Source organism: Maribacter spongiicola, assembly GCF_004364165.1.
Taxonomy (GTDB): Bacteria; Bacteroidota; Bacteroidia; order Flavobacteriales; family Flavobacteriaceae; genus Maribacter; species Maribacter spongiicola.
The window spans coordinates 1,038,083-1,095,753 of record NZ_SOAY01000011.1; the positions used below are offsets into that span (position 1 = coordinate 1,038,083).

Below are 57,671 nucleotides of genomic sequence, written 5' to 3' on the forward strand. Positions count from 1 at the left end.
TAAGGCTGCAAAAATAGTGAAATTATACAAATGCACAATTAGAAATCAAAAAAAATATTAAAATTAAATTTTAGCACTTTTGTAACAAAATAAGTTTTCTATATACTAACTTAGAAAGTCAACCTTAAACCAATATTTATTATGGAAGAGAATCAACCAAAAACAGGAAAGTTTGCATTAAAATACGGTATAATACTAGGGGTTATCGGTATTGTTCTTAGCTTGATGCTCTATTCTCAAGATTTGCATTATCAAATTGACCTCAAAAGATTATTTATTAATCTTTTACTTTCCTTAACCTTTATCGTTGTGGGAGGAAGTTTAGCCATGATAGAATTTAGAAAAGTTAATAACGACTTAATCTCATTTCGGCAAGGTTTAAAAATTGGTGTTGGGGTAGCTCTTGTTTCTGGAATTATTGGCATTCTTTTTAATTTTATACTTACTGAAATTATTGACCCTGAAACAACTGAAAAAGCAATTAATTATGCCTCGGAAATGATGCTAGATGCAGGGATGTCCAAAAATGACGTTGATAAAGCAATGGAAGATCAAAAAAATCAAAACCCTTTTAAACAGCTTGGAATGGGTCTTATTTTTTCAATTATTCTTGGTTTCATTGGGTCTATAATACCAGCATTAATTATTAAAAAACAAGAAAATCTGAACTAATTCGTACTTTTGACAGGAATACTTATATAACGCATGCAATTATCAATAGTAATTCCTTTACTTAACGAAGAAGAATCACTTAAAGAACTTCATGATTGGATTGTATCTGTGATGCAAGCCAATCATTTTTCTTATGAAATACTATTTGTTGATGATGGCAGTACCGATAGTTCATGGAGTATAATTTCTGAACTATCAAAACAGAATCCTTCAGTTAAAGGAATTCATTTTTTACGCAACTTCGGTAAATCGCAAGCACTACATGCCGGATTTAAAGCCGTAAGCGGCGATGTTATCATCACTATGGATGCCGATCTGCAAGATAACCCAGAAGAAATTCCGGAATTATATCATATGATAACCAACGAAGGTTACGAATTGGTATCTGGCTGGAAAAAGAAACGCTACGATTCTATCGTCTTTAAAAACACGCCTTCAAAATTATTCAATTGGGCAGCTAGAAGAACATCTGGTGTTCTATTACATGATTTCAACTGTGGTCTAAAAGCATACGCGCATGATGTTGTAAAGAACATTGAAGTATCTGGCGAAATGCACAGATACATACCTGTTCTTGCAAAAAATGCCGGTTTTTCGAAAATTGGAGAAAAGGTAGTTCAACACCAAGCTCGTAAATACGGTAAAACAAAATTCGGAATGGAACGTTTCATAAATGGCTTTCTAGATTTACTGACCATTTGGTTCGTATCTAGATTCGGTAAACGACCTATGCACTTATTTGGAGCATTGGGCGTTTTAATGTTTTTGATCGGATTTGGATTTGCTATCTATTTGGGTATCGATAAATTATTCATCAACAAGTTTGGAAGATTAATTACAGACCGACCACAATTTTATATTTCACTGATAGCCATGGTTATAGGAACACAATTGTTCTTAGCTGGTTTTCTTGGTGAAATATTAATACGTTCTAAGAAAGAAGAAAAAAGATATATCGTTTCAGAAGAAATAAACACAGCACTTTTACAATAGTAAAATTCTTACTAACTTAAATGCACATAAAACTATAAACCAAATGGATAACATCCTTGATACTGCTAAAACCTGGCTAACCGATTTTTTCGACCCAGCTGTAAAAAAAGAAATTGAACACCTTATCGCCAACGATAAAGAAGAACTGAACGACCGTTTCTATAAAAATATGGAATTCGGTACTGGCGGTATGCGAGGCGTTATGGGCGTGGGCACCAATCGTATTAACAAATATACATTGGGTAAAAGCACACAGGGACTTAGCAATTACCTTAATAAGGTATATAAAGGGGAAGAAATTAAAGTGGTTATCGCTTTTGATTGCCGTCATAATAGTGATACACTAGCTAGAATTGTAGCTGAAGTATTTTCTGCAAACAACATTAAAGTTTACCTTTTCTCAGATTTGCGTACTACTCCAGAACTTTCATTTGCAGTTAGACATTTAAACTGCCATGCCGGTATTGTACTTACAGCATCTCATAACCCACCAGAATATAATGGGTATAAGGTATATTGGACAGATGGCGGACAAATTGTACCTCCACAAGACGGAGCTATAATTTCTGAAATCAACTCTCTTGATTTTGAAGATATAAAGTTTGATGCAAATGATAGCCTTATTCAAGTAATTGATAAGGAAGTAGATGAAGCTTTTATCTCACAGTCTGTAGCTGCAGGAAACTTTAATGCTGCTGGTAAAGATGATTTCAAAATTGTTTTTACATCATTACACGGAACTTCAATAACAGCTATACCAGAAGTATTAAAACGTGGCGGATATGAAAATGTAACTATTATCGAAGAACAGGCTAAACCTGACGGAAACTTCCCAACGGTAAAGTCTCCGAATCCTGAGGAACCTGAGGCGCTTTCTATGGCTGTTAAAAAGGCTGAAGAAATTGGTGCTGATATGGTTGTAGGTACAGATCCAGATAGTGACCGTTTAGGTATTGCCGTTCGTAATCTTGATGGAGAAATGGAAATTGTCAACGGAAACCAAGCTATGGTTTTAATGACAAAATTTCTTCTTGAAAAGAGAAAAGAAAAAGGATTTAAAGGCAATGAATTTATTGCGACAACAATAGTATCTACCCCAATGATGGAGGCTATGGCTAAGGCATACGGAGTAGAATTTAAAACTTCGCTTACTGGCTTTAAATGGATCGGTAAAATGATCAAAGATTTCCCACAGTCAGATTTTATTGGTGGTGGTGAAGAAAGCTTTGGTTATATGGTAGGTGATTTTGTTCGCGATAAAGATGCGGTTACCTCTACCCTATTGGCGTGTGAAATTGCTAGTCAGGCGAAAGCTAATGGTAGCTCTTTCTATAAAGACTTAATTCAATGTTATGTTGATTATGGCTTCTACAAAGAGCATTTAGTTTCTATTACCAAAAAAGGGATTAGTGGTGCTGAAGAAATTAAGCAGATGTTGAAAGATTTCAAGGAAAATCCGGTGGAATCTGTTGCTGGTTCTAAAGTAAAGTGGATTGAAGATTATAATACTTCAATTGCTAAAAATGTATTGACTGGCGAAGAGAAAACTATTGATATACCAAAATCTAATGTTTTAATTTACGAAACTGAAGATGGTACAAGAATAGCAGCAAGACCAAGTGGAACGGAACCTAAGGTGAAATTCTACATCAGCACGAATACGAAATTAGAAAAAACTGAAGATTATAAAAAAGTGGCAGCAGAACTTGACAATAAAGTCAAGAGCATTCTTGCTGAGCTTAATTTAGCTTAATGAACTATTTCAAAAAGATTCTTCGCTTTGCGAAGCCTTACAAGATATATGCTATTCTAAACATTATATCTAACATCTTTTATGCACTGTTTTCAACATTGGCCATGATTTCGTTATTTCCAATGTTGACAGTTCTTTTTGACAAAACAGAAGAAGTATATTCCAAACCAAAATGGAATGGCTTTTCTGATTTAAAGGATTATGGTACAGACTATCTAAACTATTTCGTTACGGAACGAAGTAAAGATAACGACCCTGGCGAAGTGCTTATGGTAATGGTTGGTTTAATTATCACCATGTTCCTTTTAAAGAATTTGTTTAATTATTTAGCCATGTATTTCATCACGTTTTTACGTAATGGCGTACTTAAAGATCTACGTAATGAACTTTATGACAAAACTGTAGAACTACCTATTTCGTATTATTCTGAAAAAAGAAAAGGTGATACGATTGCGCGTATTACTTCAGATGTACTAGAGATTCAACATTCATTTTTATCTATTTTAGAACTAATTGTAAGAGAACCTTTGACGATTGTATTTACGATAATAGCTATGCTGGCCATTAGTCCGAAATTAACATTGTTCGTATTTCTATTTCTTCCACTTTCGGGATTTCTAATCTCCTTAATCGGAAAATCATTAAAGCGAAAATCAGATAAGGTTCAACAAGAACAAGGCTACTTCTTATCCATTTTAGAAGAAACATTAGGCGGATTACGAGTTATAAAAGCATTTAATGCCGAGTCTGTTTTTGCCAAAAAATTTCAAGCTTCTACTAAAAGATTTTTCAATTTTTCAAATAGCCTACTTAATAGACAAAACTTAGCTTCACCTACAAGTGAATTTTTTGGAATTGCTGCCATTGGCGTAATTCTATGGTATGGCGGTCAAATGGTACTAGTAGATAAAACGCTTGAAGGTAGTTTATTCATAACCTACATGACATTGTCATATCAAATATTAACTCCCGCAAAAGCAATTAGCAAAGCTTCTTACAGTGTCAAAAAAGGTAATGCCGCAGCCGAACGTGTATTAGAGATTTTAGAGACAGAAAATCCGATTTCTGAAATTGAAAATCCTATTCAACAAGAAACTTTTAATACAGCCGTTAACATCAACAATATCTCATTCAAATATGAAGATGATTATGTGTTGAAGAATTTCAACTTAACTGTTGAAAAAGGTAAAACAGTTGCCTTAGTAGGGCAATCTGGTAGTGGAAAAAGTACTATTGCTAATCTTGTTACTCGTTTTTACGACGTTAATGAAGGAGATATTAGTATTGACGGGAATAACATTAAAAACCTCAGTAAAAAATCGCTTCGAGCTTTATTAGGCTTGGTTACTCAAGATTCTATTTTATTTAACGACACTGTTAAAAATAACATCGGATTAGGAAAAGAAAATGCTACTGACGAAGAAATTATTGCAGCCGCTAAAATTGCAAATGCCCACGATTTTATCATGGATTTACCGAATGGCTATGACACTAATATTGGTGATAGCGGTAATAAATTAAGTGGCGGTCAAAAGCAACGTTTGTCTATTTCAAGAGCGGTATTAAAGAATCCACCGATAATGATTTTGGACGAAGCTACATCTGCTTTGGATACTGAAAGTGAGCGTTTAGTACAAGATGCACTTGAAAAAATGATGAAGAACAGAACTTCTATTGTCATTGCACACAGGCTTTCTACCATTCAAAATGCAGATACGATTGTAGTACTTTTAAAGGGCGAGATTGTAGAGCAAGGCACTCATGCTGAACTTTTAGAGCTTAATGGTACATACAAGAAATTAGTACAAATGCAATCGTTGGCTTAAGACTACAAACCAGCTACATTAGAAATGTTTACGAATTAAAAAGCCATCTTTTTAGATGGCTTTGATTTTTTATGAATAACACGAAACTATCGAGCAACTTTAATATCGACAATCATAATTTGACCGTCGTTACTTTTCATTTTAATAGCTCCTTTGTGTCCCGCTGCATTCTCAAATAAAACAATTGTCGGATAATCTTGTGGTCCCATTGCCTCATCTTCATTTTCAATTACTAAATCTATAAGCGAACTTTCATCAGCAATTGCATCAAATTCTTCAACAGTCATTTGATCAGCTGTATTTTCCATTTTAGTCGTTGTACCGCCTTCTATTTGCTCATCTTGAAACAAATCATCTGGACTCATCCAAAATAAAAAGCCAGAGTTTGATGGACTCATATCATACCAAGCTAAATCAATAGTTGGTGCTATTTCTGCATCAATTTCATTGTATGTGTATAAATTTCCAGTACTTGTTGAAAAGAAACGCTTAGTATCCAACCCATCAGTATCAACTATGAACTCCACATTTTCATATAAAACATAACTCGACAATTCTTCAGCTTGCTCTTCAGTTTCTTCCGCAACTACCTCTTCTTCTACTTCCTCCTCGGTTTCTTCTTCTGCTTCCTCCTCAGCCTCTTCTTCGCTTTGGGTTTCTTCTTCTACTATTACTTCCTCCTCTTCTTCTGTTTGCTCAGTTAAGCCTTCGATAATTACATCTTCATTATCGTCACTACATGAGATAATAGTAATTGATACCGTTAAAAAGCATACTAATAAAAAAATCTTCTTTAAAATCATAAAATTAAGTTTTGGTTTATTTTACAACGGATAGAATATATAAATATTTGTATACCTATTAAATATTATAAAATACCCTACGGAATGATTAAACCTTTTTCTAATTTCATGGTCTAAGGATAAACAAACCTCATTTCTAGGTGATTGAAGAGGAAACATTAGTATTAGATTTAAAAACTAAAAGCAAGCAAGCACAGGCTTTCGAGGTATTAGTAAATACCTACAAAGAGCGCTTGTATTGGCAAATACGAAGTATTGTTTTAAACCATGCCGATGCTGATGATGTTTTGCAGAACACTTTTATTAAAGTTTATAAAAATATAGACGGATTTAAAGGAGACAGTAAACTCTTTTCTTGGATGTACCGTATTGCAACTAACGAGGCTTTAAATTTTATTAAGCAAAAAGCAAAAATGCAAGGTGTTTCAGATACTAACTATCAAGATAAATTAGTATCTAATTTAAGAGCTGATGTGTATTTTGAAGGAGATGAAATTCAACTTAAACTTCAAAAAGCTATTGCAACACTTCCTGAAAAACAAAAGTTGGTTTTCAACATGAAGTATTTTCAGGAATTGAAATATGAAGAGATTTCAGAAATATTGAATACTTCGGTAGGCGGATTAAAAGCTTCTTACCATTTAGCAGTAAAAAAATTGGAACAGTATTTAAAAGAAGATTAAACCTTTTATACAATTGATTGTCAAACTAGTATCATGAACAAAAACAAAAATAATCCGTTTAAAATTCCAGAAGGCTATTTCGATAGCTTTGAAGATAAACTAATGGATAAATTATCTAAAACTGAAAGCACTATCCCAAAAGATAGCGCGTTTAAGGTGCCTGATAATTATTTTGAATCGTTCAATGAATCTCTTAAAGGAAAACTTGATAATGAACCAAAAGTAATTTCGCTTTTTCCAATTAAGAAAATAATAGCTGTAGCTGCTTCAATTGCCGCTATTGCAATTATAGCTTTAAATTACAATTGGAGCCCATCCAGTGAATTAAGTTTCAGTGATTTAGCGAATGCTGATATTGAAGCCTATTTTGAAAATAACGATTTTGAGCTTTCACCTTACGAGATTGCTGAAGTTTTACCAGTAACGAATACTGAATATTCAGATTTTTTAAGTTCGCCTATTGAGAGCGATAATCTACTAGATTACTTAAATGAAAACGTAAGTGATTTTGATGAATTAAATATTGAAGACAATGAATAAATTTATAATAATCATATTCCTTTTTGTTACTACCCTATCTTTTGGACAAAGAAACCAAGATTGGGAAAAGATAAACACGCTAAAAGTTGCTTTCATTACCGAAAAACTTTCTCTAAGCACCAAAGAAGCTCAACAGTTTTGGCCTGTTTACAATGAGTATCAAGAAAAAAGAAATATTTTACGCAAAAAGAGTCATAACCAGATCAGAGGTAAAATGAAAGATACCGATGCGCTGACAGAAAAAGAGGCTGAAAACCTATTAGCCTTACATATACAAATTGAGGAAGAAGAAGAAGTGTTAGATGCTAATTTTCTTAAGAATGTATCTAAAGTTATTTCTGCCAAAAAAACACTCTTACTTTTAAGATCCGAAGAGGAATTTAAACGTCAATTAATGAAACAGTATCGCCAGAATAAAGGCGGAAGATAATTACCTGAAAGTTAATTTAGATATACGGTTCTTACCCGCCGCATAAGCAATAGAATCGTTCTGAAAGCGTATGGTAAAGAAAGGCTCTTTTGATAGTTCTTTCCAATTTTTACCCATATCCGAGGAATACGATATCCCTGTAAAACCTATGGCTACGAGTCCGGTACCATTTGATCCAGGTACAAATTGTACACAACTTTTGTAACCTGGGGCATTACCGTCAGCTACCAAGCTCCAAGTTTTTCCACCATCTTTTGTAATTGCTTTGTTAGCTAACGAAGTATCCGGATTGGTGTAGTCTCCACCAATGGCAAATCCTAAATTTTCATCATAGAAATCAATGGAATAAATACCCTCAGTTGTCTCGGCATTTTTGATAGGAGTCTGATAAGTTTCCCATGAATTCCCTTTATCCGAAGAAAACAGAATTCTTCCAGATGTGGTTGCAATCCAAATATTATCACCTATTGTTTTGATATTTGTATTACTAGCCGCAAAAGCCCCCTCACCTTCTATACCTTCTGGCAATTGAGAACATGGTAGCTTAGACCACGTGTTTCCACCATCCGAAGTTATGATAACACTTAAACATCCGTCGACAGAATCTCCTATTGCAATTCCATCCTTATCATTCAAAAAGGTCATGGCATCATAAAACACGCCTTCTCCCTCCTCTTTATACACCAATTCCATTTGACCGTTATCTCCCGTTTTGTACAATAGTGCTGGCGATTCTATAGATAGCATAAAGAAATCGTTAGCTGTATGTGCCACTGCTCTAAACGCAGGTACGCTGGTATGGTATTTTTCAATATTCGCACGCACTTTTCCAAAAGTTAAATCTACAGTACCAAAAGTGCCTTTATTTGCAGCGAAGGCTAAACTATTACCCATGAGTTCTATAGCTCGAATGCTAACAGAATCTGAATATATAGTTTTTATACCTACCGAATTAAATGCAGTTGGCTGTACACTTTCTGAACATGAAACCACTAAAACAATTAAAAGAATGGTGTAACGCATAGGAATATGGTATAAAGTTGATCAAAAATAAATGGAATCGCTTCTAAAACAATACCTTTGCAGCCATAATTTTTTAGAGGACATTAGCTAATCTAAACTGTAATCGCTACAATGACGGCTTCAAATCTTCTGACAAAGTAATAATATCTATTCTAATGAAATTACACAGAAATTTGGTGTTTGCCGTTATAGACGCCTTAAACCTTGTATTTAACGAAAATGAATATGCCGATAAGGTGGTTCAAAAAGTGCTTAAATATGACAAACGTTGGGGTGCGCGTGATCGTGGCTTTATTGCAGAGACCACTTATGAAATGGTACGTTACAAACGTTTATATACTGAAATAGCCGAAATAAAAGCACCATACAGTAGACCAGATTTGTTTCGCATGTGGGCAGTTTGGGCTGTTTTAAAAGGAATTAAATTACCAGATTGGAAACAAATCGAACCAACACCAGAAAGAAGAATTAAAGGTAAATTCGATGAGCTTTCTCAAATAAGAAAATATAGAGAAGCGGTGCCAGATTGGATCGATGAGTTATGTGAAAAAGCCTTAGGTGAAAAATTATGGACCGAAGAGCTTGCAAAACTTAACGAGCCTGCTGAAGTAATTTTACGTACAAATACGTTACGAACTACAAAAGAAGAATTACGTAAAGCACTTTTAGATGAAAATATCGTTGCAGAGCCTATAAAAGGTTATGCTTCTGCATTGAAATTGGTTGAGAGAGCAAATGTTTTTGTTACCCAAGCTTTTAAAAACGGAATGTTTGAAGTTCAAGATGCCTCGTCTCAATTAGTTGCAGAATTTTTAGATATAGAACCAGGGCAACGTGTGGTTGATACATGTGCCGGTGCCGGTGGTAAATCTTTACACTTAGCTGCTTTAATGGAAAATAAAGGTCAATTGATCTCTATGGATATTTACGGAAGTAAATTGAAAGAACTTAAAAGACGTGCTAGACGTAATGGTGCTCATAATATTGAAGTTCGTGAAATAGATTCTTCTAAAGTTTATAAAAAACTTTATGGTAGCGCCGATAGAGTTCTTATCGATGCCCCTTGTACAGGATTGGGAGTTTTAAGAAGAAACCCAGATTCTAAATGGAAAATGCAGCCAGAGTTTCTTGATAAAATTGTGAAGACACAACACGATATTATTAGAAGCTACAGTAAAATTGTTAAACCTGGTGGTAAAATGGTATATGCTACGTGTTCTATTCTACCTCAAGAAAACAGTCATCAGGTTCAATCTTTCTTGAAGTCTGAAGAAGGTAAAGATTTTAGCTTAGTAAAAGACAAAAAAATATACGCTTCTAAAAGTGGTTATGACGGATTCTATATGGCGTTGCTAGACAAGAAAATCTAAGTCTTCTTTTTATACAAGTAAAAAAGCCTTTCAGTTCAATTAAACTAAATGGCTTTTTTTTATGAATAGTATTCAAAAACCTAATCTTTCAATGTTGGGTATTCAATACCTAATTGCTCTAAATATGTATCGTATTTGGTTTCATCGTAATAAAACTTTTCTAATTCTGGTCTAAACTGATCTTGCTTGTCTTTATTTAAATAAATTGGCGGCATATCACTTTCAGAAATCATAGGTTGGTATTTGGTTTCTTTTTGCTGCTCATTATTAAAATAGTCCCACGCGCCTTTCATTAAATCTGGCTTCAATAAAAAATCTATAATAGTCATAGCTTCTACCTTTGCTCCTGCTACCACGCCTTTATGGGCTATTGGCGTTGCCATTGCTATCGCATTACTCCAATGATGGCCTTGTAGACCAGGTATGTTACTTGGGTACCTTAACGTTACTGTTGGCACTTTCCAAGATACGTCACCAATATCATCAGAACCACCACTAATAGGCTCTAGAACCGGGAGACCTAATTCATCTAATTTTACAGGCAAACCTTCAATTTTCTCTGAATTAACTTCTGTTTGTACCGCTTTTGCCAACTGCTGATCAGCATCTGACCATTCTGGCAATCCAACCTCTTTTATATTAGCATACATCGTTTCTGCAATTACCTTATTATAATGTCTTGGCCATGCTGTACCCAAAACTTTAGAGGTCATGGTTGTACCTGTCATTAATGCCGCACCCTTGGCCATATCGTTTGCCATGGCGTACATTTCCATGATTCCCTCATACTTTATATCTCTAAAATAAAACCAGATAGCCGCTTTAGAAGGTACTACATTAGGCTGATCACCAGCATCTGTAAAGATGGAATGAGAACGTTTTAAAGGGTGTAAATGTTCTCTCTTATAATTCCAAGCAATATTCATTAATTCAGCAGCATCTAAAGCACTTTTACCTCTCCACGGTGAACCGGCGGAATGTGCTGCTTCTCCGTCAAAAGAATATTCTACCGATATCAAACCCGTACCTCTTGTTGGCCCGTACGAGACTCCAAGATTATTACCCACATGGGTAAAAATGCACATATCAATATCGTCAAAACGACCATCTCGTACATACCATGCTTTTGCTGCCACAAGCTCTTCGGCTATACCCGGCCATACTAGAAGTGTACCTCCAATATTCTCACGCTCCATAATTTTTTTAACCGCTAAGGCGGATGAAATATTCATCGGAATACCAGAATTATGTCCTTCGCCATGCCCCGGAGCTCCTTCTACTATTGGCTTGTGATATGCCACACCCGGATATTGGGATGCTTTAGGAATGCAATCTACATCACTACCCAAAGCAATTGTAGGTCCTTCTCCATTGCTCCAAGTTGCAAACCATGCTGTGGGAATTCCTGAAATGGAGTTTTCGATTTCGAATCCGTTTTCAGCTAATATTCCTGTTAGATATTTTGATGATTCTACTTCTTGAAAACCCAATTCTGAAAAACTAAAAATCTTATCTACCATTACCTGAGATTGTTTTTTATTCTCCTCGACAATAGCGGCAACCTCGGTTTTTAGTTTTTCAATTTCTTTGTTTGATCTTTTCTTTTGTGCGTACACGCCACTAAAGGCGAGTAAACAACATGCGAATGCACATAGTGTAGTTCTTTGTTTCATGGTGGTTATTTGAATTAGTTGCTAGAAGTTACATAAATTGATTGTTATGCGTACGCAACAAACCAATTTTTATCTAATTCAAAACCAGAGCAATCTATTTTATGGTAATAGGATTTTAAATGGCATTAAAATCCATATTTATAAGCCAACTAAATTTATGTAAAGGATTTTTAAAATAGTGGTAACTGTTGATTTTTTGGAGCTTCTGGTGCAACTGGCACCACCACTTTTTCTTCCATTTGTTTTTGACCCCAGGTGGTCATCGCCTTCACAACCGGAAGCAATGATTTACCTAGCGATGTCAACGTATATTCTACACGTGGCGGAATTTCACCATACAAGGTACGATCAAGAATACCCGTACGTTCTAAAGACTTTAATTGCTTACTTAACATCTGGCGGTTTATACCTTCAATTTCAACAAACAGCTTATTAAAACGATTGGTTCCTTTATTTACATGATACAAAATTATAGGCTTCCATTTATTATCTATCATATTCATACTATAATCAAGTGCCTGAGCATCATTATTTTGCTTCGCCATGGTTTCTAATTTTTTTAACAACTACAATTTGTCGTTTCTCTCATCAATTATTTTAAGTCTAACAAACATACTAATATTTAAATTATAGTAAAAATCTAATTTTCATACTATAAAGTAAAACTTTATATCATCAATAATTGTGATTGATAAAGGTAAAACAAATTCTCACTAATTTCATTAACAATTACTGTTTAAAAGTGTTTCAATTTCTCGTAAATAGTTACCAGTAAAGCCTTAATTTTGTACTTTAAAAATCAATACCAGACACACTACAATGATTCACTTTTTTGGGGAACCTAGCAAAAAGGTTTTTGCGGTACAGACCGCTAAGGAACTTTCATCTGAAGATACAAGTAAACTTATATGGTTGTTCGGCAACCAACCTAAAATAAATGCGGCGTCTCTAGACGCCTTTTTTGTTGGTCCAAGAGCCGCGATGATTACTCCGTGGAGTACCAATGCCACAGAAATTACTCAGAATATGGGTGTTTCCGGAATTATTCGGATTGAAGAATTTAACGCTGTAGAAGAAAAATTCACAGGATTCGATCCTATGATTTCTCAGAAATATAGCACTCTAAATCAAGAGGTTTTCGATATTCATGTAGCACCAAAACCTATATTGAATATTGCAGATATTGCAGCTTTCAATAAACAAGAAGGCTTAGCACTTAATGATGAAGAAGTTAATTATTTAGAGGACCTCAGCGAAAAACTAGGCAGAAAGCTTACCGATTCTGAAGTATTCGGATTCAGCCAAGTAAATTCTGAGCATTGTAGACATAAAATATTCAATGGCACTTTCGTTATTGACGGTGAAGAAATGCCTTCTTCGCTATTTAAATTGATTAAGAAAACTTCACAAGAGTTCCCTAATGAAATAGTATCTGCTTATAAAGACAATGTTGCCTTTGTAAAAGGGCCTAGAGTAATGCAGTTTGCTCCTAAAACAGCAGACAAGCCAGACTTTTACCAAGAGAAAGAATTTGACTCCGTAATTTCAATAAAATCAGAAACACATAACTTCCCTACAACTGTAGAGCCTTTTAATGGTGCTGCAACTGGTGCTGGTGGAGAAATAAGAGATCGTTTAGCTGGTGGCAAAGGTTCTTTACCTCTTGCCGGTACTGCAGTTTACATGACTGCCTACTCTCGTCTAGAAAAAGAGAGGTCTTGGGAAAAGGGAATGAAAGAGAGAGATTGGTTATACCAAACTCCTATGGATATTCTTATTAAAGCTTCTAATGGTGCTTCTGATTTTGGAAACAAATTCGGACAGCCCTTAATTACAGGTTCTGTTCTTACGTTTGAATATGATGAAGCTTCTACTCCGTTTGAATCTTCCGAAGAAAATAAAACTTCAGCTGAGTCCAGTCATCGTAGGCTGGGTTATGACAAAGTGATCATGCAAGCTGGTGGTATTGGGTACGGAAAAATTGAGCAAGCTATAAAAGACAAACCTGAAACAGGTAATAAAATAGTAATATTAGGCGGAGACAATTACCGAATTGGTATGGGTGGCGCTGCGGTTTCTAGTGCAGATACGGGTGAATTTAGCTCTGCTATCGAACTAAACGCCGTACAACGTTCTAATCCTGAAATGCAGAAAAGAGCTGCGAATGCTATTCGTGGTATGGTTGAGAGCGATGTAAACACCATTGTTTCTATTCACGATCATGGTGCTGGCGGACACTTAAATTGTTTATCTGAATTAGTGGAAGAAACTGGCGGTAAAATAGATTTAGACAAATTACCTGTTGGTGACCCTACCCTATCTGCCAAAGAAATTATTGGTAACGAATCTCAAGAACGTATGGGTCTTGTAATTGGTAAAAAAGATATTGATCACCTTAAGCGCATTGCTGACCGTGAGCGTTCGCCGATGTACGAAGTTGGTGATGTTACTGGTGATGACCGTTTTACTTTTGAATCTAAAACCAATGGTGCCAAACCAATGGATCTAGCTTTGTCTGACATGTTCGGCAGTTCTCCTAAAACGGTAATGATAGATAAAACGGTTATTCGCGATTATAAGAATGCAGATTATTCTTTAGAATTCTTTCATGATTACTTAGATGCTGTGCTTCAATTGGAAACTGTTGCGAGTAAAGATTGGCTTACAAATAAAGTGGACCGTTGTGTTGGTGGCCGTGTGGCAAAACAACAATGTGTTGGGCCGTTACAGATTCCTCTAAACAATTGCGGCGTAATGGCATTGGATTTTAAAGGAAAAGAAGGTATTGCCACTAGTATTGGGCACTCCCCAATTTCCGCTTTGATCGATCCTGCTGCCGGCAGTAAAAATAGTATTGCAGAATCATTGACCAACTTAGTTTGGGCTCCGCTAAAAGACGGATTGGCCTCTGTGTCTCTTTCCGCTAACTGGATGTGGCCTTGTAAAAATGAAGGTGAAGATGCTCGTCTATATAAAGCCGTACAAGCAGTTTCTGAATTTGCTATCGATTTAGGTATTAACGTGCCTACAGGAAAGGATTCTCTTTCCATGAAACAAAAATATAAAGATGGTGATGTTATCTCTCCTGGTACCGTAGTAATTTCAGCTGCTGGTAACTGTGTCGATATAACTAAGGTTGTTGAACCTGTTTTACAGAAAGATGGTGGTTCAATTTATTACATCAACCTATCTAAAGACAATTATAAATTAGGTGGCTCTTCTTTTGCGCAAACTAGAAATAGTATTGGTAACGAAACACCTACAATTACGGATTCTACATACTTCAAAACTGTTTTTAATACGATTCAATCTTTAATTAAAGAGGATAAAATCGTTGCCGGACATGACGTTGCTTCTGGCGGATTAATTACCACCCTTTTAGAATTATGTTTTGCAGACACTAATTTAGGCGCTAATCTTGACATAACAGATTTAGGTGAAGCTGATACTATTAAAGTATTGTTCTCTGAAAACGCTGGTATTGTTTTTCAAGCAGAAGATGATAGTATTGAAGCTATATTAAAGTCTAAAAATATAGATGCCAAGAAAATAGGAACCGTTGCTAACGAAGCTACTCTTACCGTTAAAAACAATGGGATGGAAATGGGACTCAACATTGAAACCCTTCGTGATACTTGGTTCAAAACATCATATTTACTAGACAATCAGCAAACTGCAAATGGTTTGGCGAAAGATAGATTTGATAATTATAAGGTTCAGCCTTTAGTATATAACTTCCCTTCTATAACACCGCTACAACTTCCAAGTCGAAGTTTAAGTGGAGCCGAAATGAGACCAAAAGCAGCAATTTTACGTGAAAAAGGAAGTAATTCTGAGCGTGAAATGGCAAATGCTATGTATTTAGCCGGATTTGATGTAAAAGACGTTCACATGACCGATTTAATTTCTGGTCGTGAGAATCTTGAAGATATTCAATTCTTGGGCGCAGTTGGTGGTTTCTCTAACTCTGATGTGCTAGGGAGTGCAAAAGGATGGGCAGGCGCTATTAAATACAACGAAAAAGCAAATACGGTTATCAAAAACTTCTTTGCGAGACCAGATACATTATCCGTAGGTATTTGTAATGGTTGTCAGTTGTTTATGGAGTTAGATTTAATTAATCCGGAGCATGAATCTCACGGTAAAATGACATACAACGATTCTCATAAGCACGAGAGTAATTTTACATCCGTAGAAATTCAGAAAAACAATTCTGTAATGCTTTCTTCTTTAGAGGGTAGTAAACTTGGCGTTTGGATTTCTCATGGTGAAGGTAAATTCGATTTACCACAATCTGAAGAGAATTATGATATTGTTGCCAAATACGGTTACGAAGGTTATCCGGCAAATCCGAATGGTAGTGATTTCAACACCGCTATGCTTTGCGATAAAACTGGTCGTCACTTAGTAACTATGCCACATATTGAACGTTCCATTTTTCCATGGAACTGGGCACATTATCCATCGGATAGAACTGATGAAGTTTCACCATGGTTAGAAGCATTCCAAAATGCTAAAAAGTGGGTAGATAATCAGAAATAAATATATCAATTTCATAAAAAAGCAAAAGCTGTGCACTCCCATGTCTGGGGTACACAGCTTTTTTACAACCAAAACGTATTATTTAACCAACAATCTACCGCTCCAAGTTTTTTCACTAGAGTTTTGTAATTTGTATAAGTATAACCCCGGGGATAGGTCTTTTCTTTTTATTGTTATTTCATTCTGACCTGCGTTACTTTCACCTTCCATATGATGGCTACCAAGTAATTTACCGCTCAATGAATAAATATCTAGTTGATAGGTATCTGCCTTTTCTTCGTAAAAGAATAAACTAGAGCTTTCTATCATTGGGTTCGGATATACAATCGACTTGTTTAAATCTGAATCGACAAACTCTTGACCTAGTTCACGATTATGAAAATCTATATGCTGTAACTCCATCGACTTCTCTTCCGCATACCCATTTTCAGCAACTAGATTAAAAGAAAGGACTTTTATATCAGAGAAATCAGTACCTGCATCTGAGTCATTTTTAAAATCGGTTGCTAATAAGGTGTATTCATCCATTTCACTTTCCAAACTAATACTAGTTTTATAAATTGAACCATCACCTTTTATCAACTGCACATCTAAATTCCCTGTCCCTTTTGCCTCAAAACTTACTTTGCCATATTCACTTAAATCGACAGCCGCAAACCTCGGACTCATAGCGCGGTACACGCCTAAATAGTTACTAGTACTACCTTCTAATTTTATATTTCTTTCTATAGGATATCCTTCTCCAACATATGGTCCAACTGCCGGTAATACTTCATAAGTAGCTACAGTTGTTTCTTCAGCAGAATCATCTAAGCCCCATGGCGCATCGGCAACAAAAAGATCATCTGGTGTCATACCTAAACCAGCACTTATTCTAAAACCTAAATCGAACAAGGTCCCTGTTTTTAAGGCTACGGAATCTAAGTACCCGTCAATATCTGCAGTTACTCCTAATACTTCAGTATCACTAGTTTCGGTCAATTTTAATCCGCCTTCTAGATTAATACTTTGAGAATTGTTATTGTTCACTAAATTCAATAAAACTTCTCCGTTCTTATAGCTGGCAGACTTTACGAAAACTGGCGGCGGCGTTGATCCGTTATATTGTGTGATAGCTGCATTAACTTCTAATAAATTTAAAATTTCATCGGCTAGCAATAATAAATCATCTACCGAATTTGACCAAATCTGAAAATTATAATACCCATTATCGCTGGCATAAGCATCAATATTCCAATGAGATTCTATCGTAAAATTACCATCAGCATTTACCCTCGCTGAGAAAGTTAAAGCAAATTCAAGACTACCGTCTGGTTGTTTAATAATGGACTTGATAAAATCTTTTTCTCGTAACTGAATATTTGAAACCGATAATAATTGTGCTCCAAGAAAACGGTCGCAGATAAACTTGCTGTGCTCATAAACCTTGTCATCTGTTTTAATGACCATTAAAGATCCTAAATTTTCAGAACCGTTTAAGTAATCTACCGAATAGATATCTGATGCATTCGTTAAGTCTAATAAATCGCTAGGTGATGATTCTATTGTACTTGTCTCGCCTACTACACCCAATGGCACTAAGCTATTTAAAGGTATTTCATCAATCGCTGTTTTAGAGGTTAGTCCGTAGAAAGCATTTTTTACTAACTTCTTCGCATTTAACTTATCAAATACATAATTGGTTTTTGCCCTATTAAAGTTTCTTTTACTAATTAAGTTCGCTAGCCTATCGTTACTTTCTAATCCGCCTTTGTTAGCACTAGAAGTGGTTACAATTACCGGACAAGCAGCGACACCAGAACATGATGGGTCATCGCAATCTACCAATCCGTCACCATCGTCATCTATACCATTCATACAATCTTCTTGCGGCACCGGTGCTGTGGGGCAACGTGCACCATCATTACTAGATGCAGCCGGACCGAATGCAAAAATATTTGAATTCATATTTCCGTCCGTAATATTTTGGACTTCCTCAATTTTATAGACTGAACCTGTTTGATTGGCAGAAATGTAGAAGTTACCATCAACATCAAAGTAGACTGCACCAAAAGTATAGCTCAACCCTTCTATAATAGGTACTTCACCTAGGTTGTAAACTTTACCTGTTTCGGGATCAATTTTGTATAGTTTCCGAGAGCCTCCTTCTACTGTGTACAACATACCATCCGCCGCATTGAAAGCCCAATCGGCAATTCCTAAACTTTGACTTAATTGGAAAGCGCCTAAGTATTGAAGATATGTTGGTGAATCTGGATTAATATCTACTTTAAAATAAGAGGAACCTCCTGCTTTAAAATAATAAATACCGTCAGGAGAAATATCACCAACATACTTATTCCCCGTTGGTAATTCTGCTATGGTATATTGATTTACAGTATAGTTTTTTCCAATTCTTACTATGGTACTAGATGGGGTCGATAAATACCCCCATAAATAACCGTCTGTTGGGTTGTAACCTACACCGTTTACATTTCCTGAAGTAATATCCTCAGCTACCAAATAAGAACTACCTGATGCAAGATCTAATGCATATATATCATTATATTGAAACAAATAAGCATTAAAATCGCAGTTGAAAGGTTCTGCCTGTGCGTTCATATTAGAACTAATAAGTGCTATAATAATGATAGCAAGTGAGTTCAAAAATATGTTTTTAAAGTATTTTTTTTCCATGTCTTCTACGATTTGGGAATATTCTTAATACTCAAATCTAATGGAAATATTTAAAGAATTTTCCTACAAATATTTGAGATGTATACATAACACGCTCAAATACAATTTATTGTAGATGAATGGCGAAATTCGATGCATTACATTGTAATAGTCTAGAATTAAGAATATTGTAACGAGATGCTAGTTTATTTAACAATACAATTTTAAAATATGGAGTTCTTTCACTATTTTGCAATTCTTATTAGAAATTACATATGCAGAAAGTTACCCGTCTTTTTGACTTCCCTTATTACCAACTTGAAAAACATGCTTTAAAAGAGGCGTTGGTGTCAAAAATAAATGGAGAGTGGATAAAAACCTCTACTCAAGAATATATAGACAAAGCAAATGCTATTAGCCGTGGGCTTTTACGTCTAGGTGTTAAACCTAATGACAAGATTGCCGTAATATCACTTACCAATAGAACGGAGTGGAATATTATGGACATCGGTATTCTTCAATTGGGTGCACAAAATGTACCAATATACCCTACTATATCTGAAGAAGATTACGCCTATGTGCTCAATCACTCTGAAGCAAAATTCTGTTTTGTTTCTTGTGATGAAGTATACAACAAAGTACTTTCAATTAAAGATCAGGTAAAAAGCTTAGAAAATGTCTACTCTTTTGAAGAGGTTTCTAATTGTGATAATTGGAGCAAAGTTTTAGAATTAGGTACAGATACTTCAAACCAAGACGAAGTTCAGAAATTAATGAATGCCGTTACACCAAACGATTTAGCAACATTAATCTATACTTCAGGTACAACAGGTAGACCTAAAGGTGTTATGCTATCGCATAATAATTTGGTAAGCAATGCTATTGAAAGTTCTAAACGTTTTCCGATAGAAGACGGAAAAACCAAGGCATTAAGCTTTTTACCCCTATGTCATGTATATGAGCGAATGTTAATTTACTTGTATCAATTTAGAGGTGTTTCTATTTACTATGCTGAATCTTTAGAAAAAATTAGTGATAACCTGAAAGAAACTAGTCCGCATGTAATGACAGCGGTACCTAGACTTTTAGAAAAAGTATATGACAAAATATATGCAAAAGGTACGGAGCTTACCGGCATTAAAAAGAAACTATTCTTTTGGGCGGTAGACTTGGGTCTTAAATATGAACCATACGGTCAAAACGGATGGTGGTACGAAACACAGCTTTCTATTGCCAGAAAATTAATTTTCAGCAAGTGGAAAGAAGGCTTGGGCGGTAACCTAGGTTTGATTGCTTCTGGTAGCGCAGCTTTACAACCTAGATTATCTAGAATTTTTAATGCTGCGGAATTCGGTCTCATGGAAGGGTACGGACTATCTGAAACTTCACCTGTAATTTCTGTAAATGATATGCGCGAAGGCGGATTCAGAATTGGTAGTGTTGGTAAACCTATTGATCGTACTGAAGTTAAGATTGCCGCAGATGGTGAAATATGTATTAAGGGGCCACAAGTAATGTTAGGTTACTATAAGGATGAGGAGAAAACAAAAGAAGTCATTGTTGACGGTTATTTTTTAACCGGAGATATTGGGGAATTGGATAGCGACGGATTCTTAAAAATCACAGATCGTAAAAAGGAAATGTTTAAAACCTCTGGTGGTAAATACGTCGCTCCTCAACTTTTAGAAAATCGATTTAAACAATCACCATTCATTGAACAAATTATGGTAATCGGTGAAAGTGAAAAAATGCCGGCCGCATTAATACAGCCAAATTTTGAACATATTAAAGAATGGGCCAAAAGAAAGAATATTGCTGTAGGTGATAATACCGATATTGCAAAAAACGAAAAAGTTATTGCTAGAATTGATGAAGAAGTTGCTCTAGCAAATGAAAGCTTTGCCAAATGGGAAAAAATTAAACAATTTAGATTGACCCCTGAAGTTTGGAGTATCGAAGACGGACACCTTACCCCTACCATGAAAATGAAACGAAAAATAATTAAGGAAAAATACATTGACCTTTACAATGATATTTATGAGCATTAAGTAATGCTTTGAAGTTTTTAAAATTTCAATTCATAAAATTGAAATTCATAATATATACCACATTTCAACTTGAAATTCCTAAAATGGTTTGTTGAAATGTGGTATTGTTGTTTTATCTATTAGGTTTTTACTAATATATTGTTTTCTCAAATTCCATTATTAGTTGTCATAGATTTCAACTATATATTGTTACTACAATTTGTACAAATACAATACTTGTAGCTATTTTTAGTCTATCCATAGCGGAGTGAATAAAATAGTATTAGTATACCACTGACCACATAACATACTATTACTGTAAGATTTGAACATTATTATTTTACTAATTTATTATGCATGCATAATAAATTTTCTTATATTTGGAAACCAACAAATAGAGTATGAAAGAAGCAACGATAGATTATGCGTTGAGAGCTACATGGCAAGCAGTAGCTAGAATGTATAATGAAGAAGCAAAGAATTTTGATTCTACTATGGCTGTTGGTTTTACATTATTAAGTATTGATCCAAAAACGGGTACACCTTCTACTTCATTAGGTCCAAAAATGGGAATGGAAGCTACTAGTCTTTCTAGAATCTTAAAAAGTATGGAACAAAAAGGTCTTATTTTAAGAAAACCCAACCCCAGCGACGGCAGAGGCGTTCTTATTTATTTAACTGATTTCGGACTAGAGAAAAGAAACGATTCTAAAAGTACAGTTCTTAGATTTAATGAGGCAGTAAAAAATGAAGTTACAGATGAAAAATTAGAAAGTTTTTTTGAAGTTACAGATGCCATCAATAAACTCATTGCAGACAAAAAATTATTTTAATACAACTTATCAAATTAATACAGCATAAATTACATGAACAAGCACATTAAAAAAATAGCGGTAATTGGCTCAGGAATAATGGGTAGCGGTATAGCCTGTCATTTTGCAAATATTGGCGTAGAGGTTTTATTGTTAGATATTGTTCCTAGAGAACTGAATGACAAAGAGAAAGCAAAAGGTTTAACCTTGCAAGACAAGGTAGTTCGCAATAGAATGGTAAATGATTCTTTAACGGCAGCGCTGAAATCTAAGCCATCACCTATCTATCATCAAAATTTCGCAAACCGTATTACTACCGGTAATATGGAAGATGATATTTCAAAAATATCTAAAGTTGATTGGATTATTGAAGTTGTAGTTGAACGATTAGATATTAAAAAACAAGTTTTTGAAAATATTGAAAAGTACCGTACTCCGGGTACTTTAATTACCTCTAACACTTCTGGTATTCCTATCAAATTTATGTCTGAAGGTAGAAGTGATGACTTTCAAAAGCATTTTTGTGGTACCCACTTTTTTAACCCAGCACGTTATTTAAAACTTTTTGAAATTATCCCTGGTCCTAAAACAGATGCTGATGTATTAAGCTTTTTAAATGGATACGGAGAAAAGTTTTTAGGTAAAACTTCTGTAGTTGCTAAAGATACTCCTGCCTTTATTGGTAATAGAATTGGAATTTTTAGTATTCAAAGTCTTTTCCATATGGTAAAGGAAATGGATATGACCGTTGAAGAGGTTGATAAGCTTACCGGTCCTGTAATCGGTAGACCAAAATCTGCTACATTTAGAACTGTTGATGTTGTTGGTTTAGATACTTTGGTACACGTTGCCAATGGTATTTATGATAACTGTAAAGATGATGAGCGTCACGATTTATTTAAACTACCTGGTTTCATCAATACTATGATGGAGAACAAATGGTTGGGTAGTAAAACAGGACAAGGTTTCTATAAGAAATCGAAAGATGCAAAAGGTAATACCGAAATACTAACGCTTGATTTAGATACGATGGATTATCGTTCTAAAAAGAGTGCAAAATTTGCCACGTTAGAACTAACAAAAACGGTTGATAAGGTAGTTGATCGCTTTGCAGTACTTTGTGGTGGAAAAGATAAAGCAGGTGAATTCTACCGTAAGAGTTTCGGACAGTTGTTCGCTTACGTTTCTCATAGAATACCTGAAATAACAGATGAGCTTTATAAGATCGATGATGCCATGAAAGCTGGTTTTGGCTGGGAACATGGTCCATTTCAAATTTGGGATGCCGTTGGTTTAGATAAAGGTCTTGAATTTATTAAAGCTGAAGGTTTAGAAGCTGCAGCTTGGGTTCAAGAAATGAAATCTAACGGTAAAGACTCTTTTTACTCGGTAAAAGAAGGAAGTACCTATTTTTATGATATTCCGAAAAAATCCATGGAAAAAATTCCTGGACAAGATTCATTTATCATATTAGATAACATTAGAAAATCTAAAGAGGTATTTAAAAATGCCGGTGTTGTAGTTGAAGATTTAGGTGATGGAATTTTAAATGTAGAATTCCAGTCTAAAATGAATACCATTGGTGGTGATGTTTTAGCTGGCTTGAATAAAGCAATAGACATGGCCGAAAAAGATTTCCAAGGTTTGGTTGTAGGTAACCAAGCTCCGAATTTCTCTGTAGGTGCAAATATTGGTATGATTTTCATGATGGCAGTCGAGCAGGAATATGACGAGCTGAACATGGCAATTAAAATGTTCCAAGATACGATGATGCGCATGCGTTACTCTGCTATTCCAACAATTTCTGCTCCACATGGTATGGCATTAGGTGGTGGATGTGAAATTTCACTACATGCAGATAAGGTTGTTGCAGCAGCTGAAACCTATATGGGACTTGTAGAATTTGGAGTTGGTGTCCTTCCTGGTGGAGGTGGCTCTAAAGAAATGGCATTACGTGCACAAGACACTTTTAAGAAAGGTGATGTTGAATTAAACGTATTGCAAGAATATTTCTTGACTATTGGTATGGCAAAAGTATCTACTTCAGCCTACGAAGCTTTTGATTTAGGATTGCTGCAAAAAGGTAAAGACGTTGTAGTTGTTAATAAAGACCGTCAAATAGCAACTGCAAAAGCACATGCAATTTTAATGGCAGAATCTGGATACACGCAGCCAGCAGCTCGCAATGATATTAAAGTACTAGGCAAACAAGCCTTAGGTATGTTCGTTGTAGGTACAGATGCTATGGAAGCAAGCCACTATATTAGCGAACACGATAAGAAAATTGCAAACAAGCTTGCTTATGTAATGGCAGGTGGTGATTTATCAGAGCCTACATTAGTATCTGAGCAATATCTATTAGATATAGAGCGTGAAGCTTTCTTATCTCTATGTACAGAGAGAAAAACTCTAGAACGTATTCAGCATATGTTGAAAACGGGTAAGCCATTACGTAACTAAAATTACGTAGCTGTTAGCCTGTAGCAATTAGCTATCGGTCTATTATAAAACATTAATTAAATGCTAATAGCTAAAAGCTAATAGCCAAAAGCATAAAAAATGAAAACTGCATATATAGTAAAAGGATATAGAACTGCTGTTGGAAAAGCTCCGAAGGGTGTTTTCCGTTTTAAGCGAACTGATGAATTGGCTGCCGAAACCATCGAGTATATGATGAAGGAATTGCCGCAATTCGATAAAAAACGTATTGATGATGTTATCGTAGGTAACGCAATGCCAGAGGGTTCTCAAGGTTTGAACATGGCAAGACTAATTTCATTAATGGGATTAGATATTGTTGATGTACCAGGTGTAACGGTAAATAGATTCTGTGCATCAGGTCTAGAAACTATTGGTGTTGCCGCAGCTAAAATTCAAGCAGGTATGGCCGATTGTATTATTGCTGGTGGTGCAGAAAGTATGAGCTCTGTTCCAATGACAGGTAATAAACCAGAATTGAACTATGATTTAGCAAATTCTGGTCATGAGGATTATTACTGGGGAATGGGTAATACTGCTGAAGCTGTAGCAAATGAGTACAAAGTATCTCGTGAAGACCAAGATATGTTTGCTTACAACTCTCATATGAAAGCGTTAAAAGCACAAGCAGAAGACCGTTTTCAAAGCCAGATAGCACCTATTGAAGTTGAAGAAACATATTTGGATGCTAACGGAAAAAAAGCACATCGTAAATATACAGTAACCAAAGATGAAGGACCCAGAAAAGGTACTTCTGTAGAGGTATTAAATAAACTTCGCCCAGTTTTTGCAGCAGGCGGAAGTGTAACCGCTGGTAACTCATCTCAAATGAGTGATGGTGCGGCATTCGTTTTAATCATGAGCGAAGAAATGGTAAAAGAATTAAATCTTGAACCAATTGCTCGTCTAGTAAATTATGCTGCTGCTGGTGTACCACCTAGAATAATGGGTATAGGACCTATTGCCGCTATTCCGAAGGCATTAAAACAAGCAGGTTTAAAGCTTAACGACATTGATTTAATAGAATTGAACGAAGCCTTCGCTTCACAATCTTTAGCAGTAATGCGCGAATTGAAAATAAATCAAGATATCGTTAACGTAAATGGTGGTGCAATTGCACTTGGTCACCCACTAGGATGTACAGGAGCAAAATTATCTGTGCAATTATTTGACGAAATGCGTAAAAGAGATATGCAAGGTAAATACGGTATGGTTACCATGTGCGTAGGTACAGGTCAAGGTGCTGCCGGAATATTTGAATTTTTAAATTAAATAATAAGAAGCTAGAGAATAGAAAAGAGATTAAAGATTAATACTTAATGGCTTTGAGGCATAACTATAGAAACTTGAAAATTTGGAAGCTAGGTTTAGAAATAGCTAACGACATTTCAGATGTACTATTAAGTTTTCCCAAACATGAAAGATTTGATTTAAGCTCTCAAATGAGTAGGTGTTCAATTTCAATCCCAAGTAATATTGCAGAAGGGTCGGCAAGAACAGATAAATCTTTTAGTCATTTTCTAAGTATTACTTTAGGTTCTTCTTTTGAATTAGGGACACAATTATTAATTGCGAATAATAGAAATTATATAACTGATTATAAATTAAAATTACTTGAAGATAAAATTGAAGAATTTCAGAAAATGACCATGGGCTTTCAAAATAGCCTTTCATAAATCTATTTTCTATTTTCTCAATTCTAACTTCTAAATACTATTAACAACATGAGTACAGATACAGCAAAAAAAGATATTCTTAGAGGAGGACAGTTCCTCGTAAAAGAAACCAATTGTGAAGATGTTTTCACATTAGAAGATTTGAATGAAGAGCAACGCATGATGCGTGAGAGCACCAAAGAATTTGTTGACAGAGAACTTTGGGCACATTGGGAGCGTTTTGAGAATAAAGATTACGCTTTTACAGAAGAAACCATGCGTAAAGCTGGTGAATTAGGACTATTAAGTGTGGCTGTACCAGAATCATACGGTGGTATGGGTATGGGTTTTGTCTCAACTATGTTGGTTTGTGATTACATTTCTGGAGCAACTGGTTCTTTCAGTACTGCTTTTGGAGCGCATACAGGAATTGGAACTATGCCAATTACACTTTATGGATCTGAAGAGCAAAAACAAAAATATGTACCAAGATTAGCTTCTGGAGAATGGTTTGGCGCTTATTGCCTTACGGAGCCAGGTGCTGGTTCTGATGCAAACTCAGGAAAAACTAAAGCTGTTCTTTCTGATGACGGAAAATCATACAGTATTACAGGTCAGAAAATGTGGATTTCAAACGCAGGTTTCTGTAATATGTTTATCGTATTTGCTCGTATTGAAGATGATAAAAATATTACTGGATTCATTGTAGAAAATGACCCAAGTAACGGTATTACCTTAGGTGATGAAGAAAAGAAATTAGGTATTCACTCCTCTTCTACGCGTCAGGTATTCTTTAATGAAACTAAAGTTTCTGCTGAGAATATGTTATCTACAAGAGGTAACGGTTTCAAAATTGCAATGAATGCATTGAACGTAGGTCGTATAAAATTAGCGGCTGCTTGTTTAGATGCACAAAGAAGAGTTATCGGTGAAGCTACTAAATATGCTAACGAACGTATTCAGTTCAAAACTCCGATTATGAACTTTGGCGCTATTAAGTCTAAAATCGCCGAAATGGCAACTAGCGTTTATGTTGATGAATCTGCCAGTTACCGTGCTGCTAAAAATATAGAGGATCGTATTGCAATGCGCGAAGCGGAAGGTAATACACACCAAGAGGCTGAACTTAAAGGTGTTGAAGAATATGCTATCGAATGTTCTATTCTTAAAGTAGCTGTTTCTGAAGATTGTCAAAAAACCACAGATGAAGGTATTCAGATTTTTGGAGGTATGGGCTTTAGTGCCGATACACCAATGGAATCTGCTTGGAGAGATTCAAGAATTGCCCGTATCTATGAAGGTACAAACGAAATCAACAGAATGTTAGCTGTAGGTATGCTTGTGAAAAAAGCAATGAAAGGTCATGTTGATCTTTTAGGCCCTGCTACTGCTGTTGGTGAAGAGTTAATGGGAATTCCTTCTTTCGATGCTCCAGATTTTTCTGAACTATTCGCTGAAGAAAAAGATATTTTGAAGAGACTTAAAAAAGTTTTCTTAATGGTTGCTGGATCTGCAGTACAGAAATACGGAGCGGAATTAGAAAATCACCAACAATTAATGTTGGCTGCATCTGATATTCTTATTGAAGTATATATGGCTGAATCTGCTTTATTACGTACAGAGAAAAATGCAAAACGATTTGGCGAAGAAGCACAAGCTACTCAAATAGCCATGTCTAGATTATACTTGTTCAGCGCTACTGAAACCATCATAAATAAAGGAAAAGAAGCTATCGTTTCTTTTGCTGAAGGTGATGAGCAAAGAATGATGTTAATGGGACTTAAACGTTTCACGAAATATACAAACTACCCTAATGTAGTTGCCTTACGCACACAAATTGCCGATAAGGTTGCCGCAGATAACGGTTATACGTTTGACTAATTCAGATTACCTTTTGTTGTTTGGTAACTTGAATACTAAACCGTCCCAATTGGGGCGGTTTTTTTGTTTGGTAAATATTGATATTGCGACTACTTTTAAACCATGCATAAAAAATTACTTGAACAGGTTTATAATACTTCCGAATTTAATTCGAATGGTCATATTCTTATCGACCAATTGACTTCTCACTTAGAAGATAAACTAAATGCTTCTTCTCTTAATACAATCAACTGGAACGAACCTGAAAAGGAACTAGAATTCTGGAAGAATTTTTTAACTGATGGTATTGAAACAGACCTTTTTCCAGAAATAATAAAACGTACCACTTACGTACACCACCCTAGGTATATGGGACATCAAGTGAGTCCGCCAGCTCCAATTACTGCACTCACTGGTCTAATTAGTTCCTTATTAAATAATGGCACTGCGGTATACGAGATGGGCATGTCTTCTAATGCTATTGAACGCATTATTATAGAATTGCTTTGTAAGAAAACTGGTTTCGATGACACGTCTGGGGGATTCTTAACTTCAGGCGGAACTTTAGCAAATTTAACTGCGTTATTAAGTGCACGAAAAGCAATTACTAAAAGGGATATTTGGAACGAGGGCAACCAAAACCAATTAGGAATTATGGTAAGCGAAGAAGCGCATTATTGTGTTGATCGTGCCGCAAGAATTATGGGATTGGGTGATCAAGGAATTAATAAAGTTCCTGTAACCAAAGATTTTAGAATGGATACTGAGTTAATGGTGTCAAAATTTAAAGAAGCACAAGAAAAGGGAATTGAAATATTCGCTATTGTTGGTAGCGCTCCTTCTACTGCTACCGGCATTTTTGACAATTTAGAAGTGATTGGTGAGTTTGCTAAAAAACAAAACATTTGGTTTCATGTTGATGGCGCACATGGCGGAGCGGGAATTTTCTCCAAAAAATACAAGCACACCCTAAAAGGCATTGAATTGGCAGATTCTGTTGTTATCGACGGACATAAGATGATGTTAATGCCAGCACTAACCACTGCCCTACTCTATAAAGATGTTAAAAATGCTAACGCCACTTTTAGCCAGAAAGCAGATTACCTACTTACAGAATCTGAGCATGAAGATTGGTATAACTCTGGTAAACGCACGTTTGAATGCACCAAAAATATGATGGCTATTCATTGGTTCACGCTACTAAAATTATACGGAGAAGAAGTTTTTGATGCCAATGTTACCGAACTATATGATTTGGGTGCTCACTTTGCTCAGCTTATTCAAGAAGAGCCCAATTTTGAACTTGCGCTACAGCCAATGTCCAATATTGTTTGTTTTAGGTATTGCCCTACTGATATGGATAAAGAACATATAAATGCTCTTAATGTAAAAATTCGCCAATCTCTTTTAGAAGATGGCGAATTTTATATTGTACAAACGAAATTAAAAGGTACGCATTATATGCGTATTACGGTTATGAATCCGTTTACCACAGCGCTTCATTTTAAAGCCTTAATACAAAAAATTAAGTCTGTTGCTATTCGCTAATTATTCTCTTAAAGATTCAAGCATTTGATCTTCACTTTCCTTTTTAGAGAAGTTGATTGCACACTCAATTAACGCTAAATGTGAGTAGGCTTGTGGGAAGTTTCCTAATAATCTTTTCGTCTTAAAATCAATATCTTCACTAAAGAGACCTAAATGATTACTATAACTCAACAATCGCTCAAAATACTCCAACGCTTTTTTGCGTTCTCCTATTTTAAATAAGCTATTTATATACCAGAATGTACATACTGTAAATGATGATGATGGCAAACCAAAGTCATCTTCATTTTTATAACGATAAAGTAATCCGTCATTATTCAACTCCTTCCCTATGGCATGTACTGTACTTATATATCGTTCATCTTTTGCGTCCACACATCCGTAAGATTCCATTAACAATACTGATGCATCTAATTCTTTAGATCCGTAAGACTGCGTGTATGCGCCTACTTCTTCGTTCCAAGCATTGTCATATATATCTTTCCATATTTCTTCTCTAATTGGCTCCCACTTCTCAATTTTATGCTTTTTACCAAGCATTTCCGCCACTTTTATAGCACGATCTAAGGCTGTCCAGCATAATACTTTTGAAAATGTAAAATGTCTGTCTTCTGTTCTGAACTCCCAAATACCTTTATCGGCATCCTTCCAATTGTTACCTACTATCCAAACGATTCCTTTGGTTATCGCCCATAAGTCTTCACCATTATCGATGTCGACACTGAATTTTACCATTTGCTCGTATATCACATCCATCAGAATACCATAAATATCATTTTGTTTTTGATGGTATGCTGCATTGCCGATACGTACCGGTTTAGAGCCCTTATAACCTGATAAATGTTCGAGTGTTTCTTCTGTAAGTTTTTTCTCTTTGTTGATACCATACATAATCTGAAGCTTTTCTGCCTTGTCGGGTATCAAATCTATAATGAATTGTAGATAGCGTCTTGCAACATTTTTATGTCCTAATTCAGATACTACTTTAATTACCATCGACGCATCGCGGATCCAACAAAAACGGTAATCCCAATTACGTACCTCGCCTATTGTCTCAGGTAAAGATGTGGTCGCTGCAGCTAAAACTGCACCTGTTTTATCATAACTTAATAGCTTCAATGTTAATGCACTTCTAGAAATTTCTTCGTTGAATTTCTTATAGGTAGGTGTCAAATTTGACCAATTTAACCAATACACTTTTGTATTCTGTAAATCTAGATAAGCCCTTTCTGTAGTAGGCAACAACAACTTTTCATTGTAACCCATCAACATATACTCATCATGGGTGAGCGTAACTTTTACATTGTTAACTATAGATTCTTTATCAAGTGAGGTGTATAAGAATACGGTATCGAATTTAACATCATGCGTAAGACTGGCGATAAAATCTTTTTTAATAAAAGTTTCTGTCGTGCCCATCGCATACTCTAGCTTTGGATCATAGAGCACCGAAAAACTTGGTTTTCCTGAAATATATTTGAAATAGCGTATCAATTCTGGTGGAGAATGATATGCATTCCCCTCTTTACGGTACCTTGGCATAAAATCATGTATCTCAAAATGGTCATTACCAGATTTAAAAGAAGTGATTAATATATTAGTATACTGTTGATATTTTTGGGTGATTGTGTAGCTATCATCCACATGTATTTCAAAACTACCGCCAATTTCTTCGTCTAATAGTTTAGCGAAAACTGACGGACTATCGAATTCTGGCAAACAACACCAGTCGATACTTCCTGTCTTTGAGATTAATGCTGCACTTCTGCAATTTCCTATTATTCCGTAGTCTAAATTATCCATTCAATAAAAATGTTGATTCATATGAGGTTTCAATTGGTATTGCCCTCCTTTTTCCCGAAATTTAGAGAAATAATTATCAAGAAGTAGTAAAAAAATCTCTTTTATGGCTAAAACTATCATTATCTCAAATAGACTACCTGTACAATTACAAATTAGCAATGGGGGCATTACTGCAGTGCCAAGTGTTGGCGGTTTGGCTACCGGAATGAAATCAGTGCACTCTGGTGGAGATAGCCTTTGGATCGGTTGGAGCGGACTTACAGATGAAGAAATACCTGAAGAATTGATTCCTGAAATCGATAGCGCACTAGCTAAACATGGTTCTTCTAAAGTTAACCTTACCGAAAAAGAAGTAGATGGTTTTTATTACGGATTTAGTAACAGAACCATATGGCCATTATTCCATTACTTTTTAGAGTATTCTGAATTTGAGCTAGAAAGTTGGGAGGTTTACAAAGCTGTTAATCAAAAATTCGCCGATGCTATTCTCGAAAAAGCAGATAATGATGATACAATCTGGATTCATGACTATCAACTGATGTTGGTACCTCAAATGGTTCGTGCCCAAAGACCAGATATTTCTATCGGGTTCTTTTTACACATACCTTTTCCTTCTTACGAAATATTTAGAACGCTGCCCTGGCGTAAAGAGGTGCTACAGGGCTTACTAGGGTCAGATTTAATCGGTTTTCATACGTATGACTATGAACGTCACTTTTTAAGCTCTGTACGCAGGTTACTAGGTCTAGAGGTGAGTTTCAATGATATCTACTTAGATGATAGGGTAATTAATGTTGATTCCTTCCCAATGGGAATCGATTATAAAAAATTCAGCGAAGCTGCCAAAGAACATTCTCAACGTAGCGAAAATGAGAAGTCCGAACTACAAAAACGTTTGGATACTCATAAGAAATCAGCACCTGACGCTAAATTCTTTCTGTCTATCGACCGCTTAGATTATACAAAAGGTATTGCGAAGCGATTAAAGGCGTTTGAATATTTCTTAAATAAATATCCGCAATATAAAGAGAAAGTTCGGCTAATTATTCTAGCCGTTCCCTCTCGTTCCAATGTACCGCAGTATCAATTACTAAAACGAGAGATAGATGAATTGGTCGGTAGAATTAACGGAGAGCTTTCAACGGTAAGTTGGACACCGATTTGGTATTTCTATAGATCAATGCCTTTTGAAAACTTAATTGATCTGTATACCTCTTCTGATATTGCTTGGTTGACACCTATTAGAGATGGTATGAATTTGGTCGCTAAAGAATACATAGCTACCAGAACCGATAAAACAGGAGTTTTAATATTGAGCGAAATGGCAGGTTCTGCCAATGAAATGAATGAATCGCTATTGATTAACCCAAACAATTTTGAACAAATTGCAGATGCTTTGAACGAGGCTATCAATATGCCTAAAGAAGAGCAGATTTCTAAAAACACTTTATTACAAAAACGACTGGAACGTTATAACGTAGAAAAATGGGCGAACGACTTCATGAATTCATTAGTGGGTCAAAAAGAGAAAGATCAAACCTACCGATCTAGAAAACTCTCTGTGGACATCATGAACACGGTTATGCATAAATATGCAATTGCTAAGCGAAGATTGGTGTTTTTAGATTATGACGGTACATTGGCAGGTTTTCACAATGATCCGCAAAAAGCTGCGCCAGACGAGGAATTATACAAGCTTCTTGATGAAATTTCATCGCAACCAAATACAGATATGTATTTGATCAGTGGTAGGGATAAAGAAACATTCACCAAATGGTTCTTACCTAAAAAATATAACATGATCGTTGAGCATGGTGTTTGGATCTCTCAAGGTGGTGAAGATTTTAGGATGCTAGAAACGGTGAAAAAAGACTGGATGGAGAAAATTTTACCGGTGTTAGAATCTTTTGTTGACCGAACACCTGGTAGTTTTATAGAAGAGAAAAATTACTCCCTTGCATGGCATTATAGAAAAACAGATCCAGACTTTGGTCAAAAGCGTTCTGTTGAATTGAATACAGTATTGACTAGTCTTATTGCCAATGACGACCTAAGTGTTTTAAATGGCAACAAGGTGATGGAAATTAAGAGTAGCAACGTTAATAAGGGTAGAGCCTCTATGCGTGTATATACTGAACATGAGTATGATTTTGTTTTTGCCATTGGTGATGATTGGACCGATGAATTTATGTTTCAAGAGCTTCCTGAAGATTCTATTACCGTAAAAGTAGGTCGCCAGAAAACACAAGCAAGGTATTTTGTTGATAACCCTAAAAATGTACGTGCAATTTTGAAGAGATTTGCCGACAAAAAATAACGTTACTCACATACTTTTCATAATGAAACAAATTCTCAAAATTGCATTTGTAAGTGTTATTTGTTGTCTAAACTCTTATGCTCAACAAGGTACAGAAGTATACCTGGCAAGTTTAAATTGGTCAAATGATTCTTTAAAAATTGGCACTCCAATAAATATTTCTGAAAACGAAGGCTATGATAATCAGCCTTCGTTTTTTTCTGATGATAAAATTCTATTTGCATCAACAAGAAATAATCAAACTGATATCGCTCTTTATAATGTAAACGATAAAACAACAACTTGGCTTTCTAATACCCCAAATGGCAGTGAATATTCTCCATTGAAAATTCCGGGTAGAGATGCTGTTTCTGCTGTTCGTTTAGACAAAGATGGTTTACAACGTTTATATGCGTATGATTTGAAAACGGGTGATTCAAAGGTATTATTACCAGATTTAAAAGTGGGTTATCATGTTTGGTTTTCTAGTGATATTATTGTTTGCACGGTTTTGATTGAAAATCGTATGGATTTGGTGGTGTATAACCTAAAAGAGAACACCCATTATACTGCACAGAAGAATGTAGGTCGATCGTTGCATAAAATTCCCGATACAGAGCTAATTAGTTTTATAGCAAAAGAAAGCGAGAATGCTACTATTTCATCGCTAAACCTGAAAACTAAAGAAACAAAGGTTATCACAAACCTTATAGGAGATAGCGAAGATGTTTGTTGGATGAACAATGGTCGATTGCTTACTGCCAATGAATCAAGAATCCTATCTTTTGACCCCAAAACGGATACAGAATGGAAGTTGGCATACCAAATCAATCATCCAGATGTCAACGGGGTGTCTAGATTAGCGATTAGTCCAAAAGGAAAATATCTAAGTTTTGTTTCTAAAGATTCTCAAAAAAAAATTATTGACAAGCAAGTAGAAGCTTTCAATGCACGAGATTTAAAAGCATTTGCCAATTGTTTTTCCAAAAATGTTCTAGTAAAAAACTACCCAAATGATATATTGTACTTTGGGCGGGAAATTTTAAAGGAAAAATATCAAAGCTTTTATGATGGTACACCAAATATTGATGTAAAAGTATCATCTAGAATACATTTAGGAAAGACCGTTATTGATCAAGAACAGATAACCATTGGCGATAAACAATTTCAACAAGTTGCGATTTATGAAGTTGACGGACTTATAGAAAGCATGACTTTCATAAAAGAAATACCTATAGATATTAATCCTGAAGTTCTTGTTCAGAAACAACTTGAAGGTATTAATGCTCAAGACGTAGATACTTTTTTAAATCAATATAGCAAAGACGTGAAAGTTTATGATACTTACGGTATAATACCTTCCGTGGGTATTGAAAATATGCGAAAGAATTATGAAGATTTATTCAGTATTAAAGCAAAATTTCATTGTGAAACGAAGAATAGAATTGTAATCGGAAATATAGTTATTGATGAGAATTTCATTTCCCTCGACGGAAATTTTTATTCTTCCATTGGTATTTATGAAATAGAAAATAACAAAATAGCCAAGGTTACCTTTTTACATTAATCTATTGAAACAAAAGCTACATATTCTCCCGATTATAATTCTATCACAGTTCGCCTGCACTTCTACATGGTTTGCAGGGAATGCGATATTAGAATCGCTAACCAAAAAGTTAGATTTTGGTGCGGACATTGTTAGCTATGTCATTTCTTCAGTGCAATTCGGATTCATCATCGGGACTCTTATATTCGGAGTTTTAATGATTGCAGATCGATTTTCTCCTTCAAGAGTATTTATGATTTGCGCCTTTCTAGCATCCCTTTCTAATCTAACATTGATCTATCCTGAATTGAACGTGGGTGGTATACTATTCGCAAGATTTAATACGGGTTTCTTTTTAGCCGGTATTTATCCCGTAGGAATGAAAATAGCGGCAGATTACTTCGAAAAAGGGCTCGGTAAAGCATTGGGGTTTTTAGTCGGAGCATTAGTTCTAGGTACTGCTTTTCCTTTTTTAATAAAAGGAAGTCCTTTAGCAAGTCATCCAGATAAGGTTATTATGTTAACCTCTGGTATTACGGCTTTGGGCGGACTATTACTTTTTTTACTTGTACCCAACGGACCGTATAGAGTGGCAAGTACTACTTTAAAATTTGATGTTGGTCCGAAGCTTTTTAAAAATTTTGAATTTAAGAAAGCTGCATTTGGGTATTTCGGGCACATGTGGGAACTCTACGCCTTTTGGGCTTTTACACCTATTGCCATTCAATATTTTGCCATTCAATCAGGTAGTGATATTTCGGTCTCTCTTTGGTCAGGAATCGTCATTGCCCTCGGCGGATTATCTTGTGCCTATGGCGGCATACTTTCGCAACGCATAGATAGTAAGAAGGTAGCATTGATAGCGTTAATAGCATCGGGATTTTTATGTTTAATTTCTCCACTTCTATTTTCACTTCCTATATATGTATTCTTGGCAGGTTGGTGTTTGTGGGGCATTGCAGTTACTGCAGATTCACCTCAATTCTCAAATTTGGTGGCATCGGCCGTGGCACCCGAATTAAAAGGTACGGCACTTACACTCGTAAATTGTATTGGTTTTGCCATTACTATTATTAGTATTCAACTTCTAGGATCACTTCAATCGATCATCCCTATTGATCTTTTGTTTATTCCTTTAGCTATTGGTCCGTTGTTTGGTGTTTACTATTTATTGATCAAAAGGCGATGATAAGTCCTGCTTAAAAAGAAATACCTTTTTTATCCTATTAAAACTATACTATATGCGCTTATACTTTTATAGATGAAATTATGCTCAACCCTATATTTTACTTAATTTTAGAAACCGATTACCCATACTAACACGACTCAACAAAAAATCTTGAAATGAAAAAATTATTACTACTTACATTATTAACCTCAGCCATTACGTTAACTGCACAAACCGACCAACGTATTTATGATATTATTGATGCAGTTTCTGCAGAACGAATAGAAAACGATGTTACTAAACTTGTCAATTTTGGTACTAGACATACCTTAAGCGATACCGTTTCAACTACCAGAGGTATTGGTGCAGCAAGACGTTGGATTAAAAGTGAATTCGAAAAAACCGCTGCTGAATGTAATGGGTGTTTAAATGTTTTCTTTCAAAAAGACTTAGTTAAAAAAGGTGCTAACGACCGTATTGTAAAAGATGTAGAAGTAGTTAATGTGCTTGCTATTCAAAAAGGGACAAAATACCCAAATCGCTATATTATTATGAGTGGCGATATCGATTCTCGTGTTAGTGATCCAACCAATTTTACCGATGATTCTCCAGGTGCAAATGACAACGCCAGCGGTATGGCGGGTACTATTGAAGCTGCGCGCGTATTATCAAAATATAAATTCGAGAATAGCATTATCTATATGGGGCTATCTGGTGAAGAGCAAGGTCTTTTCGGCGGTGGCGGTATTGCGCAATACGCAAAAGATAAAGGCTGGGAAATTATTGGTATTTTCAATAATGATATGATCGGTAATATTACTGGTGTCGATGGTACGGTAAGTAATGTAGATTTTAGAATTTTCTCTGAACCTGTACCACCGACCGAAACTGAAGCGCAGCGTAAAGCAAGACGTTTTTATGGCGGTGAAGTGGACGGAATTTCTAGACAACTAGCACGCTATGTTCATAAAAACGTGAAGCAATACATGCCAGAAATGAACCCAATGATGATTTATCGTTTAGATCGTTTTGGTCGTGGTGGTCACCACAGACCTTTTAACGATGCAGGTTTCCCGGGTATTCGTATTATGGAAGCTCACGAAAACTACACGCAACAACATCAAGATATTCGTGTTGAAGATGGTATTGCTTATGGCGATGTGCTAGAACATGTAAACTTTAAGTATGCCGCTAAATTAACGGCTGTAAATGCCATAAACTTAGCATCTATAGCATGGGCTCCACCTGCACCGAAAACAGTAAAAATAGGTGGTATTGTGGAACCTGCAGCTAAATTCCAATGGAGTAAGGTTAATGGTGCAAAGGGATATAAAATTTATTGGAGAGATACCACATCTCCCACGTGGGATAATAGTAGATATGTAGGTGATGTTTCTGAATTTGTTTTGGAAGGCATTGTTATCGACAACTTTTTCTTCGGAGTTTCTGCCGTTGGCGAAGACGGATTTGAAAGTCCGGTTGTTTTTCCTAACGGAATTTTCAGATAGGCTTAATCCGAATTAGACATGAACAAACTACTTATAGCTTTTACCCTTGGGATATTTACTTTTTCTCAAGCACAGACCTTTACGGAACAAGACACGCTTAGGGGCAGCATTACCCCTGAACGTGAATGGTGGGATTTGAATTACTATCATTTGGATATTGACGTTAATCCTGATGATAAGTTTATCAACGGAAGCAATACAATTCGCTACAAAGTGCTAAAACCGCATCAAGTACTACAGGTAGATTTGCAACCGCCATTGCAAATTGAAAAAGTGACCCAAGATGGAGTAGAACTTAATGTGACGCATAACATAAATGCTCATTTTATACAGTTAACAAAACCTCAGCAAGTAGGTGATTTTAATGAGGTTGTTGTTACCTATTCCGGTCACCCAAAAGAGGCGGTTAGAGCCCCTTGGGATGGCGGATTTTCATGGAAAAAAGATGCTAACGGCAAAGATTTCGTCGCTACTTCGTGCCAAGGTTTAGGCGCTAGTGTCTGGTGGCCTAACAAAGACCATATGTATGACGAGGTTGATAGTATGCTGATCAGCGTTAAAGCACCAAAAGGATTAATGAACGTCTCTAACGGTCGTCTTAGAAGTGTTGATAAGGAGACTAACACCTATAATTGGTTTGTTTCTAACCCCATCAATAATTATGGTGTTAATGTTAATATAGGAGATTATGTCCACTTCGATGAAATCTATCAGGGAGAAAAAGGTGTTCTTGATATGGATTATTATGTTTTAAAAGATAATCTAGAGAAAGCAAAAGAACATTTTAAAGATGCCCCAAAAATGATGCAAGCTTTTGAGCATTGGTTCGGCCCCTACCCTTTTTATGAGGACTCTTTTAAACTGGTTGAAGTGCCTTATTTAGGTATGGAACATCAAAGTTCTGTTACGTATGGTAATCAATACCAAAAAGGATATTTAGGTAGAGATTTATCAGATACCGGTTGGGGATTAAAATTCGATTTCATTATTATTCATGAAGCCGGGCACGAATGGTTTGCCAATAATATCACTTATAAAGATGCCGCAGACATGTGGATCCACGAAGGATTCACTTGCTACTCTGAAAGTCTATTTTTAGACTATCATTATGGTACCGAGGCGGCAAATGCCTACGTTCAGGGCATTCGAAATAATATTAGAAATGACAAACCCATTATCGGCATCTACAATGTAAATCATGAAGGTAGTGGCGATATGTATTATAAAGGTTCTAATATTCTTCATACACTGCGACAGGTGTTAAATGATGATAGAAAATGGAGAACTATTCTGCGCGGACTTAATTCAGAATTCTATCACAAAACAGTAACTACTGACGAAATTGAAAAAGTCATCGGTATAGAGATGAAGCGTAATTTAAAACCTTTTTTCGACCAATATTTACGAACGACCAAGATTCCGGTTTTCGAGTATAAGGTGAAAGGTAAAAAGCTATCCTATCGTTTTACAAATACTGTTGAGAAGTTCACCCTTCCTATAAAAGTATTTATAGATGAAATTCCTGTTTGGCTAGAACCAAGTAATGAATGGCAATCAGAAAAAATGAAAGGCAGCTTTAAAACCTTACGTGTAGACCCAAATTTCTATATTGAAACTAACCCTTAAAGTCCACTTTACATAATATTCATTTTTAGCGTTCATCATAAATGATATCAGGTCAATTTCCTTTTTTAATTAAAGTAATTTTGCCGTTACTATTTGTTAGGTACCCATGAAAAAAACGCTTGCTATATATAGAAATAGTGCCTTTAGAGGTTTTATTCAAAGGCATTCTAAATATGCACCGATACTGTTCTTTATTGGTGGTTTCATTTTTGACACCTTAACTTTAGGTCGTATTGACCGTACGTATGACCTTACGGTATTATGTCTGCATATGACATCATTATCCATCACATTATACCTTTATAATTTAGCGGATGATGGCAAATGGAAAAATACCTTTTTAGCACGGTATGAAGAATATTTGCCTTTAGCGATTCAGTTCTTTTTTGGGGGATTATCTAATGCCTATGTAATTTACTTCTCCAGAAGTGTGTCCTTATCAAAAACCGCATCGTTCTTTATAATTCTTGTGCTATTGCTGATTGCCAACGAATTTCTTAAAAAACGAATTTCAAATAAATACCTGCAATTTGGGGTGTACTACTTTATAAGTTTTACCTTTTTCACCTTTATGATTCCTGTTTTCCTGAAGGAATTAAATACCACCATATTCTTAATCTCTGGCGCAGCTAGTTTAGTTAGTACCCTAGTTCTACTCACATTTATCTATAGTAAAAGTCCGAGTACACGTAAAGAGATTCAACTGGGCAAAATGATTGCCATTATATTGGCTATATACGGTATTATAAATGTATTCTACTTCTTAAGATTAATACCACCGGTACCCATAGCTTTAGATAAAGGTATTGTGGCTCATGATATCGTTTTAAAAAATGGCAAATACGAAGTCACCTACGAATCTGAAGAGTCGCATATATTTTGGCGTAAGCACAAATTAGACTTTAGCTACGTTCCTGATCAAAAGATCTACATATTTTCTTCAATCTTTGCTCCAACTGATTTAAAAAAATCGATTTTTCATCGATGGAGAAGATTCAATGATGACACAAAAGAATGGGTAACCGTAGAGGATATTGGTTATGATATTAAGGGTGGTAGAGATGGCGGCTTTAGAGGTTACACCTATAAGACCAACGTGACGCCAGGTGAATGGGAAGTACAGGTTCTTACTGAAGAAGAACAGCTTCTTGGGGTTATCGGGTTTCATATTAATCTTAGAAAAGACGGCGAAGCCCCTAAACTAAAAACAACTAAATTTTAAATTAACTCCATTATTCAAACATAACATTTTAAAATTCAGTTAATTACATTATTCTAATCTACTACAAAATGCATGTAATTATTTAATTTACATGAATTGTTTACCGCATTAAAACATAGATTACCTTCGCGCAACTTTAAATAAATATGTGTCAATATACCTAAAAGTCAAAGCGGTAGAGCGTCTTTTCTACCAATTAGATAAGGAGTTAGGCTCCTTTCAACAATCTACAGGACTTGCATGTGTAGCCAATTGCGGATTCTGTTGTCTAAAACCCGACATTAACGCTACTTCGTTAGAGTTTTTACCCCTAGCATACCACCTTTTAAAAAATGGAGAAGCCGAGGAATGGTTAGAACAATTGCGAAATGATGGCGACAATAAACTTTGCCCTGTTTTAAATAGAATTATTGCTCCAGGTTCAAAAGGCTTTTGCTCTGATTATGCTCACCGCGGGCTCATTTGCAGACTGTTTGGATTTTCAGCCATGTTACATAAAAATCACATACCTTCATTGGTTACTTGTAAACCTATAAAAGAACAAAAGCCAGAGGCCGTTGCTAAAGCTAATGCACATATTGCTACAAAAAGCAACTATCCTTTAATTAGTAACTATTATACTCAGTTACGCACAATAGATAACTCTTTGGGGATAGAATTATTTCCTATAAGAATAGCCATAGAAAAAGCTATTCTTGCAGTATTAGGATATTACGCATACCGTAAACCACCAAAATATACTAAAGTTGCTTAATACATCTATCTTCAAAAAAAGATAAAAACGTACCTTTATACATACATTAATAACGACTATTTTATTGCTTTGAATCGTGGCAATGTATCATTATAAATAACCTATTTTGAAAGTATACGGAGTAAGTGGTTTAGGCGCTGATAAAAGGGTCTTTGAGCATTTAACCTTAGATGTTGAGATAATACCCATTGTTTGGATAATACCTAATAGAAATGAATCTATTAAAAGTTATTCTGAAAGGCTTAGCTCAGTTATAGACACCTCGAAGGAATTTGCCCTGATTGGTGTAAGCTTTGGTGGGTTAATAGCCACTGAAATCAATCAAATACTTCATCCGAATAAAGTAATTCTTATTTCTTCCGCACAAACAAAACGAGAATTAAGACCCATCTATAAATGGATTGGTAAATCTAGGATTTTGAAGCTTATACCTGCTTCTCTATTCAATCCGCCCAGGTTTCTTGCGAGGTATATCATCGGAGCTAAAAACGCTAAACTGTTTTATGAGATATTAGATGATACCGATTTAAACTTTGTGAAATGGGCGTTACAAGAATTTACAACATGGCAGAATCTAAAAGAATCTGTAAACGTAGTTAAGATAAACGGCACAAATGATAAATTAATTCCGCCCCGAGGTACTACTGCCATGAAGCTTATTGAAGGCGGAGAACACTTTATGATTATAGATAGAGCAGATGAAATCAGCGAAATCATTAATTTTGAATTGAAAAATCCTAAGAAAAAATAAAATGACCATCTCTAAAAAAATTATAGCAGCCATACATACTGAATTATCAAAGGACACACCAAACTGGGATACTCTATTGAAAATAATTTTAGAACATTTTGAATGTTCTACAGGTACTTTACATTTTTTAGATAAAGACTTTTTATTACAGCTTCAATCGCAAGTAGGTATTCCTGAGTTTTTGATTCCGAAGTTGTCCACTATTCCTATTGGAAAAGGTATGGCCGGTATTGCTGCAGAGCGTAAAAAACCTGTTGAACTGTGTAATCTACAGACTGATGATTCGGGAGTAGCTAGACCATCGGCAAAAGATACTAAAGTAAAAGGTTCATTAGCTGCACCATTGATGCACAACGAAAAGCTTTTTGGAACTATTGGTATCGCTAAACCAGTACCATACGATTTTACGGAAGCTGAGATAAATTTACTTATGGAAATTGGTGAATTGATAAGCAAAAAATTGAATTAAGTAATCCGCCTTTAAAAATAAAAAAAGCCCGCTATATAGCGGGCTTTTCAATTCTATGTATCAGAGTATTATTTAAAAATAGCGCCTGTCAATGCTATTTGAGAAAGTTCCTTACCCTTTTCTCCTATAAAAGTTACATAATATGGTCCGTCACCTGAAACTGTTCCTGTAATCGGAATAGTTATCATAGTGCCCTGAGAACCTTCCGGTTGAGCTGGTAATTTACCTGTGCCAATTACTGGTCCGTCTACCGTGTTTTCATGTATTTCGAAATCAAAGTACATGTTAGGTGGTGCTTGCCACCCTGCGGTTAGCGAAACAGATTTCACACCTTTTAAAGACATGTTCTCTAACATAAACCATCCTGTAGACTTACCGATAAGTAAAAGATCCATTCCCCCAAACTGCATTGCTTGCATTCCGTCCAATTTCATTTTGTCATTGAACTTTACGGTACTACTTGGTATTACGACAGTTTTAGAACCTGTTAACGGTATAGTACCTTCGGCACCAGCATCTGTATAACTGGCAGTCAATACCAACATATTACCCGGTGCAGAAGACGCTGCTGTAATTGTTCCCTTAGCCGGTAACGATTTTACTTTTTTATCGTCTCCATTTAACGAAAGAATATACAATGCAATCTGTCTAGATTCATCTGAAGTAACATTAGGGTGTGCTGGCATGGTTACCTCACCCCAAACTCCGGTGCCACCAGTAACAATTTTACCTTGTAGGTAGGCCAATGCATCACGACGCTCTTTGTACTTCGCCGCAACATCTTTGTAATTAGGACCTATAGAAGCTTCTGCCTCTTTATGACATGTTTTACAGTCCATTGCCTGCGTTAACGCTTTTCCTGTTACTGCTGCAGAAACTTGTTGGTGACCCATATTCATGGCTACCTTATCCATCCCTTCTAAATAATCAACACTTACAAAAATATTACTTGCATCGATTTCAGTACCATCAGGATCTGTTACCGTAACATTATAGGCAATTTTCTGACCCGGCAAGTAAAAAGCCGGTGCACTATCACCTAACGATATGGCAACTTCTGGCCTAGAGTTACCAGCAACAATACTTGTACTTTCACTAATTGCCTCTTCTCCTTTATCATCTGCAACGGTTACTTTCAACTTATAAACACCAGTATCTGCATAACTATAGCTAACCTTTGGTTCTGTAGTTTCTTTGGTGTCGCCGTTACCAAAATCCCATATATATTTAATAGCATCATCTTCACGATCACTAGCTTCTACTGCAGCGTTAATGGTCAACGGGGTCTTACCTGCTGTTTCGCTAACGGTTACTTCATTGATTAATGGTGGTCTATTTCCGCCATTGAATTCGATATATCCTAAAGCAGAATTTGCATTTTGTGAGAACCAACCACTACCGTATTCTAGCAGGTAGATTTTACCGTTAGGGCCGACTTCCATGTCAATTAGGTTATTCACTTTTACATTAGGTGCAAAAGGTTCCATTTTACTGAAATCTCCGTTTTCATCTAAATGCACGACGAACATCCAACCACGCATCCAATCATAAATGATCACCTTACCGTCATAGTAACTTGGTAGTTTCTCATCACCTTCAAACATATCTGAATAGTATGTAGGACCTGCCATTGCATTTCTACCACCTGTGGTAGTTTGCGGAAAATCTTGAGAATCGTCATACGGGTAATACACATACGCCGGCATTGCAGGCGGTAATTCTGTTAACCCTGTATTATTACGAGAGTTGTTTATTGGTTTTTCTGGATCAAAAGCTTCTCCATTTTCACCTGTTTCGTAATTGTAGGCCTTATAGGCGAAATTGTTACCTATAAATAAAGGCCAACCAAAATTACCTGCCTTTTTGGCCTGGTTCATTTCGTCATATCCTCTCGGTCCTCTAGTGCCTAAACTATCTGCTCTTGCATCAGGACCAACATCGCCCCAATACACATATCCCCTTTTCATATCTACAGATATTCTATAAGGATTTCTATGACCCATAGTATAAATTTCAGGTCTCGTTTTATCTGTACCTACCGGGAATAAGTTTCCTTCAGGAATGTCATACGTACCATCTTCTTTTACTTTTATTCTAAGTATTTTACCACGCAAATCGTTGGTGTTCCCTGAAGAACGACGCGCATCAAATTGTTCATGACCAGGGGTGTCGTTTAAAGGTGCAAATCCATTATTTACATACTTTTCGTTTTTCTCATTAAACGGAGTTGAGTTATCTCCCGTTGAAAGATATAGTAAGTTATCTGGACCAAAAGCTATGGAACCACCGGTATGACAGCAAATTTCTCTTTGACTGTCCACATCCATAATTACTTGCTCGGACGCTACATCGAATTTACCGTCGGCAAACTTAAATCGTGATAAACGGTTTACCCACTTATCGCCTGTTGGTGCATAGTACAGGTATATCCAATGGTTATTTGCGTAATCTGGATCTTTTTGCAAACCCATTAATCCTTCTTCCGCATTTACACCTGGTGTGTTCAATGTTTTGCTATAGACATCAAGTTTAAGCACCTCGCTAAGTTCTTTTGTCTCATTATTGTATAACATAACCTCACCCCTACGTTGTGCTACCAATACGTTTCCGTTAGGTAGAACAGCCATTTCTGTAGGTTCAAAAAACTGACCTTCGCTCAATGTAACTTTGGCAAAACGATCAGCTTCTGGTGGAATTTGAGAAGTTACTTTAGAATAATCTAAATTTAAGTTTTCACCGATGGCATATTGAATTCCGCCTAACAAATGCTTTATAAACAAATCTTCGGTAAAACTGGCGTCAGCATGTCCACCTCCTGTGTAAAATGCGCGTCCGCCGTCAAAATCATGATACCACGCAATAGGATGAAAATCTCCGTTTGCACCGCCTTCATAAGTTGATTCATCTAAAGTCATAAGAACGTTTATGTCGGGATTGATGTTTTTGTAATTATACAATTCATCAGTTCTATTCCACACCGTATCGGTAAAAAACTGTGTAGCAACAAAATTCTTGTCCTTTACAATAAAATCTGCCGTTGGCATTCCCCTTGGGTGACTCAAAAACTGAGCTCCTGCCAAGTCATTGTACCAACCCCAGTCATATTCGGTATCTGCCGCAGCATGAACACCTACGTAACCTCCGCCTGCTTGAATATAGCGCTCAAAAGCGGCTTCTTGAAATTGATCAAGTACGTTACCAGTAGTGCTCATAAATATTATCGCAGAATACTGCTTTAGATTTTCATCTGTAAATAGTTCGGCATTCTTGGTCGTATCGACCGCGAATCCATTTTCTGCGCCTAACTTTTGAATAGCAGCAATTCCGGCAGGTATAGATCCATGTTTAAAACCCATAGTTTTTGAGAATACTAAAACCTTAGGTGCTCCCTCTCGTTTATTGCCACCACAAGAGACAATAATAAGCGCAAAGCCCAAAAGCAGCGCAATAAAAATTTTTTTCATACGTAAATTGTTGTTGTTGTTGTTGTTGTTCAGTTGATTTAATAATGTATAAAAATAGTTCGAGTTACTTTATTTACCAATACTTTGTATTAATCATTGTACATTTAATGTAGATTATTAACCATTTAGTACTATTATGCTAAATATACCCGAATTATATTTTAAAAATGACATCGAATTTAAAGATTGGATACATAATAACCATTCTGAGCATAAAGGTATACATTTAATTTTCTACGCTGTTGCCCACGAAAATGAAAGTATGCGATGGGAAGAAGCTGTACAAGTTGCACTTTGTTATGGGTGGATAGATAGTACGGTAAAAAGCTTAGGCGATGGCAAACGAAGACAATACTTTTGTCCACGAAAACCAAAAAGTGTGTGGAGCAAAGTCAATAAGAAGTATATAAAAGAGCTTAAAGCAAATGGCAGAATGCATGCTGCGGGATTGGCTTCAATTAAAATTGCAAAAGAAAATGGTTCTTGGACCTCTTTAGACGATGTAGAAAATGGAATTATACCTGAAGAACTACAATTAGCTTTCGACAAAAACCTTGATGCATTTAGCAATTTTAAAAACTTTACACATAGCCAACGTAAAAGCTACTTGTACTTTTTAAACCAAGCTAAGCGTCAAGAAACTAAAACTAAAAGAATCAAAGAGATTATAGACCATTGCGCTGAAAATATAAAATATAGAAATGGTGGTGGTTGGCAAACTAAGAAATAGTTAAAAGCATTGTATTTCCATATACAGTCATACTTTTCTAATTGTTAATTAAACCTTATTTTTGCAATCCTTTTGTGGTGTACCAAGCCAACGTGTTTCCGTTATTGGTTTTCCCGAAGATGTATTACATGTCTAAATTACCTAAAGAACATCAGTTCTTAGATTTATCTGATTACGGTAGACCTTTTGCTTTTTTAATTGCCAACCGTTTAAAAACAACCATATTTACACCATTACACGTTACAATGGCCTTTACCTTCTGCGGAATTTTGGCAATTGTTTCTATTTTGAACGGATTTTATTGGTCGGCCTTTCTTTTTCTAGTTTTAAAATCTATTCTTGATGCTGCAGATGGCGAACTTGCACGATTAAAGAATACCCCCTCTCATATTGGTCGGTATTTTGATTCAATTTCAGATTTTATACTAAACCTGCTTTTCATGCTTGCTGTTTGGCATATTACCAATACCGATATATTTTTGGTGCTGCTAGCATTCGTGGGACTGGAATTACAAGGAACGCTCTACAATTACTATTATGTAATTTTAAGAAATAGACATGATGGCGATAGCACCAGTAGAGTATTTGAAAATAAAACCCCGAATGCATTACATGGCGAAAATCAACAAACCGTTAATTTGCTATATAAGATTTATAGCTATTGCTATGGACCATATGACCGAATCATCTATAGCCTTGATAAAAATGCCATAAAAGGAAAGTATCAACCTAATTGGTTAATGACAGCGGTTTCTACATTTGGGCTTGGTTTTCAATTATTACTCATTGGGCTGTTTTTAGTGTTGGGTTTAAAAGCCTATATCATCCCCTTTTTTATAGGATATAGTCTACTAATTTTTGTTTTTATTTTGGTCAGACAATTATTAAACAAGTAATTATTTTTACCTTTCTGAATCAACCAAAAGCAAAATGAAAATTTCTATTTTATTGAAACGGACTTGTCTAGCGTTATGCTGCTTAACATTGCTTTTATCATGTAAATCTGAGCCGAAAATCACCTATGATGTCATTATAAAAAATGGCAACCTTATTGATCTCGAAGATGGTTCTGTTTCTATTTCGAACATTCTAATTACCAATAATAGAATTGTCAAGATAATTGCTGATGCTGATTTGACCAGTATTGAAGCCGAAACTATTATTGATGCAACAGGTAAATTTATTGTACCTGGATTTTGGGACAACCATACACACTTTAGAGGTGGTGATTCTTTAATTAATGCCAACAAGAACTTCTTGAAACTCTTTATGGCAAACGGAATTACAACGGTTCGTGATGCTGGTGGCGATCTTACCTCGTCTGTTTTAGAATGGCGAAAAGCTATTGCAAACAATGAACTCGTAGGACCTACCATTTTTACATCAGGACCTAAGATTGACGGACCAGGTGGTACTTGGGCTGGTTCTTTAGAAGTGGATAGCGACGAAGATATTACTAAGGCTTTAGATTCTCTACAAGCCATACCGTCTGATTTTGTAAAAATTTATGATAGCCGTATTTCTGGCGAGAATTACATAAAGGTGATACAGGAAGCCGAAAAGCGTGGTTTAATAACATCGGGTCATATGCCTTTTACCGTAGAACTTGACGCTACTATTGATGCTGGTATTGATGCAGTAGAACATCTATATTATATTATGAAAGGCTCTTCTGCTCAAGAGAAAGAAATCACACAACAATTAATTAATAAAGAAATCGGATTTTGGGATGCCATGCCCCTACTCCAATCTTCATACTCAGACTCCACGGCTTTGAAAACATTCGAACATTTAAAATCGAAAAATGTGTTTGTAGTACCTACCCTGCATATTGGAGGAGTGCTCAGCTATTTAGATGAAGTTAATCATTCTAATGATGCCTACTTAAAATATATGAGTGACGGAATTCAGCATACGTATAAAGGTCGAATTGACCGTGTAAAATTTGCTAGTGAAAAGCAAGTTGCCGACCGAAAAGCTTTGGATCGATTCTTTGGTGAACTTGCACTTAAATTGAATGAAAACGGAGTGTCTCTTTTGGCAGGATCAGATAGTGGGGCATATAACAGTTATACCTACCCTGGCATTTCTTTACACAAAGAAATGGAAGCCATGGTCGCTACTGGAATTTCGCCGTTAGATGCACTTAAATCTTCCGCTTACAACGGTGCTAAATTTTTAAAACAAGATTCAGATTACGGAACCATTTGTGAAGGTAAAATTGCTGATATTGTTTTACTCAATAGCAATCCGTTAGAAAATATTAAAAATACCCAAGACATCTTTATGGTACTATCTAATGGAAATCAGCATACCAGAACGGAATTAGATAACTTATTAAATTCTGCCATTGCCAACTAAACAATCTACTTTCATGAAATCAATAGTATTTTTCTTCTTATTCTCTGTAAGCCTATGTTCTGCTCAAACACTCTTAAAACCAGACCAAGTCTTTGACGGCACCGAATTACATACCAATTGGGTGGTTTTAGTAGAGGGAAATCAAATTACCTATGCAGGAAATGCGAACGGAATAACACTACCAGACAACACCACAGAAATAGATTTGACTGGCAGCACTTTAATGCCTGGCATTATTGAAGGTCACTCTCATGTTTTATTACACCCATACAATGAAACGGACTGGAATGATCAGGTGCTAAAAGAGTCTCCCGTTGAACGTGCCGTTAGAGGTACCGTTCATGTAAAGAATTCTTTACTGGCCGGTGTAACCACCATGCGAGATTTGGGTGCTGAAGGTGCCGGTTATACTGATGTATATTTGAAGAAAACTATTGATAACGGAATTATAGACGGTCCACGATTATTGGTTGCCGGTCCGGCTATTGTTGCTACAGGAGCATACGGTCCAAAAGGATTTCATGATGGCGTAACCGTTACATTAGGTGCTGAAGCCGCAAGCGGAGTCGACCAATGCATCGAAACGGTGCGTAGACAAATGGGTAACGGTGCCGATATAATTAAAATTTATGCGGATTACCGCTGGACTCCCGGTGCCGATTCTAAAGCGACATTTTTACAGGAAGAAATTAATGCGATGGTTGCGACCGCTACTACAGCAGGAAAATACGTGGTTGCACATGCTGGTACTCCCGAAGGAATGAGAAGAGCAATTCTTGGTGGTGTTGAGACCATTGAACATGGTGATGGTGGTACGCCTGAAATTTTTAAGATGATGAAAGATAAAGGTATCGGACTATGCCCTACCCTTGCCGCTGGCGATGCCATAACTCAATACAGAGGTTGGAACAAAGCGACAGACCCAGAACCTGAACGAATTCAACAGAAACGCAAGTCTTTTAAAATGGCATTAGAATCCGGAGTGCAAATTGTTTTTGGTGGTGATGTGGGTGTTTTTACACACGGAGAAAATTATCGTGAAATGGAATTGATGGTCGATTACGGAATGATGCCTTTAGCTGTCTTAAAATCTGCTACCTCTGGCAATGCCAGTTTGTTTCATTTAAATCAACTAGGAAGCTTAAAAAAAGGGTTTTTAGCTGATATTATTGCCGTGAAAGGAAATCCGATTGAGGATATCTCAGCTGTTAAAAATGTGTCTTTTGTAATGAAAGATGGGGTTGTTTATAAGGAGTAGTTGTTGGTTGTTGGTTGTTGGTTGTTGGTTGTTGGTTGTTGGTTGTTGGTTGTTGGTTGTCACTTCGCTTTCGCTCAGTGACCTTTATAGCATGTCATAGCGAGCAAAGCGTAGCTATCTGTTATTTTGGATCACGTTCACTTCGGCTACGCTCAGTGAACTATAAATTGCATACGTTGTACTTTGTACTTAATACTCTTTACTTAAAACTTTGTATTCGATACTTAATACTATTATCTCGCATCCTCTCCAATTCTCAACGCACTTGAAACCATAAAACCTATAAACGAAATCTCTATAACACGCTGTAAAACGCCTCTGTAATCTGATTCTGGATTGGAGAATAATATGAAGATAAAAATTCCGCTGATGATAGCTGTAGCCATTGCTATTTGTGATAATCTATTATAGCCTTGAAATTTCTTTAATCCAAGTCCAATTGCGATAATACAAATCGGCAGAAAAATATAAGTCAACGACGCCATTGCGTTATGTATTAATTGTGAAGTACTCGAAACCATTAAGTTGGTTGGACATCCTGCATCACAAGGGAATAACCCAACAAGTGTGGTTCCTAGACCATAGAAAATTGATAAACCAAAAAAGCCTGCTTTCACTAGTTTTGACTTTGCAAGAAAACTTGGTGCACTAAAACAAAAAATGGTAATTAGAATTCCACTAGGTACATATCCGAAGTACTGCAAATACCAACCATATTCAGTATCAGCCGCAAAAGATTCACTTATATATTGACTTACTACACTGTAATCATCAATTAATAACGGACCTACTATCGCAGCAATTGCAAATAAACTAACTCCTAAAATACCTATATATGCTACTAATTTATTGTTCATTCTGTCTTTGATTGGTTGCTTGTTCGACGACAGCGTGTATAGAATGTTACAGTATTTAAAAATATTTTAGAGCTGACCGTCGCTATCTAACGCATTCATTACTTTAACAATTTCTTCCTTTTCATATCGTAAAGGGTTAAAATTTGCGGCATATTCTGGTAAATCTAGTTTATCAAAAATATAACTAGCACATAACTTACCTGCTGCACAGGCGCTCATTGTGCCATACCCGGCAAGTGCACCCACTACATAAACATTGTCCACTTCAGTTTGCCCAATAAGCGGCCAGTTCTCTTTTGTTCTGGTATAATACCCTGCATATTCAATTAATGGCGTTGGAATATTATTTTCGTACGCTGATAATTCTGGTATAAAACGACTGGCTCCTTTTAACACCACTTGCGGAAAAAATTCGAAACTCGGTATTTCGAATGACGGTTCACTTTTTTCTGTTTGAAATGCCCAACCCAATTTAATGCCCTCTGTTTCTGGTTTAATATGGAGTCCACCAGGGAATTCATTCAACAACCATGTGTATTTCTCATCCGATTTAAAAAACTCCAACTCATCTTCAGACCAATCTAAATACTGCTTATCGGCATAAATGGTAAAAGGCATGTCTTTAGGTATGATTTTATTGGGGTCTGGTATGATAAATTTTCGCTGCAGTGTGTTCGAAATAGGAAATTGAAATCCAAACATATTTGCTATGGTATTTAAAAAAGGACCTGAAGCAATGACTACTTTATCAGCATCGACCGATTGTTTTGAATCTAGTACAACCTTAAATTTATCAGCGCTTTTTCCAATATTTGAAATTTCACCATCTACTAGTTCAAGCCCCATTTTCTTTGCTTCTTTCAGCAATAAAGTACCCAAATCGTACACATCAATTTTACCCGCGTTCTTAATTCGAACTACTTTCTCTATTTTTTGATCGAAATACGGAAAGTCCTTTTGAATTTTAGCCTTATTTGTATACTCTTCTAAATAACTAGTAGAATTTTCTTTGTCACCAGAACCAAAAATAGGATTATCAATATCGTGACTAATAAAATTATAGCCCGAATTTTTCATTTCAAATGAGTCAACTCCATATTCAGTTTTGAGTTCTTTCATTAACTCAATGCTGTCACTAACAAACTGACGCATATTCTTCTCTGGCCAGTAATCTCTAAAATTTTCACCAGACTTACTTGTCGTGAATGATAGTGGTTGATTTTTATCAATTAAGATTACATTACAGTCCTTTCTTTCTTTTAAAATATAGTATGCGGTTGCTACTCCTGCAATGCCAGCTCCACAAATGGCAATAGTTTGTTTTTCGTGTATCATATTTAATCTTTAAAAGATTTTTAATTTCGTTTAAGAAAGGTACTTAATGCTACACACCAACCTATTCAAGATAGGCAATATCACTATATCCATTGAATCTCTAAAAAATATAACTAATTTTAAATCAACTCCTTACAAAGAATCAGATTTGTTATTCTCTTCCCACTCTCTTCTTAAATCTGTTGATAGAATACTGGTACCATCATGTTTCCACCCAGGTGGTTTAGTTAGATATTTAAACCTGTTTGACAATGTAGTTTTTGATGTGAAGAAATCACCCAACATCTTGTACCATTCTGCAAAGGCAATTTTAATTGGGTTATACGTATTAATGTTCGCTACCAAACCATAAACGGGCTTTTCAACTTCTGGCTCGAAGGTGCCGAATAATCTATCCCAAATAATAAATACTCCGGCATGATTTCTGTCTAAGTACTGCGGATTGGTTGCATGGTGTACCCTATGGTGACTGGGCGTATTAAAAACGGCTTCGAACCACTTGGGCATTTTTTTGATCATTTCGGTATGTATCCAATATTGATAGATAAGACTGACGGACATCTGTACCAATATCATTACAGGATGAAAACCGATAAGCACTAAGGGAGTCCAAAAAATGAAGGTATAAAAGCCGCCAGACCACGACTGTCGTAATGCGGTGCTTAGATTGTAGTTTTTAGAGGAATGATGCACCACATGGCTCGCCCAAAAAAATCGGCTGACATGGCTAGTTCTATGAAACCAGTAATAGCATAAATCTTCCGCGAAAAGTAAAATTAACCAAGACCACCATGCAAAGGGAATTTCAAACAGATGATAAAAATTATACAACAGATAAAAGAAGCCTAGCGCAATGCCTTTAGTAATCAACCCTATGGCTACATTACCTAAACCCATAAGAATAGAAGTGCCGGCATCTTTAAACTCGTAGTCATGAAGTTTCATCTTAACCGATAGAATGACTTCTAAAATTACGGTAACCGTAAAAAAAGGAATGGCGTAGTGAATTAAATTGGGGATTTCAGGAATTTGCATGGCTAGTAATTAGTCTCTTTAAAGATAAAGATTAATAACAAAAGGTGCACTTACATCTTTTTCCGTTTTTCAATCTCGAGGGCTCTTTTATAAAAATCTCGAAACTGTTCTTTATTATATTTCGCGCGCATAGCGCATAATACATCAGGTAGACTTAGGCTACACCAATCCCACAACATGGTATCAAAATTATAGGCATACATTTGATTTTTCACCTCTTCCCTTATCGTATCTACTTCATTTGCCGTGAATCCGTTTTCTAGTAGTCGCTCTAAAGCGCGTCGTTCATTTTCTTTAGTAAATTCTGTATCTAGGTAAGGCTCTAAAATCCAATCCCAGTTCCAACTTTGCGTTATTAGTCTAATATTGTTACTTTCAGCGAACTGCTTCAGTTTTTCTTTATGTTCTGCGGAAGCAAAAATGATATCATCTTTGACATGAATTTTGCACACCGTAAAATCAACCGCCATGCATTCAATATCCATTGCAGAAATTACAGCTGTAGGGTATGCGATTGATGGCTCAAAAGGATACTCGCTTATTATGATATCCTTTTCTCCTATTTCAGATTTACCGATACCGCACAACAAATTTTTCAATGTAAAAATGTTCTTAGAACTACTAAAACCTGTCAAAGGCATTTCACCTTTAAAATTGAATATGTTTTTAAGATACTTCCACATGTTTTAGTAGAGATAAAACGACTAATTTATTGTTGTTTTTGTTATTGTTGTTGCTGTTGCTGCTCTTGTTGTAGATTTTTAATTGGCTCTAATAAATCCCACAGGTTCCCATATAAATCTTCAAAAACAGCAACCATACCATAAGGCATTTTCTCTGGTGAACGCACAAACTTAATTTTACGTTCCATCATTTTGTAATAATCCCTCCAAAAATCATCAGTATATAGAAACAGAAAAACGCGACCACCCGTTTGGTTACCAACACTTGCCAATTGTTTTTCGTTAGCTGCTTCTGCCAATACTAACGAACATTCTTTAGACCCTTGCGGAGCTACTACGACCCAACGTTTACCATCGCCCAAGTCGGTATCTTCAATTAGATTAAAATCTAATTTCTTGGTGTAAAATTCAATGGCTTTATCGTAATCACGGACTACCAATGCTACACGTGCTATGGTCTGTTTCAAAGTGTTCTTATTTTTGTGGATATTAAAAATACCGCTTATAAATTAGTTATCGCTGTAATATGGTTTTAATGAATTGCGACGGGTTTAAAATTTGCTATTTAGACCTCTTATTATCCATCTCATGAATTATTGATATAAGAACACTTTTTACCCACCGCTTATTTTTCATTTTAATTCTAAGGAAGAGCTTACCTTTAATAATTAGTTTCTATGAGAAGGAGATCGACACATAAATATGGAATACGACTTTTCATTTCCATTTCTGAATAGGAAAGTTTGAAAGAATAAATCCCGAATGTTTTATTGAGAGCGCCGGCATAGTTTAAAGAAAAGAATATGGAATCAGATTTTTATAAAAACTTGATCGATAATAATAAAAAATGGGTAGCTGCTAAATTAGATAGCGATCCCAATTATTTCAAGAAATTAGAAAAAGGTCAGTCACCACCATTATTATGGATCGGCTGTTCTGATAGTCGCGTACCTGCCAATGAAATAATTGGAGCCATACCAGGTGAGGTTTTTGTACATAGAAACATTGCAAATATGGTGGTACACTCAGACATGAATATGCTTAGTGTTTTAGACTATGCTGTAAATGTGCTGAAAATTAAACATATAATCGTGTGTGGACATTATGGTTGCGGTGGGGTAAAAGCTGCTATGGGAAGCAAGTCTTACGGCTTGGCAGATAACTGGATCCGTCATATTAGAGATGTATACAGACAACATCAAAAAGAGTTGGGAGATATAACTGATGAAGAGAAAGCCTTTGATCGTTTTGTCGAATTTAATGCTATGGAGCAGGTGTATAATCTCGCTAAAACTTCGATTGTACAAAATGCGTGGGAAAGAGGTCAAGAACTATTTTTACATGGATGGGTATATGGTGTGGGTACCGGAATCGTAAAAGATTTAGAGGTTAATTTTAGCTGTAATTCTCAATTAGAAGAGTTCTATAAACTAGGGATTATATGACCAAAGTTTAATCACAAAAAGAACTATTAATCTTTAAGAATATTAGTTTCAAATCCGTCAATACTTTTGGTGTTTTTGTTTTTCCAATATTCTTTTATTTTATCCTCTCCTTGCTTTTTAGACCAATCATTTAAGGTTGTTCGCTCTTCTTTAAAATCCATGAAAGGAACTGCGAAACCACACGAGGTCTGAACCAAATCTACTTGCATTTCAATAATTTGTCTTGCTCCTGTATTCACTGGAAACTGGTGTACATATTCAGAAAATTCTTGATCTCTTTTATGGAATATTTTCGCCGTACCATATAATCTTAAAATGATAGGTTTCCCCTCAAAAGCACAGAACATAATCGTCATTCTATTATTCTTGAGTAGATGAGCAGCTGTTTCATTACCACTACCAGTAAGGTTCAGCCAAATAATTTTATTGCTATCAATTACCCGAAATGAGTCCGTTCCCTTTGGGGACACATTTACATTCCCCTCAGCAGCAGCCGTACCCACAAAAAATATCTTTTGTTTTTCTATGAATTTTTGTAAATCGGGAGTGATGGATTCTAATTTCTTTCCCATGGTTTCTTGTTTGGTTGATGATTGTCCTAATTTACTACCCTTAAAATGGTTATCATAACCTGGCTGTCATTTTTCCTAAATTAATCTTCTCTGCTTTAGTAAAGTTGATATCACGTACATACTCCATTTCACCCCATAAATAGGTATTACCTTTAAGTCCTTTGGTCATTCGCATTCTGCGGTTGAGTCGTTTTGTTTCTTGTTCGGTCGCTAATCTTCTTTCACCAAGCTCACCATATAATTTTATAGCGGGATAGTCTGAAAATTTTTCTTTGAACAATGCTCTAAGCCAAAATAGACGACTACTATTAACCCCAAGAAGACATACATTTTTATTCGTTTTTGCATGTAATGGTAATTTCTTCGGAAACTTTTCGAAATAGAATCCTGTTTGATTATCATTCAAAAACAACGAACCAATTGGCGTAACAGTCGGGTTGTACTCCGTATCTACAGATGCTATTGAAATATGAAAATTAGAACTAAAACTCTTATTGAAATGGGTTCTTATCTTCTTCCAGTCTTGAGTAATTTTCATTTTTATTATTTTACTAAAAATTAGAATAAACGCTTAAATCTTAAGACTTACTCCCTAATTATTATTTAAACATCCTTTTGTTCAAAAATAATTTTAAGCAACTGGCTTTTCCGTTCTGCTTATACAAAATTTTTAAAATTCAATGATAATTTTTTAAAAAAGTAGTTAATTAATCTTGAATAACCCCCTCAATTTCCTTTTGTAATTCTCTTTCCGAAACCATAATATCCTGCATCATTAACATTATAAGTTCTTTTTTATCAATACTGGTGTCTTTTATATTTGGATAAAGGAAATTCATTAAATATTGAGTTTTTGATAACAATAACTCTTTTTGCTCTTCAATATTTGCAAAAGCGGAAACCCTGTCGTATTCAAGCAACTCAATTTTTTAACTAGAAATAGCTTTCCATGAACTAATTCTAATTTGGGGAATTTGAACTCCATTCACTTTCATCATTACATCAAAAATAGAGATTGTATCATTCTTTTTGTAAAAACCTAAAGTGTCGATAAGTGTTTGCTGTTGTGGCATTTTTTTCTTGATATCGTCATTGCTTTCTATCAATTCCTTATCTATTGATACAAATATTTTATTAATATAATTTGCATCTTTCCGATTTTCGTTCCAATTGTTGATATAAAGCGCTATCAAAATACCGACAATAATTGTAAGTATCTCTTTGAAAAATTCCATGATAGTTTTATTCATTTTATAAGTTTGGTTAGTTTTAAAATGCTATCAATTTATAAAGCCTTATTTCCTATTTAATCTGCGCTTTATCAATTAATCCAAATACCAATAAGATTACAGTGATAATAAAACATTTACTTTTTCAATATTTCATTGATATATATTGAACGATATTTTTCTGGATATTCTATTTGCACACCGTGTGTACCATTT

The 57,671-nt window shown here is 35.7% G+C and carries 47 protein-coding genes (1 of these 47 cut by a window edge); 30 read left to right on the forward strand and 17 right to left on the reverse strand.

Annotation, left to right across the window (positions count from 1 at the left end; translation table 11 throughout):
* Positions 1–141: 141 nt before the first annotated feature.
* Genes CLV90_RS12995 through CLV90_RS13010 form a run of 4 tightly spaced genes read left to right on the forward strand, consistent with a single transcriptional unit; the run spans position 142 to position 5,244 of the window.
* Positions 142–672, forward strand: a complete 531-nt coding sequence (locus tag CLV90_RS12995) for a DUF4199 domain-containing protein (protein WP_133687891.1) — start codon at positions 142–144, stop codon at positions 670–672.
* A gap of 33 nt (positions 673–705) precedes the next feature.
* Complete coding sequence (locus tag CLV90_RS13000) at positions 706–1,665, forward strand: glycosyltransferase family 2 protein (RefSeq protein WP_133687892.1); 960 nt, start codon at positions 706–708, stop codon at positions 1,663–1,665.
* Positions 1,666–1,708: 43 nt separating this feature from the next.
* A complete protein-coding gene (locus tag CLV90_RS13005; RefSeq protein ID WP_133687893.1) occupies positions 1,709–3,418 on the forward strand; it encodes a phospho-sugar mutase in 1,710 nt (569 codons plus the stop codon).
* On the forward strand, positions 3,418–5,244 hold the full coding sequence (locus tag CLV90_RS13010) for an ABC transporter ATP-binding protein (RefSeq protein WP_133687894.1): 1,827 nt from the start codon (positions 3,418–3,420) through the stop codon (positions 5,242–5,244). The genes CLV90_RS13005 and CLV90_RS13010 overlap by 1 nt, the downstream gene beginning before the upstream one ends.
* An 86-nt stretch (positions 5,245–5,330) precedes the next feature.
* Here CLV90_RS13010 and CLV90_RS13015 read toward each other — a convergent pair whose 3' ends face one another.
* A complete protein-coding gene (locus CLV90_RS13015; protein ID WP_133687895.1) occupies positions 5,331–6,047 on the reverse strand; it encodes a hypothetical protein in 717 nt (238 codons plus the stop codon).
* Between the two features lie 140 nt (positions 6,048–6,187).
* Here CLV90_RS13015 and CLV90_RS13020 point away from each other — a divergent pair, with 140 nt between their 5' ends.
* The 3 genes from CLV90_RS13020 to CLV90_RS13030 are packed head-to-tail and all read left to right on the forward strand — an operon-like array spanning position 6,188 to position 7,700.
* The gene (locus CLV90_RS13020; protein WP_133687896.1) at positions 6,188–6,730 is read left to right on the forward strand and encodes an RNA polymerase sigma factor; all 543 of its coding nucleotides are present in this window, start codon (positions 6,188–6,190) and stop codon (positions 6,728–6,730) included.
* A gap of 33 nt (positions 6,731–6,763) precedes the next feature.
* A complete protein-coding gene (locus CLV90_RS13025; RefSeq protein WP_133687897.1) occupies positions 6,764–7,270 on the forward strand; it encodes a hypothetical protein in 507 nt (168 codons plus the stop codon).
* Entirely contained in the window at positions 7,263–7,700 is a 438-nt protein-coding gene (locus CLV90_RS13030; RefSeq protein WP_133687898.1) for a hypothetical protein, read from the forward strand. The genes CLV90_RS13025 and CLV90_RS13030 overlap by 8 nt, the downstream gene beginning before the upstream one ends.
* On the opposite strand, the gene CLV90_RS13035 is transcribed toward CLV90_RS13030, so the two are convergent.
* The gene (locus CLV90_RS13035) at positions 7,701–8,723 is read right to left on the reverse strand and encodes a WD40/YVTN/BNR-like repeat-containing protein (protein ID WP_133687899.1); all 1,023 of its coding nucleotides are present in this window, start codon (positions 8,721–8,723) and stop codon (positions 7,701–7,703) included.
* 155 nt (positions 8,724–8,878) lie between these two features.
* On the opposite strand from CLV90_RS13035, the gene CLV90_RS13040 reads away from it, so the two are divergent.
* A complete protein-coding gene (locus CLV90_RS13040) occupies positions 8,879–10,093 on the forward strand; it encodes an RsmB/NOP family class I SAM-dependent RNA methyltransferase (RefSeq protein ID WP_133687900.1) in 1,215 nt (404 codons plus the stop codon).
* An 80-nt stretch (positions 10,094–10,173) separates the two neighbouring features.
* Here CLV90_RS13040 and CLV90_RS13045 read toward each other — a convergent pair whose 3' ends face one another.
* Positions 10,174–11,766 carry an amidohydrolase gene (locus CLV90_RS13045; RefSeq protein WP_133687901.1) on the reverse strand — a complete coding sequence of 531 codons (1,593 nt, stop codon included), beginning with the start codon at positions 11,764–11,766 and terminating at the stop codon, positions 10,174–10,176.
* A 170-nt stretch (positions 11,767–11,936) separates the two neighbouring features.
* Complete coding sequence (locus CLV90_RS13050; RefSeq protein WP_133687902.1) at positions 11,937–12,311, reverse strand: winged helix-turn-helix transcriptional regulator; 375 nt, start codon at positions 12,309–12,311, stop codon at positions 11,937–11,939.
* A gap of 274 nt (positions 12,312–12,585) precedes the next feature.
* Between CLV90_RS13050 and purL the strand changes: the two genes are divergently transcribed.
* Positions 12,586–16,308 carry a phosphoribosylformylglycinamidine synthase gene (gene purL, locus CLV90_RS13055; RefSeq protein ID WP_133687903.1) on the forward strand — a complete coding sequence of 1,241 codons (3,723 nt, stop codon included), beginning with the start codon at positions 12,586–12,588 and terminating at the stop codon, positions 16,306–16,308.
* A gap of 78 nt (positions 16,309–16,386) precedes the next feature.
* Here the strand turns inward: purL and CLV90_RS13060 are convergent, their stop codons facing one another.
* Positions 16,387–18,984, reverse strand: coding sequence for a DUF6923 family protein (locus CLV90_RS13060; RefSeq protein ID WP_133687904.1), 2,598 nt, complete (start codon positions 18,982–18,984; stop codon positions 16,387–16,389).
* A gap of 254 nt (positions 18,985–19,238) precedes the next feature.
* Between CLV90_RS13060 and CLV90_RS13065 the strand changes: the two genes are divergently transcribed.
* From CLV90_RS13065 to CLV90_RS13095, 7 genes are all read left to right on the forward strand, one after another.
* The gene (locus CLV90_RS13065; RefSeq protein WP_133687905.1) at positions 19,239–21,011 is read left to right on the forward strand and encodes an AMP-dependent synthetase/ligase; all 1,773 of its coding nucleotides are present in this window, start codon (positions 19,239–19,241) and stop codon (positions 21,009–21,011) included.
* A gap of 380 nt (positions 21,012–21,391) precedes the next feature.
* The gene (locus CLV90_RS13070; protein ID WP_133687906.1) at positions 21,392–21,823 is read left to right on the forward strand and encodes a MarR family winged helix-turn-helix transcriptional regulator; all 432 of its coding nucleotides are present in this window, start codon (positions 21,392–21,394) and stop codon (positions 21,821–21,823) included.
* A 33-nt stretch (positions 21,824–21,856) separates the two neighbouring features.
* Positions 21,857–24,262: a 3-hydroxyacyl-CoA dehydrogenase/enoyl-CoA hydratase family protein gene (locus CLV90_RS13075; protein WP_133687907.1), complete on the forward strand. Its 2,406-nt coding sequence runs from the start codon at positions 21,857–21,859 to the stop codon at positions 24,260–24,262.
* A 99-nt stretch (positions 24,263–24,361) separates the two neighbouring features.
* Complete coding sequence (locus tag CLV90_RS13080; RefSeq protein ID WP_133687908.1) at positions 24,362–25,552, forward strand: acetyl-CoA C-acyltransferase; 1,191 nt, start codon at positions 24,362–24,364, stop codon at positions 25,550–25,552.
* A gap of 47 nt (positions 25,553–25,599) precedes the next feature.
* Entirely contained in the window at positions 25,600–25,956 is a 357-nt protein-coding gene (locus CLV90_RS13085; RefSeq protein ID WP_133687909.1) for a four helix bundle protein, read from the forward strand.
* Positions 25,957–26,004: 48 nt separating this feature from the next.
* The gene (locus CLV90_RS13090; protein ID WP_133687910.1) at positions 26,005–27,816 is read left to right on the forward strand and encodes an acyl-CoA dehydrogenase family protein; all 1,812 of its coding nucleotides are present in this window, start codon (positions 26,005–26,007) and stop codon (positions 27,814–27,816) included.
* Between the two features lie 102 nt (positions 27,817–27,918).
* Positions 27,919–29,343 (forward strand): pyridoxal phosphate-dependent decarboxylase family protein, encoded by a 1,425-nt coding sequence (locus tag CLV90_RS13095; RefSeq protein ID WP_133687911.1) that lies wholly within the window; start codon positions 27,919–27,921, stop codon positions 29,341–29,343.
* Here CLV90_RS13095 and CLV90_RS13100 read toward each other — a convergent pair whose 3' ends face one another.
* Positions 29,344–31,146, reverse strand: a complete 1,803-nt coding sequence (locus CLV90_RS13100) for a glycoside hydrolase family 15 protein (protein WP_133687912.1) — start codon at positions 31,144–31,146, stop codon at positions 29,344–29,346.
* 103 nt (positions 31,147–31,249) lie between these two features.
* Between CLV90_RS13100 and CLV90_RS13105 the strand changes: the two genes are divergently transcribed.
* The 9 genes from CLV90_RS13105 (at position 31,250) to CLV90_RS13145 (ending at position 42,486) form a co-directional block, all read left to right on the forward strand.
* Positions 31,250–33,463 carry a bifunctional alpha,alpha-trehalose-phosphate synthase (UDP-forming)/trehalose-phosphatase gene (locus CLV90_RS13105; protein WP_133687913.1) on the forward strand — a complete coding sequence of 738 codons (2,214 nt, stop codon included), beginning with the start codon at positions 31,250–31,252 and terminating at the stop codon, positions 33,461–33,463.
* A gap of 22 nt (positions 33,464–33,485) precedes the next feature.
* On the forward strand, positions 33,486–35,009 hold the full coding sequence (locus CLV90_RS13110; protein WP_133687914.1) for a steroid delta-isomerase: 1,524 nt from the start codon (positions 33,486–33,488) through the stop codon (positions 35,007–35,009).
* Between the two features lie 4 nt (positions 35,010–35,013).
* Complete coding sequence (locus CLV90_RS13115; RefSeq protein ID WP_133687915.1) at positions 35,014–36,177, forward strand: MFS transporter; 1,164 nt, start codon at positions 35,014–35,016, stop codon at positions 36,175–36,177.
* A gap of 155 nt (positions 36,178–36,332) precedes the next feature.
* Positions 36,333–37,664: a M28 family peptidase gene (locus CLV90_RS13120; protein WP_133687916.1), complete on the forward strand. Its 1,332-nt coding sequence runs from the start codon at positions 36,333–36,335 to the stop codon at positions 37,662–37,664.
* Positions 37,665–37,682: 18 nt separating this feature from the next.
* Positions 37,683–39,290, forward strand: coding sequence for a M1 family metallopeptidase (locus CLV90_RS13125; RefSeq protein ID WP_133687917.1), 1,608 nt, complete (start codon positions 37,683–37,685; stop codon positions 39,288–39,290).
* A gap of 106 nt (positions 39,291–39,396) precedes the next feature.
* On the forward strand, positions 39,397–40,512 hold the full coding sequence (locus tag CLV90_RS13130) for a DUF2914 domain-containing protein (protein ID WP_133687918.1): 1,116 nt from the start codon (positions 39,397–39,399) through the stop codon (positions 40,510–40,512).
* Positions 40,513–40,660: 148 nt separating this feature from the next.
* Complete coding sequence (locus tag CLV90_RS13135; RefSeq protein ID WP_166638580.1) at positions 40,661–41,266, forward strand: YkgJ family cysteine cluster protein; 606 nt, start codon at positions 40,661–40,663, stop codon at positions 41,264–41,266.
* 106 nt (positions 41,267–41,372) lie between these two features.
* Entirely contained in the window at positions 41,373–42,017 is a 645-nt protein-coding gene (locus CLV90_RS13140; protein ID WP_133687920.1) for an alpha/beta hydrolase, read from the forward strand.
* 1 nt (position 42,018) lies between these two features.
* Positions 42,019–42,486 carry a GAF domain-containing protein gene (locus CLV90_RS13145; protein ID WP_133687921.1) on the forward strand — a complete coding sequence of 156 codons (468 nt, stop codon included), beginning with the start codon at positions 42,019–42,021 and terminating at the stop codon, positions 42,484–42,486.
* Between the two features lie 68 nt (positions 42,487–42,554).
* Here CLV90_RS13145 and CLV90_RS13150 read toward each other — a convergent pair whose 3' ends face one another.
* A complete protein-coding gene (locus CLV90_RS13150; protein ID WP_133687922.1) occupies positions 42,555–45,950 on the reverse strand; it encodes a ThuA domain-containing protein in 3,396 nt (1,131 codons plus the stop codon).
* A gap of 136 nt (positions 45,951–46,086) precedes the next feature.
* Here CLV90_RS13150 and CLV90_RS13155 point away from each other — a divergent pair, with 136 nt between their 5' ends.
* From CLV90_RS13155 to CLV90_RS13170, 4 genes are all read left to right on the forward strand, one after another.
* On the forward strand, positions 46,087–46,680 hold the full coding sequence (locus CLV90_RS13155; RefSeq protein ID WP_133687923.1) for a YdeI/OmpD-associated family protein: 594 nt from the start codon (positions 46,087–46,089) through the stop codon (positions 46,678–46,680).
* A gap of 128 nt (positions 46,681–46,808) precedes the next feature.
* Positions 46,809–47,576, forward strand: a complete 768-nt coding sequence (locus tag CLV90_RS13160; RefSeq protein ID WP_133687924.1) for a CDP-alcohol phosphatidyltransferase family protein — start codon at positions 46,809–46,811, stop codon at positions 47,574–47,576.
* A gap of 34 nt (positions 47,577–47,610) precedes the next feature.
* A complete protein-coding gene (locus CLV90_RS13165) occupies positions 47,611–49,041 on the forward strand; it encodes an amidohydrolase family protein (protein WP_133687925.1) in 1,431 nt (476 codons plus the stop codon).
* Between the two features lie 13 nt (positions 49,042–49,054).
* Complete coding sequence (locus CLV90_RS13170; protein WP_133687926.1) at positions 49,055–50,299, forward strand: metal-dependent hydrolase family protein; 1,245 nt, start codon at positions 49,055–49,057, stop codon at positions 50,297–50,299.
* A gap of 233 nt (positions 50,300–50,532) precedes the next feature.
* Here CLV90_RS13170 and CLV90_RS13180 read toward each other — a convergent pair whose 3' ends face one another.
* The 5 genes from CLV90_RS13180 to CLV90_RS13200 form a co-directional block, all read right to left on the reverse strand.
* Complete coding sequence (locus CLV90_RS13180; protein ID WP_133687928.1) at positions 50,533–51,156, reverse strand: DUF998 domain-containing protein; 624 nt, start codon at positions 51,154–51,156, stop codon at positions 50,533–50,535.
* Between the two features lie 66 nt (positions 51,157–51,222).
* A complete protein-coding gene (locus tag CLV90_RS13185; RefSeq protein ID WP_133687929.1) occupies positions 51,223–52,491 on the reverse strand; it encodes an NAD(P)/FAD-dependent oxidoreductase in 1,269 nt (422 codons plus the stop codon).
* A gap of 132 nt (positions 52,492–52,623) precedes the next feature.
* The gene (locus CLV90_RS13190; RefSeq protein WP_133687930.1) at positions 52,624–53,526 is read right to left on the reverse strand and encodes a sterol desaturase family protein; all 903 of its coding nucleotides are present in this window, start codon (positions 53,524–53,526) and stop codon (positions 52,624–52,626) included.
* Positions 53,527–53,576: 50 nt separating this feature from the next.
* A complete protein-coding gene (locus CLV90_RS13195) occupies positions 53,577–54,209 on the reverse strand; it encodes a hypothetical protein (protein ID WP_133687931.1) in 633 nt (210 codons plus the stop codon).
* A 41-nt stretch (positions 54,210–54,250) separates the two neighbouring features.
* Positions 54,251–54,676, reverse strand: a complete 426-nt coding sequence (locus tag CLV90_RS13200) for a VOC family protein (protein ID WP_133687932.1) — start codon at positions 54,674–54,676, stop codon at positions 54,251–54,253.
* 336 nt (positions 54,677–55,012) lie between these two features.
* On the opposite strand from CLV90_RS13200, the gene can reads away from it, so the two are divergent.
* Positions 55,013–55,654 (forward strand): carbonate dehydratase, encoded by a 642-nt coding sequence (can, locus tag CLV90_RS13205; protein WP_133687933.1) that lies wholly within the window; start codon positions 55,013–55,015, stop codon positions 55,652–55,654.
* Between the two features lie 26 nt (positions 55,655–55,680).
* On the opposite strand, the gene CLV90_RS13210 is transcribed toward can, so the two are convergent.
* From CLV90_RS13210 to CLV90_RS13230, 5 genes are all read right to left on the reverse strand, one after another.
* Entirely contained in the window at positions 55,681–56,226 is a 546-nt protein-coding gene (locus CLV90_RS13210) for a pyridoxamine 5'-phosphate oxidase family protein (RefSeq protein ID WP_133687934.1), read from the reverse strand.
* A gap of 52 nt (positions 56,227–56,278) precedes the next feature.
* The gene (locus CLV90_RS13215) at positions 56,279–56,764 is read right to left on the reverse strand and encodes a hypothetical protein (protein ID WP_133687935.1); all 486 of its coding nucleotides are present in this window, start codon (positions 56,762–56,764) and stop codon (positions 56,279–56,281) included.
* 169 nt (positions 56,765–56,933) lie between these two features.
* Positions 56,934–57,146, reverse strand: a complete 213-nt coding sequence (locus CLV90_RS13220) for a hypothetical protein (protein ID WP_133687936.1) — start codon at positions 57,144–57,146, stop codon at positions 56,934–56,936.
* 9 nt (positions 57,147–57,155) lie between these two features.
* Positions 57,156–57,476 carry a hypothetical protein gene (locus CLV90_RS13225; RefSeq protein WP_133687937.1) on the reverse strand — a complete coding sequence of 107 codons (321 nt, stop codon included), beginning with the start codon at positions 57,474–57,476 and terminating at the stop codon, positions 57,156–57,158.
* A gap of 116 nt (positions 57,477–57,592) precedes the next feature.
* A protein-coding gene (locus CLV90_RS13230) for an alpha/beta fold hydrolase (protein WP_133687938.1) crosses the window boundary here: on the reverse strand, positions 57,593–57,671 show its 3' portion. 1,031 nt of this gene lie beyond the right edge of the window; the window shows 79 of its 1,110 coding nt (coding positions 1,032–1,110); its start codon lies beyond the right edge, outside the window; it ends in the stop codon at positions 57,593–57,595.

Bases quoted from the DNA above. Each gene is read 5' to 3' on its own strand.
- CLV90_RS12995 (WP_133687891.1), top strand. From the start codon at position 142: ATGGAAGAGAATCAACCAAAAACAGGAAAGTTTGCATTAAAATACGGT.
- CLV90_RS13000 (WP_133687892.1), top strand. From the start codon at position 706: ATGCAATTATCAATAGTAATTCCTTTACTTAACGAAGAAGAATCACTT.
- CLV90_RS13005 (WP_133687893.1), top strand. From the start codon at position 1,709: ATGGATAACATCCTTGATACTGCTAAAACCTGGCTAACCGATTTTTTC.
- CLV90_RS13010 (WP_133687894.1), top strand. From the start codon at position 3,418: ATGAACTATTTCAAAAAGATTCTTCGCTTTGCGAAGCCTTACAAGATA.
- CLV90_RS13015 (WP_133687895.1), bottom strand. From the start codon at position 6,047: ATGATTTTAAAGAAGATTTTTTTATTAGTATGCTTTTTAACGGTATCA.
- CLV90_RS13025 (WP_133687897.1), top strand. From the start codon at position 6,764: ATGAACAAAAACAAAAATAATCCGTTTAAAATTCCAGAAGGCTATTTC.
- CLV90_RS13030 (WP_133687898.1), top strand. From the start codon at position 7,263: ATGAATAAATTTATAATAATCATATTCCTTTTTGTTACTACCCTATCT.
- CLV90_RS13035 (WP_133687899.1), bottom strand. From the start codon at position 8,723: ATGCGTTACACCATTCTTTTAATTGTTTTAGTGGTTTCATGTTCAGAA.
- CLV90_RS13040 (WP_133687900.1), top strand. From the start codon at position 8,879: ATGAAATTACACAGAAATTTGGTGTTTGCCGTTATAGACGCCTTAAAC.
- CLV90_RS13045 (WP_133687901.1), bottom strand. From the start codon at position 11,766: ATGAAACAAAGAACTACACTATGTGCATTCGCATGTTGTTTACTCGCC.
- CLV90_RS13050 (WP_133687902.1), bottom strand. From the start codon at position 12,311: ATGGCGAAGCAAAATAATGATGCTCAGGCACTTGATTATAGTATGAAT.
- purL (WP_133687903.1), top strand. From the start codon at position 12,586: ATGATTCACTTTTTTGGGGAACCTAGCAAAAAGGTTTTTGCGGTACAG.
- CLV90_RS13060 (WP_133687904.1), bottom strand. From the start codon at position 18,984: ATGGAAAAAAAATACTTTAAAAACATATTTTTGAACTCACTTGCTATC.
- CLV90_RS13065 (WP_133687905.1), top strand. From the start codon at position 19,239: ATGCAGAAAGTTACCCGTCTTTTTGACTTCCCTTATTACCAACTTGAA.
- CLV90_RS13070 (WP_133687906.1), top strand. From the start codon at position 21,392: ATGAAAGAAGCAACGATAGATTATGCGTTGAGAGCTACATGGCAAGCA.
- CLV90_RS13075 (WP_133687907.1), top strand. From the start codon at position 21,857: ATGAACAAGCACATTAAAAAAATAGCGGTAATTGGCTCAGGAATAATG.
- CLV90_RS13080 (WP_133687908.1), top strand. From the start codon at position 24,362: ATGAAAACTGCATATATAGTAAAAGGATATAGAACTGCTGTTGGAAAA.
- CLV90_RS13085 (WP_133687909.1), top strand. From the start codon at position 25,600: ATGGCTTTGAGGCATAACTATAGAAACTTGAAAATTTGGAAGCTAGGT.
- CLV90_RS13090 (WP_133687910.1), top strand. From the start codon at position 26,005: ATGAGTACAGATACAGCAAAAAAAGATATTCTTAGAGGAGGACAGTTC.
- CLV90_RS13095 (WP_133687911.1), top strand. From the start codon at position 27,919: ATGCATAAAAAATTACTTGAACAGGTTTATAATACTTCCGAATTTAAT.
- CLV90_RS13100 (WP_133687912.1), bottom strand. From the start codon at position 31,146: ATGGATAATTTAGACTACGGAATAATAGGAAATTGCAGAAGTGCAGCA.
- CLV90_RS13105 (WP_133687913.1), top strand. From the start codon at position 31,250: ATGGCTAAAACTATCATTATCTCAAATAGACTACCTGTACAATTACAA.
- CLV90_RS13110 (WP_133687914.1), top strand. From the start codon at position 33,486: ATGAAACAAATTCTCAAAATTGCATTTGTAAGTGTTATTTGTTGTCTA.
- CLV90_RS13120 (WP_133687916.1), top strand. From the start codon at position 36,333: ATGAAAAAATTATTACTACTTACATTATTAACCTCAGCCATTACGTTA.
- CLV90_RS13125 (WP_133687917.1), top strand. From the start codon at position 37,683: ATGAACAAACTACTTATAGCTTTTACCCTTGGGATATTTACTTTTTCT.
- CLV90_RS13130 (WP_133687918.1), top strand. From the start codon at position 39,397: ATGAAAAAAACGCTTGCTATATATAGAAATAGTGCCTTTAGAGGTTTT.
- CLV90_RS13145 (WP_133687921.1), top strand. From the start codon at position 42,019: ATGACCATCTCTAAAAAAATTATAGCAGCCATACATACTGAATTATCA.
- CLV90_RS13150 (WP_133687922.1), bottom strand. From the start codon at position 45,950: ATGAAAAAAATTTTTATTGCGCTGCTTTTGGGCTTTGCGCTTATTATT.
- CLV90_RS13155 (WP_133687923.1), top strand. From the start codon at position 46,087: ATGCTAAATATACCCGAATTATATTTTAAAAATGACATCGAATTTAAA.
- CLV90_RS13160 (WP_133687924.1), top strand. From the start codon at position 46,809: ATGTCTAAATTACCTAAAGAACATCAGTTCTTAGATTTATCTGATTAC.
- CLV90_RS13165 (WP_133687925.1), top strand. From the start codon at position 47,611: ATGAAAATTTCTATTTTATTGAAACGGACTTGTCTAGCGTTATGCTGC.
- CLV90_RS13170 (WP_133687926.1), top strand. From the start codon at position 49,055: ATGAAATCAATAGTATTTTTCTTCTTATTCTCTGTAAGCCTATGTTCT.
- CLV90_RS13180 (WP_133687928.1), bottom strand. From the start codon at position 51,156: ATGAACAATAAATTAGTAGCATATATAGGTATTTTAGGAGTTAGTTTA.
- CLV90_RS13185 (WP_133687929.1), bottom strand. From the start codon at position 52,491: ATGATACACGAAAAACAAACTATTGCCATTTGTGGAGCTGGCATTGCA.
- CLV90_RS13190 (WP_133687930.1), bottom strand. From the start codon at position 53,526: ATGCAAATTCCTGAAATCCCCAATTTAATTCACTACGCCATTCCTTTT.
- CLV90_RS13195 (WP_133687931.1), bottom strand. From the start codon at position 54,209: ATGTGGAAGTATCTTAAAAACATATTCAATTTTAAAGGTGAAATGCCT.
- can (WP_133687933.1), top strand. From the start codon at position 55,013: ATGGAATCAGATTTTTATAAAAACTTGATCGATAATAATAAAAAATGG.
- CLV90_RS13210 (WP_133687934.1), bottom strand. From the start codon at position 56,226: ATGGGAAAGAAATTAGAATCCATCACTCCCGATTTACAAAAATTCATA.
- CLV90_RS13215 (WP_133687935.1), bottom strand. From the start codon at position 56,764: ATGAAAATTACTCAAGACTGGAAGAAGATAAGAACCCATTTCAATAAG.
- CLV90_RS13225 (WP_133687937.1), bottom strand. From the start codon at position 57,476: ATGAATAAAACTATCATGGAATTTTTCAAAGAGATACTTACAATTATT.